The sequence below is a fragment of the Amycolatopsis sp. genome (genome assembly GCF_035276945.1).
GTDB lineage: Bacteria > Actinomycetota > Actinomycetes > Mycobacteriales > Pseudonocardiaceae > Amycolatopsis_E.
Map to the genome: position 1 here is coordinate 1 of NZ_DATELF010000095.1, position 57671 is coordinate 57671.

At 67.7% G+C, this 57671-nt stretch carries 47 protein-coding genes and 1 pseudogene; 16 read left to right on the forward strand and 32 right to left on the reverse strand.

The genetic code is table 11. The features are described 5' to 3' along the window. Window positions 1-481: 481 nt before the first annotated feature. A complete protein-coding gene (locus VJT49_RS15870) occupies window positions 482-1525 on the reverse strand; it encodes an aminoglycoside phosphotransferase family protein (protein ID WP_324165592.1) in 1044 nt (347 codons plus the stop codon). Beyond that, window positions 1522-2523 (reverse strand): C-terminal binding protein, encoded by a 1002-nt coding sequence (locus tag VJT49_RS15875; RefSeq protein ID WP_324165593.1) that lies wholly within the window; start codon window positions 2521-2523, stop codon window positions 1522-1524. Before VJT49_RS15875 ends, VJT49_RS15870 begins: the two co-directional genes overlap by 4 nt. 820 nt (window positions 2524-3343) lie before the next feature. Here VJT49_RS15875 and VJT49_RS15880 point away from each other — a divergent pair. Next, on the forward strand, window positions 3344-4528 hold the full coding sequence (locus tag VJT49_RS15880) for an MFS transporter (protein WP_324165594.1): 1185 nt from the start codon (window positions 3344-3346) through the stop codon (window positions 4526-4528). A 137-nt stretch (window positions 4529-4665) separates the two neighbouring features. Here the strand turns inward: VJT49_RS15880 and VJT49_RS15885 are convergent, their stop codons facing one another. Further along, window positions 4666-5490: a fumarylacetoacetate hydrolase family protein gene (locus tag VJT49_RS15885; protein ID WP_324165595.1), complete on the reverse strand. Its 825-nt coding sequence runs from the start codon at window positions 5488-5490 to the stop codon at window positions 4666-4668. 134 nt (window positions 5491-5624) lie between these two features. Here VJT49_RS15885 and VJT49_RS15890 point away from each other — a divergent pair, with 134 nt between their 5' ends. Further along, window positions 5625-6659, forward strand: a complete 1035-nt coding sequence (locus VJT49_RS15890; protein ID WP_324165596.1) for a LacI family DNA-binding transcriptional regulator — start codon at window positions 5625-5627, stop codon at window positions 6657-6659. Window positions 6660-6680: 21 nt separating this feature from the next. On the opposite strand, the gene VJT49_RS15895 is transcribed toward VJT49_RS15890, so the two are convergent. Then, entirely contained in the window at window positions 6681-6890 is a 210-nt protein-coding gene (locus VJT49_RS15895; protein WP_324165597.1) for a hypothetical protein, read from the reverse strand. A gap of 365 nt (window positions 6891-7255) precedes the next feature. On the opposite strand from VJT49_RS15895, the gene eno reads away from it, so the two are divergent. The 4 genes from eno to VJT49_RS15915 all read left to right on the forward strand — a co-directional run bounded on the left by eno (window position 7256) and on the right by VJT49_RS15915 (window position 11444). Then, on the forward strand, window positions 7256-8566 hold the full coding sequence (gene eno / locus VJT49_RS15900; RefSeq protein ID WP_324165598.1) for a phosphopyruvate hydratase: 1311 nt from the start codon (window positions 7256-7258) through the stop codon (window positions 8564-8566). Window positions 8567-8626: 60 nt separating this feature from the next. Further along, a complete protein-coding gene (locus tag VJT49_RS15905; RefSeq protein WP_324165599.1) occupies window positions 8627-9631 on the forward strand; it encodes a VOC family protein in 1005 nt (334 codons plus the stop codon). 25 nt (window positions 9632-9656) lie between these two features. Continuing rightward, the gene (locus VJT49_RS15910; protein ID WP_324165600.1) at window positions 9657-10208 is read left to right on the forward strand and encodes a carboxymuconolactone decarboxylase family protein; all 552 of its coding nucleotides are present in this window, start codon (window positions 9657-9659) and stop codon (window positions 10206-10208) included. A gap of 129 nt (window positions 10209-10337) precedes the next feature. After that, window positions 10338-11444, forward strand: coding sequence for an alcohol dehydrogenase catalytic domain-containing protein (locus VJT49_RS15915; RefSeq protein ID WP_324165601.1), 1107 nt, complete (start codon window positions 10338-10340; stop codon window positions 11442-11444). 481 nt (window positions 11445-11925) lie between these two features. Here the strand turns inward: VJT49_RS15915 and VJT49_RS15920 are convergent, their stop codons facing one another. The 5 genes from VJT49_RS15920 to VJT49_RS15940 form a co-directional block, all read right to left on the reverse strand. Beyond that, on the reverse strand, window positions 11926-14277 hold the full coding sequence (locus VJT49_RS15920) for an arylsulfatase (protein WP_324165602.1): 2352 nt from the start codon (window positions 14275-14277) through the stop codon (window positions 11926-11928). A 291-nt stretch (window positions 14278-14568) separates the two neighbouring features. Further along, window positions 14569-15651, reverse strand: a complete 1083-nt coding sequence (locus VJT49_RS15925) for a serine hydrolase domain-containing protein (protein ID WP_324165603.1) — start codon at window positions 15649-15651, stop codon at window positions 14569-14571. Window positions 15652-16012: 361 nt separating this feature from the next. Next, complete coding sequence (locus VJT49_RS15930) at window positions 16013-16909, reverse strand: hypothetical protein (protein WP_324165604.1); 897 nt, start codon at window positions 16907-16909, stop codon at window positions 16013-16015. Next, window positions 16906-17277 carry a hypothetical protein gene (locus VJT49_RS15935; RefSeq protein ID WP_324165605.1) on the reverse strand — a complete coding sequence of 124 codons (372 nt, stop codon included), beginning with the start codon at window positions 17275-17277 and terminating at the stop codon, window positions 16906-16908. The genes VJT49_RS15930 and VJT49_RS15935 overlap by 4 nt, the downstream gene beginning before the upstream one ends. 10 nt (window positions 17278-17287) lie before the next feature. Then, complete coding sequence (locus tag VJT49_RS15940; protein WP_324165606.1) at window positions 17288-20824, reverse strand: CHAT domain-containing protein; 3537 nt, start codon at window positions 20822-20824, stop codon at window positions 17288-17290. A 952-nt stretch (window positions 20825-21776) separates the two neighbouring features. Here VJT49_RS15940 and VJT49_RS15945 point away from each other — a divergent pair. From VJT49_RS15945 to VJT49_RS15950, 3 genes are all read left to right on the forward strand, one after another. After that, complete coding sequence (locus tag VJT49_RS15945; RefSeq protein ID WP_324165642.1) at window positions 21777-22043, forward strand: hypothetical protein; 267 nt, start codon at window positions 21777-21779, stop codon at window positions 22041-22043. A 16-nt stretch (window positions 22044-22059) separates the two neighbouring features. Beyond that, entirely contained in the window at window positions 22060-22242 is a 183-nt protein-coding gene (locus tag VJT49_RS35275) for a LuxR C-terminal-related transcriptional regulator (RefSeq protein WP_414635975.1), read from the forward strand. A 76-nt stretch (window positions 22243-22318) separates the two neighbouring features. Then, a complete protein-coding gene (locus tag VJT49_RS15950; protein WP_324165607.1) occupies window positions 22319-23200 on the forward strand; it encodes a sigma-70 family RNA polymerase sigma factor in 882 nt (293 codons plus the stop codon). Between the two features lie 215 nt (window positions 23201-23415). Here VJT49_RS15950 and VJT49_RS15955 read toward each other — a convergent pair whose 3' ends face one another. After that, window positions 23416-23766, reverse strand: a complete 351-nt coding sequence (locus VJT49_RS15955) for an ankyrin repeat domain-containing protein (protein ID WP_324165608.1) — start codon at window positions 23764-23766, stop codon at window positions 23416-23418. Between the two features lie 434 nt (window positions 23767-24200). On the opposite strand from VJT49_RS15955, the gene VJT49_RS15960 reads away from it, so the two are divergent. After that, window positions 24201-24494: a sulfurtransferase gene (locus VJT49_RS15960; RefSeq protein ID WP_324165609.1), complete on the forward strand. Its 294-nt coding sequence runs from the start codon at window positions 24201-24203 to the stop codon at window positions 24492-24494. Between the two features lie 18 nt (window positions 24495-24512). Beyond that, the gene (locus tag VJT49_RS15965) at window positions 24513-25418 is read left to right on the forward strand and encodes an LLM class flavin-dependent oxidoreductase (protein ID WP_324165610.1); all 906 of its coding nucleotides are present in this window, start codon (window positions 24513-24515) and stop codon (window positions 25416-25418) included. Window positions 25419-25509: 91 nt separating this feature from the next. Here the strand turns inward: VJT49_RS15965 and VJT49_RS15970 are convergent, their stop codons facing one another. From VJT49_RS15970 to VJT49_RS16065, 21 genes are all read right to left on the reverse strand, one after another. Then, a complete protein-coding gene (locus VJT49_RS15970) occupies window positions 25510-26910 on the reverse strand; it encodes an FAD-dependent monooxygenase (RefSeq protein ID WP_324165611.1) in 1401 nt (466 codons plus the stop codon). Beyond that, window positions 26907-27845, reverse strand: coding sequence for an aromatase/cyclase (locus VJT49_RS15975; protein WP_324165612.1), 939 nt, complete (start codon window positions 27843-27845; stop codon window positions 26907-26909). The genes VJT49_RS15970 and VJT49_RS15975 overlap by 4 nt, the downstream gene beginning before the upstream one ends. 27 nt (window positions 27846-27872) lie before the next feature. Beyond that, a complete protein-coding gene (gene fabG / locus VJT49_RS15980) occupies window positions 27873-28655 on the reverse strand; it encodes a 3-oxoacyl-ACP reductase FabG (protein ID WP_324165613.1) in 783 nt (260 codons plus the stop codon). A gap of 322 nt (window positions 28656-28977) precedes the next feature. Further along, window positions 28978-29181 (reverse strand): hypothetical protein, encoded by a 204-nt coding sequence (locus VJT49_RS15985; RefSeq protein ID WP_324165614.1) that lies wholly within the window; start codon window positions 29179-29181, stop codon window positions 28978-28980. 35 nt (window positions 29182-29216) lie between these two features. Next, window positions 29217-29477: an acyl carrier protein gene (locus VJT49_RS15990; protein ID WP_324165615.1), complete on the reverse strand. Its 261-nt coding sequence runs from the start codon at window positions 29475-29477 to the stop codon at window positions 29217-29219. Further along, on the reverse strand, window positions 29459-30718 hold the full coding sequence (locus tag VJT49_RS15995; protein WP_324165616.1) for a ketosynthase chain-length factor: 1260 nt from the start codon (window positions 30716-30718) through the stop codon (window positions 29459-29461). The genes VJT49_RS15990 and VJT49_RS15995 overlap by 19 nt, the downstream gene beginning before the upstream one ends. Beyond that, window positions 30715-31968: a beta-ketoacyl-[acyl-carrier-protein] synthase family protein gene (locus VJT49_RS16000; protein ID WP_324165617.1), complete on the reverse strand. Its 1254-nt coding sequence runs from the start codon at window positions 31966-31968 to the stop codon at window positions 30715-30717. Before VJT49_RS16000 ends, VJT49_RS15995 begins: the two co-directional genes overlap by 4 nt. Then, window positions 31965-32291 (reverse strand): TcmI family type II polyketide cyclase, encoded by a 327-nt coding sequence (locus tag VJT49_RS16005; protein ID WP_324165618.1) that lies wholly within the window; start codon window positions 32289-32291, stop codon window positions 31965-31967. Before VJT49_RS16005 ends, VJT49_RS16000 begins: the two co-directional genes overlap by 4 nt. Before the next feature lie 32 nt (window positions 32292-32323). After that, window positions 32324-33805 carry an FAD-dependent monooxygenase gene (locus VJT49_RS16010; RefSeq protein ID WP_324165619.1) on the reverse strand — a complete coding sequence of 494 codons (1482 nt, stop codon included), beginning with the start codon at window positions 33803-33805 and terminating at the stop codon, window positions 32324-32326. 5 nt (window positions 33806-33810) lie between these two features. Next, window positions 33811-34491: an antibiotic biosynthesis monooxygenase family protein gene (locus tag VJT49_RS16015; RefSeq protein ID WP_324165620.1), complete on the reverse strand. Its 681-nt coding sequence runs from the start codon at window positions 34489-34491 to the stop codon at window positions 33811-33813. 96 nt (window positions 34492-34587) lie between these two features. After that, window positions 34588-35283, reverse strand: a complete 696-nt coding sequence (locus VJT49_RS16020; RefSeq protein WP_324165621.1) for a response regulator transcription factor — start codon at window positions 35281-35283, stop codon at window positions 34588-34590. A gap of 363 nt (window positions 35284-35646) precedes the next feature. Then, complete coding sequence (locus VJT49_RS35280) at window positions 35647-35934, reverse strand: winged helix-turn-helix domain-containing protein (RefSeq protein WP_414635977.1); 288 nt, start codon at window positions 35932-35934, stop codon at window positions 35647-35649. After that, window positions 35921-36295: a hypothetical protein gene (locus tag VJT49_RS16025; RefSeq protein ID WP_324165622.1), complete on the reverse strand. Its 375-nt coding sequence runs from the start codon at window positions 36293-36295 to the stop codon at window positions 35921-35923. Before VJT49_RS16025 ends, VJT49_RS35280 begins: the two co-directional genes overlap by 14 nt. A 4-nt stretch (window positions 36296-36299) precedes the next feature. Then, window positions 36300-37130 (reverse strand): SAM-dependent methyltransferase, encoded by an 831-nt coding sequence (locus tag VJT49_RS16030; protein WP_324165623.1) that lies wholly within the window; start codon window positions 37128-37130, stop codon window positions 36300-36302. An 89-nt stretch (window positions 37131-37219) separates the two neighbouring features. Then, on the reverse strand, window positions 37220-38419 hold the full coding sequence (locus VJT49_RS16035) for a cytochrome P450 (protein ID WP_324165624.1): 1200 nt from the start codon (window positions 38417-38419) through the stop codon (window positions 37220-37222). A 2-nt stretch (window positions 38420-38421) separates the two neighbouring features. Beyond that, entirely contained in the window at window positions 38422-39558 is a 1137-nt protein-coding gene (locus VJT49_RS16040) for a hypothetical protein (RefSeq protein ID WP_324165625.1), read from the reverse strand. Beyond that, window positions 39551-40789: a cytochrome P450 gene (locus tag VJT49_RS16045; protein ID WP_324165626.1), complete on the reverse strand. Its 1239-nt coding sequence runs from the start codon at window positions 40787-40789 to the stop codon at window positions 39551-39553. Before VJT49_RS16045 ends, VJT49_RS16040 begins: the two co-directional genes overlap by 8 nt. 60 nt (window positions 40790-40849) lie before the next feature. Continuing rightward, window positions 40850-42070: a cytochrome P450 gene (locus tag VJT49_RS16050; RefSeq protein ID WP_324165627.1), complete on the reverse strand. Its 1221-nt coding sequence runs from the start codon at window positions 42068-42070 to the stop codon at window positions 40850-40852. Between the two features lie 99 nt (window positions 42071-42169). Then, window positions 42170-43435: a cytochrome P450 gene (locus VJT49_RS16055; RefSeq protein ID WP_324165628.1), complete on the reverse strand. Its 1266-nt coding sequence runs from the start codon at window positions 43433-43435 to the stop codon at window positions 42170-42172. After that, complete coding sequence (locus VJT49_RS16060) at window positions 43428-44687, reverse strand: cytochrome P450 (protein WP_324165629.1); 1260 nt, start codon at window positions 44685-44687, stop codon at window positions 43428-43430. Before VJT49_RS16060 ends, VJT49_RS16055 begins: the two co-directional genes overlap by 8 nt. After that, window positions 44684-46000, reverse strand: coding sequence for a glycosyltransferase (locus VJT49_RS16065; protein ID WP_324165643.1), 1317 nt, complete (start codon window positions 45998-46000; stop codon window positions 44684-44686). The genes VJT49_RS16060 and VJT49_RS16065 overlap by 4 nt, the downstream gene beginning before the upstream one ends. Before the next feature lie 240 nt (window positions 46001-46240). Between VJT49_RS16065 and VJT49_RS16070 the strand changes: the two genes are divergently transcribed. The 4 genes from VJT49_RS16070 (at window position 46241) to VJT49_RS16085 (ending at window position 53811) form a co-directional block, all read left to right on the forward strand. Beyond that, window positions 46241-47734 (forward strand): NAD(P)/FAD-dependent oxidoreductase, encoded by a 1494-nt coding sequence (locus tag VJT49_RS16070; protein WP_324165630.1) that lies wholly within the window; start codon window positions 46241-46243, stop codon window positions 47732-47734. Further along, complete coding sequence (locus tag VJT49_RS16075; protein ID WP_324165631.1) at window positions 47731-50760, forward strand: ferritin-like domain-containing protein; 3030 nt, start codon at window positions 47731-47733, stop codon at window positions 50758-50760. Before VJT49_RS16070 ends, VJT49_RS16075 begins: the two co-directional genes overlap by 4 nt. A gap of 260 nt (window positions 50761-51020) precedes the next feature. Then, complete coding sequence (locus VJT49_RS16080; protein ID WP_324165632.1) at window positions 51021-52622, forward strand: FAD-dependent monooxygenase; 1602 nt, start codon at window positions 51021-51023, stop codon at window positions 52620-52622. Window position 52623: 1 nt separating this feature from the next. Next, complete coding sequence (locus VJT49_RS16085) at window positions 52624-53811, forward strand: cytochrome P450 (protein WP_324165633.1); 1188 nt, start codon at window positions 52624-52626, stop codon at window positions 53809-53811. Here VJT49_RS16085 and VJT49_RS16090 read toward each other — a convergent pair. Continuing rightward, window positions 53789-56449, reverse strand: a complete 2661-nt coding sequence (locus VJT49_RS16090) for a LuxR C-terminal-related transcriptional regulator (RefSeq protein WP_324165634.1) — start codon at window positions 56447-56449, stop codon at window positions 53789-53791. The genes VJT49_RS16085 and VJT49_RS16090 overlap by 23 nt on opposite strands. Window positions 56450-56835: 386 nt before the next feature. On the opposite strand from VJT49_RS16090, the pseudogene VJT49_RS16095 reads away from it, so the two are divergent. Then, window positions 56836-57465: pseudogene (locus VJT49_RS16095) on the forward strand (IS5 family transposase); the annotation flags it as partial. Window positions 57466-57671 lie beyond the last annotated feature (206 nt).

Genomic DNA, 57671 nt, shown 5'->3' on the forward strand with positions numbered 1-57671 from the left:
GGAGCCCGACTCGGGTGTCGCGGGAGCCCAACTCGGGTGTCGCGAGGGCCGGACTCGGGTGTCACGGGAGCCCGACTCGGGTGTCACGGGAGCCCGACTCGGGTGTCGCGGGAGCCCAACTCGGGTGTCACGAAAGCCCGACTCAGGTATCGCGAAAGCCCGACTCGGGTGTCACGGGAGCCCGACTCGGGTGTCACGGGAGCCCGACTCGGGTGTCACGGGAGCCCGACTCGGGTGTCGCGAAAGCCGGACTCGGCCGAACTGAGAGCTGGACTCGCGCGTGGGATCTTGTTGGTATGGGTGGTTGTCGGGTGGTCGGGGGATCGCACCCCCGGGCTCCCACAGAACGGAACGCTCTGACAGTCTCCCGTCACTCCGCTCACTTGTTGCGAGCCACCGCATCAGGTAGGTGTTGACGCGCCGGAGGAGTGGATTCAGCTCTCCACGGCGTCGGGTCCGCCGGATCCGTCGAGTCGGTTGTTCAGTCGGGCCGGGACTCGATCGGGGCATCGAGCGCGGTCGTCCAGGCGTCCAGAACGTCTGGCACCGTGGGGGCCGACGTCTGTAGAAGAGCCGATGCCACCGTGCGTACGAACAGCCGGTGCCGGTCGTCCGTGAGGTACTCCACCGGCGACTTGCCGTCCACACGTGCGAGCAGCAGCGCCGGCAGCAGTGATGCGGCCCGCGCCTCGAGGGCCGGCCGGGTCTCCCAGTCGACGCAACGGACGTACTCCTCGGCCAAGACCCGGGCGGACCGCAGGAGATCGGCGCGGTGTGCGGCTACCACCAGGCTCTTGAGGAGCAGATGGTTGACGCAGAAGGCCAGGTCGAAGGCCGGGTCTCCGTACCAGGCGCACTCGGCGTCCAGCAGCACAGGCCCCGATGAGCCGACGAGGATGTTCTTGGGACTGACGTCGCCGTGCACCAGGGCCAGGTGTGTTGTGGCCGTGCGGTCGGCGAGGCCCTGGAGGATGTCGCTCAGACCGGGGTGTGCGGCGGCGGTGGCCAGCAGGTACGGCTCGATGCGCAGGGCGTGGAAGTTGTCGTCGGTGGCGAACTCCGCCGCGAGTGCGGCATCGCCCGCGCTCGCGGCGTGCAGGTTGCCGAGCAGCCCTCCGACGGCCGCCGCGGTCGCCACCCGCACCTCGCCGGCCAGCAGTTGTGCCTTCCACAGCGGGTACTGCTCAGGGGACAGGTACGCCATCGCGAAGAGGCCGGCTTCGGCGTCGTGGGCCAGCAACTCCGGTATGCTGTGCGGCCGGTGCCGGGACGCGAACCGCATCCACGCCCATTCGGAGGCGTTACGAGACACCGGCGCCTCCCAGTCGGCCGCGACCCGCAACCGGGACAGGGCCCGCTTGACGCACAGGGAGCGTCCAGGCAGGTCCACCCGCCACAGGTCGGACGAGACGCCGCCGGCCAGCGGTGTCCAACGTGTGGCTTCGCCCCGCCCTGCGAGCTTGTGGGCGATCAGGAAGTCGGCCAGCACGGGGTCGGGGCTCACCTGCGCGGAAATCGGGCTCATCGCCGGTCACCCGAATCGGTCAGACTGCGGGGGCTGTTGCATGCGTGGGCCGGCGCCTCGCCCGCCAGGATCCGTACGACTTCCTCGGCGGCGCGGCGGCGCAGTTCAGTGACCGAAGCGTCGGAGGAGAAGGCGACGTGCGGGGTGAGCAGCGCGCCCGGCTGGTCCAGCAACGCGGCGGGGACGTGCGGTTCGGTCTCCAGTACGTCGAAGGCGGCTCCGCCCAGGTGCCCGCTGTCCAGCGCCTTGACGACCGCGTCGGTGTCCACCAGGCCGCCCCGGCTGACGTTGACCAGCAGACCGCCCGGCGGCATCAGCGCCAGCTGCTCGGCTCCCACGATGTGGTGCGTGCCGGGCGTGAGTGGCACGTGGAGGATGGCCACGTCGCTGCGGCGCAGCAGTTCCTCCAGGCCCACCATCTCCACCCCGGGGGCATTCTTCGGCGGGTGCGGGTCGTGAGCGAGGATCCGGCAGCCGAAGGCGCCGAGCTTGCGCACGGTGGCGCGTCCGATGCGCCCGAAGCCGACGACGCCGCAGGTCAGTGTCGACAGTCGGCGCAGCCGGGCGCTGGCGGGGTCCCAGCGCCCGGCACGGACTTCTCGGTCGAACACAGCCAAGCCCCGCGTCCAGGCCAGCACCATGCCGACGGCGTGGTCGGAGACCTCCTCCACGCAGTAGTCCGGCACGTTGGTGACCCACACGCCGCGCTCGGTGGCGGTGTCCACGGCGATGTTGTCGAGGCCGACGCCGAGCCTGGCCACGATCCGCAGGTCCGGCGAGGTCTCGACCGCGGTGGCGGAGACAGGCGCCCAGCAGGTGAGGATCCCGGCGGGCCGGTGCTCGGCGACCATCTCCTCGATGGCCTCGGTGGAGGCGGGCTCGGCGGGGCCGGCCACCAGGGTGTGGCCCGCCTCCTCGATGACCGATCGCTCGACGGAGTCGTCGGGCCAGGCGTAGTCGGTGAGCAGCACAGTGCCCGGGCGACTCGGTGGTCTCATAGCAGGTCGTCCTCGCAGAATCGTGCGGCCGCGGCGGACGGCCGGGCCGTGCGCCCGGTCGCATCCGGTCGGCAGGTTGGATCGTCACCCGGAAGGGCGGCCGTCGGCATGTCCGGTGGGGCCGCCGGCCGCCCGGGTGGGGTGGGAGAGGGTCGCTGGGCTCGGGTCAGGGTGTCGCCGGCGCCCACCGATTCGTGGTCGGTGAATGCGCCGCAGTGCGGCCCTGGGAACGGGTCACGAGATGCCAGGGCACGTCGAATCACTTTGTCACAGCCACGTGGTGCTAACGATAGCATAAGACCTCGACGCGTCAAGGGGGCGGCCTACCACCCGATCACCGGCACCCCTGCGGCAGGACCCGTTCGGGCCGCAGAACCCCGATCACGACAGGGAATGAAGGACGCCGAAGAAATCCACTGTCCGCATCTTGACGCGCCAGGGACTTCCCTTCATAGTTTGTGCCAGTGCCGATCGTGCGGCCGATAAGTGTCTGCGCGAGGTCCAGCTGTCGAAGACGCCATAGCCACGGACGTCCCCGACGGGCGATATGAGGCTGAATTCCGCATGCGGTGTACGACCGCGCGGCAGCCCCGCCCGCATTCCGCCAGCCGACGGCGGCATCACCGTCGCCGACTCGAGTCCGTGTTCAGCTTACCGCTTCTCGTCACCGCCCGTACGGCCCCGTACGGGCGGTGGATCCGCCGCGGCCTGCCGTGGCCCATCCTCCTCAGGAGCCGCTATGACTCACGCAGCGCAATTCGACACCAGTACAGTGCCCAATGACACGCAGGGAAGCAGCCGTGCTCCCATTTCCCGCCTCATGATCGGCGTGGGCTTCCTGCTGGTGCTCCTGTCCTACATGGTCAACGCGATGGACCGCCAGGTCTTTCCCCCGCTACTGCCCAACATCCGTCAGGAGTACGGGTTCTCCCTGGAGCAGAGCGGGCTGCTGGCGACGAACTTCACCCTCGGCATGGCCCTGGCCGGCCTGCCTGCGGGCTATCTCCTGGACCGCTTCCGCCGCAAGACCGTACTGCTCGTCAGCATCGTGGTCTACTCCCTGGGCACGATGGCCACCCCGCTGGCGACCGGTTTCGCCGACATGACCGTGTACCGGGTCGTCTCCGGCTTGGGAGAGGGCATGCAGTCCGCCGCCATCTTCGCGGCGATCGGCGCCTTCTTCGCCCACCGGCGTGGCCTCGCCTTCGGAATCATCGGCCTGAGCTACTCAGTCGGCGTGTTCATCGCCCCGCTCATCGGCGTCCGGCTCATGAGCATGCACGGCACCTGGCACGCGCCCTTGTACCTGTTCGGCACAGCAGGGCTACTGATCGCCACTGCCTCCGCGTTCCTCGTGAAGACCGGCCTGACCGAGCACTCCGTCGACAAGGTCGTCCCGACCAAGAGCTACGAGTACATGCCGGTCTCTGCCTACAACCGCAACACCATCGCCTTGGCGGTCCACTCGGTCGTCAGCGGTGTGGCCATCTACGGGTTCCTCGGCCTCTACCCGACGTTCCTCATCACCTCGCTGCACTACACCGCCGAGCAGGCCGCACTGGCCATGAGCTTCCTCGGTTTCGGCGGCATGCTGGGCGTCGCCGGCGGCTGGCTCGGCGACCGCATGAACCAGCGCAACCTGCTGATCCTGAGCATGCTGGCCGTCGCCGCCATCAGCGTGTGCATCTACGAGACGCATGCCGCAGTCGGCCTGCAGTGCATGCTCGCCTTCCTCATGGGCGCCTTCGGCCTGGGCTTCACCTACCCGAACACCAACAGCGCGATCCAGCGGGCCGTCCGTCCCGGGCAGATCGGACGCGCCTCCGGACTTTTCGTCACCAGCTACTACGGACCGGCCGCGTTCTCGGGCCTGCTCTTCGCCGCGCTTGTGGACTCCTTCGGCTGGCGTCCGGCAGGGCTACTGCAGGTCACAATCCTGCCCCTGGCGGGCGTCCTGGCCCTGGCCTTCGTCCGCACCTCGCGGTTCAACAACGCGGACCGCTAGCGAACCGGCCCGCCGGCACACCTGCCACCGTGGTGTACCGGGCGGTACGGCAGGACAGGACACACTGCCGGCACGCCACGGGGCCTGCGCACCGCCGAGCGGTGGGCAGGCCCCGACACCCGAGTCGGCATCCGGCGTCAGAGATCCTCGGCCACGACCGGGTTGCGCAGGACACCGATACCCTCGATCTCCACCTCGACCTCGTCTCCGGGACGGATCGGCCCGACACCGGACGGCGTACCGGTCATGATCGCGTCACCTGGCATCAGCGTCAGGTAGCGGCTGAGGTAGCTGACGATGTCGGGAACGGCGAGCAGCAGGTCGGCCGTGCTCGCCGACTGCATGACGGTGCCGTTCACACGGGTCGTCAGCGACAGTCCCGCGGGTTCGAGTTCGGTCGCGATGACCGGCCCGAGGGGTGCGAAAGTGTCCTGCCCCTTCCCGATCAGAAGCGTTCCGAATTTGCTTTCCTTACGCTGAACGATCCGGTCGCTGACATCATTGCCGCACGTATAGCCGAGAATGTACTCATGGGCCTCGGAGGGCTTCACATGGCGGGCCTTTTTTGCGATGACGACGACCAACTCGCCTTCGAAATGGATCAGTTCGCCATCCGCCGGATAGACGATGGCGTCATCCGGCCCGATCACCGCGGTGCTCGGCTTCATGAAGCACACGGGAACTTCCGGAACCTCGCGGTCGGTCTCGTCGATGTGCGAGGCGTAGTTGTAGGCGAACCCGAAGATCCGGGGACGCTCAAGCGGCGGGAGAATGACCACGTCACCGATTTCGTCGACACACCCCGTGGGGAACAGCCCGGCGAAGGGATCCCCCTCGAACCTCGCGATCCTGGAATCACCGGCTTCGAGTTCTCCATAGTGAAGCACGCCGCCGACGGCATACCTGACGATCCGCACGGACACCTCCGCGACTAGGCAGCCGCAGGCGGCTGCACGGCCCATACATTATGCTAACGTTAGCACGAAGGGTGGTCATCCGACCTCCCACCTCTCCGACCACGCAGCGCGACTGAAGTGCTATCGTTGACACACGGAAAGTAACGGGACAGGACCAGTCCGTCGAGGGGGCCCTTCACGTGATCACGACCAGAGACATCGCCGAACGCCTCGGGATCTCCGTCTCGACGGTCGGCCGGGCACTCGCCGACGATCCCCGCATCAGCGAGAAGACCAAGTTCCGGGTCCGCCAGGCCGCTTCCGAGATGGGGTACGTCGGCAACCGCGCGGCGCGGATGATGCGCGGAGCATCGAGCAACGTGGTCGCGCTGGTGATCCCGGACATCCGCAACACCTTCTACTCGACCATCGCGCACGAGCTGTCCAAGAACATGGAGGCCGAGGGCTTCCAGCTCATGCTCTCGGAGTCCGACGACGACCGCATGGTGGAACTGCGCCATCTGCGGGAGCTGTTCGCCAACCGCGTGGCAGGCGTCATCATCGTGCCCACCGCGCGCCCCCACAACGAGTCCGTCAAACTCCTGCGCGCCGTGCCGCACCTTCAGCTGCTGCGCCGTCATCCCTCGCTCGGTTCCCAGTGGTTCGGCGTGGACGACCACGAGGCGTTGCGTCAGGCCACGGCCCACCTGGTGGCACTTGGCCATACCCGTATCGCCTATCTGGGCGGCCCCGAGGAGCTGCCCACGGGTGCGGAGCGTCTGCGCGGCTTCCGCAGCGCCCTCCGCGAAGGCGGCCTGCCGGACGATGCCGGACGTGCGGAGCTGGGACCGCCGTCGTCGGTGGATCACGGCCGCGAGGCGGTGCGCCGGCTGCTGCAGGAACCGGATGCGCCCACCGCGCTCGTGCTGGGATCGATCCAGCTCACCCTGGGTGTCCTGAAGGAGTTGTCCGAGCAGGGCGTTGAAGTGCCCAGGGAACTGTCCGTGGTGGGATTCGGAGACGAGCCGGGGTTTTCCTGGTGGGGCCCCGGACTCACCACGATCGGCCTGCCGATCCAAGAGATGGCCACCGGCTGCGCGCTGTGGCTGATGCGCCGGCTCAAGACCAGGCCGAGCAACGACGGCCCGTACACCTCAGTCTCCCCCGGATCGCTGATCCTGCGCGGCAGCACGGCACCCGGCCGGAAGCACCGTCCGCGTCCGACTGAGCCATAAGCGGCCTCACCCCGCGCCAGGTCAGTTCGTGCCGCTGCTCAGCCGGCACATGACGCGGGCGGTGCGCGCGAGTTCGTCGAGTACCTGCTCCGCCGCGGCCTCGTGTGTCTTGCCGGGCCGGAAAGCACCGTCCTCGACGAGTTCGCTGACGAACGGGTCCCCCCGCCCGCCTGTGCTGTCCGTCCAGGAAGAGCACAGGTCCGCCGGAGTCCTCGCCGGAGCGCGATACAAGTGCGAACGATAGCATCAATTACCGAGGGGCCAGTAGGCGAGAGCGAGCGACCAACTCGCTGCGTCTAGTACCACCTAACCCTTGACATGGCCGACGACACCTCGCAGAATTGCGCTATCGTTAGCACAAGAAGAGGCGCGGCGGGCAAGCAGCGGACGACGGAGAAAGCCGTGCGACACTCCGCTCGCTCCCAGCGCCGCCGCACCGATCGGGGTGCCGGCCCGTGGGGTCCGCCCGCGACCGTCCGTCAGCGAGGACTGTCCGCACGGCCCTGGCCGCGGGGGCGTCGCGTCCGTTTCACGATGGCAGACACGGGTCCTCGCTCATCACCCCGATCGTCCGAACTCCGAAAGGTTGCGCCGAAATGACAGACGCGAGGATCGCCAAGCTGCACGGCCGAAGGGTGTGGGACTCACGCGGTTGGCCGACCGTGGAGGTCGAGGCCCACCTTGCGGACGGCGCGATCGGGCGGGCCATCGCACCGGCGGGCGCCTCGACGGGCCGGGGCGAAGCGGTCGACCTGCGCGACGGCGGCAGCCGCTTCGGCGGACTCGACGTCCAGCGCGCGGTGGACGCGGTCAACCACGAGATCGCGCCCGCCCTCCTGGACCTCGACACGACCGGTCAGGAAGCCGTCGACCGGCTTCTGGTGGACCTCGACGGAACCGCGGAGCGCAGCCGTCTCGGCGGCAACGCGATCGTGGCCACGTCCATGGCGATCCTGCACGCCACCGCCGCGTCGGCGGGCGTACCCCTGTGGCAGCACCTGGCCGGCGAACGACCGGTCCGCATCCCGCTGCCGGAGATCCAGATCTTCGGCGGCGGCGCCCACGCGGACCGCCGCGTCGACGTCCAGGACTTCATGGTGGTCTGCCCCGCGGCACGAAGCTTCTCCGAGGCACTGGACTGGACCGCGGAGATCTACCGGGCCGCCGGAAGCTTGCTGCGTAAGGCAGGGAAGGCCCAGGGTGTGGCGGACGAGGGCGGCTTCTGGCCCGCGTTCGACTCCAACCAGGAGGCGCTGGAGACACTGACCCTTGCCATCGAGACCGCGGGCTTCACGCCCTCGGCCCAGGTAGGCATCTCGCTGGACGTCGCGGCCTCGCAGTTCGGCACCGCCGATGGGTACACGCTCGCCCTGGACGACCGCACGCTGGACACCACCGCGCTGATCGACATGCTCGGCGGCTGGATCGAGCGGTATCCGATCCTGTCCATCGAGGACCCGGTGGGCGAGGACGACCACGAGGGCATGCTGGAGTTCACCCGGCGCTACGGCCACCGCTGCCAGGTGATCGGCGACGACTACCTGGTCACGAACGCCAAGCGGGTGGAGGCGGCGGCAACCGGCGGAGCGGTGAACGCGGTCCTCATCAAACCGAACCAGGCCGGCACGGTCACGGAGGCGTTCCAGGCCCTGCGCGCCGGGAAGGACGCCGGCTTCGGCACCATCGTCTCGGCCCGGTCCGGTGAGACCGAGGACGTCACCATCGCCCATCTGAGCGTCGGCTGGGACGCGGGCCAACTGAAAGTGGGCTCGTTCACCCGCTCCGAGCGCATGGCCAAGTGGAACGAGGTCCTGCGTATCGAGGAGTCCCTCGGTGAATCCGCGGAATTCAGCGGGTGGTCCGCCTTCCCGTTCGCCGGGTCCGGGTCCTTTACGACGAAGCCGTAAAACGTCCTCGAAGTATTACACTCATCGAAATCCAAAGCCGATCGGAGCACGGAGACCAGCATGCTGCCACCCGTCAATCTGCGCCCGAGTTTCAATATCACCCGATCCAGCCATGTGCGTCTCACCGTGGCCGACCTCGCCGAAAGCCGGAACTTCTACGTCAACGTGCTGGGACTGGTCGTCTCCGAGGAGGACGACCGCACCTGCTACCTCCGCGGTCTCGCCGAGGCCTGCCACCACAGCCTGGTCCTGGAGCAGGACGAAGAGGGCGGCGGGAGCTGCCGGAGGATCGGTTTCCGGGTCTTCTTCGACGAGGACCTCGACATCGCCTACCACTGGTTCCGTGAGCGGGGGCTGCCCGCGGCCTGGGTCGACCTCCCGTACCAGGGCCGCACACTGCACGTCGCCGACCCCATCAACACGCCGCTGGAACTCTGCGCGCACATGGAGACGCGACCGAGGCTGCACATCAGCTTCGAGCATTACAAGGGTGCCCACGCGCAGCGGCTGGACCACTACCAGACCTTCGCGCCGAACACCTACGAGTTGTGTGCGTTCTACAGCGAACTCGGCTTCCGGAACTCCGAATACCTGGCGCACGGCGACAAGCTGCTCGGTGCGTTCATGTATCGCAAAGGCACCACCCTGGACCTGGCGATCGTGGAGAATTCCGGTCCCGCCCTGCACCACTTCGCCTACACCGTCTCCGAGAGCCGCGACATCTTCGCCGCCTGTGACTGGGCGGGCATCCTCGGCTATGGCGAGGGCGTTGAGCGGGGCCCAGGACGTCACGGTCCGGGTGGGATGCTCTACGCCTACCTCCGCGACCCCGATGGGCACCGGGTGGAGGTCTTCAACGCCCACTACCAGACGATCGACACCGAGATCGAGCCCGTGCGCTGGGACGCAGGATCGCTGAGTACGAACGTCCGCTGGGGGTTCCCGGCGCCGGAGAAGTGGTACTTCGAGGCGTCGCCCTTCGTGGGGGTGCCGCAGGCGCCGCCCACCGAGCTTCCGAAGCCGATGACGCTCGAGCGGTTCCTGCTCGAACAGCCCGCACACTGACCCTTCCGTCCCCCGAGGAGACGCCATGGCCCGAGTCCCCTACCTGCGCCGCGAGGACGCGGACGAGTCGCACAAGCCCCTCTACGACCGGCTGGAAGCCGAACGCAAGGTACCGACGGCGAACATCTTCCTCGCCCTGGCCAACGCGCCGACCCAGCTGGACGCCTTCCTGACCTATGCCAACTCGCTGCGGGCCGCCGACCTCAGCCCCAAACTCCGTGAACTGGCGATCTTGACCGTGGGGTACGCGACCCGGTCCGCATACGAGGTCGCGCACCACCAGTCGCACGGACTCAAGGCCGGACTCACCGAGGAACAGCTCGCAGCAGTGGCCGACTTCGAGTCGTCCGGCCTGTTCGACGACACGGAGAAGGCGGTGATGCGCCTCGCCAAGGAGTCCACGCTCCAGGTCGACGTCTCGGAGGAGACGTGGCGTGCCGCCGCCGATCATCTGACGGACAAACAGATGGTCGAACTGTCGTTGTCCATCGCCTGGTACAACTCCGGCGTCCGCATCATGGGGCTGCTGGACATCGACCTCGAGGGCAATTACCCGAACCCGTTCCCGAAGCCGTAGAACTCGGCGCCGTCAGGCCCCTCGATATCCGAGATGTGACTACTGAGCCACCGGTCCGCCCCCTCGGTCACCGAAAAGACGTCTCCGGCCCACGGTCGCCGGGACGGAGCGGTTTCAAGGAGTATTTCAATGGCGAAAATGCTCGCTGCACGACTGCACGCGCTCGGTGAGCCGATGTCGGTGGACACGATCGACGTGCCCACCCCGCGGCCGACCGACGTGCTGGTGCGGGTCAAGGCGTGCGGGATCGTGCCGAACATGGCCAACGTGATCAACAATTGGCCCGCGTGGTTCCCGCACCAGCCGTTGCCGAAGTTCCCCGCCATTTTCGGCCTGGACGCCGCCGGCGTGGTCGAAGCGGTCGGCGATGCGGTGCTGCACACCAAGCCCGGTGACCGGGTATATGTCAACCCCTTGCGTTCCTGCGGCAGTTGTCAGGTGTGCCGGGGCGGTGAACTGAGCCGGTGCCGCTACTTCACGTTGAACGGCTACTTCAGCACCTCCCGTGACGGCCAGAGGATCTTCGATCTGTACCCGTACGGCGGTTTCGCGGAGTACATGACCGCCCCGCAGTACTCGATCGTCAATATCCCGGACAACATGACGTTCGAACAGGCCGGCAAGCTGGGCTACCTCGGCACGTCCTACGGGGCACTCAAGAACGCCTCGTCCGGCCCCGGCCAGGTTGCGCTCATCGACGGTGTCACGGGAACCCTCGGTGTCGCGTCTACCGTGCTCGCGCTGGCCTCCGGCGCCTCCCGGGTCCTCGGGACCGGCCGCAACGACGAGCTCCTCAAGCGCGTCAAGGAACTTGCCCCGGAGCGGGTCGAGGTCTTCCGGCTGGGTGACGGCTCCGCCGGTGAGTGGGCGAAGTCCCTCACCGGCGGCGAGGGCGCGGATTACGTGATCAGCGCTCTGGGCGCCAAGGCCCCTGTGCAGACGATGCTCGACTCCATGCAGGGCATCCGCCGGGGCGGCAAGGTCGTCAACGTCGGCGGTGTGGCCGACCGGCTGCCCGTGGACGTCAAGTGGCTCATGGACGAGCAGGTCCATCTGATCGGCTCCAACTGGTTCAGCACCGCGCAGGGGCAGGAACTCGCCGACATGGTGGCCACGGGCGCCCTGGACCTGTCCTACCTGCAGACCAAGCCCTTCCCGCTCTCCAAGGTCAACGAGGCGATCTCGGGACTCGAGGACAGGGACGGCGGATTCAGCAACTACGTCGTGATCCCCTGAACCGCAGATCCCAAGGCGCGGATCCGGGCGTCCCTGCTCGCACGGACACTCCCTGGCGGCGGGGTCCCAGACACCCCACCCCATACTCACCCCGTGGCGGTCCTGTTCTCCCTGACACCGCCACGGGGTGTCCTCCCCCACAAGGCCGCACACACGGCCGGGGCTCTCGTCAACGCAGGCCCAGCAGGACGGAGTAGCCGGTGGAACCGCGCCGGCTGGAATCGTTCGTCACCGTCGCGGAGGGAACTGCACTTCGCAAGGGCGGCGGACCGCGGCTGACCCCGAACGCCCGCGGCAGGACCGTGGTGACCTTCTTCGCGGCGAGCGAGGAGACCGGTTTCTCGCTGAGGTTGAACCCACCGCAGAGCCGCCCTTCGATCCGACGACGACCACCGGACTCATCTTCCGGGTTCTCGACCGGCCCAGCCGGACGTTGTGCCTACTCGCAATCCTGGCGCTGATCCTGACCGGAATCGGCGAACTACTGGCGGGCCATGTGGACGCGCATTTCGCTGTGCATGTCGGTGATCAAGTCTCCGGAGAGGTCGACGGTGACGCTGTGCAGGGTGCCGGTGAACGGGAAGGGGGCGGTGTAGTCGGGCGTTACGGCTGAGCCGGGGTTGGCGCCGCAGGTCATGCCGCCGGGGTTGAAGGCGACCGGGGTGGTGATCGGAATTTCGCCTTCGCCGGCCAGGCTGCGGTCGATGTACAACTGGGCGTTGCCCGGTGCTCCCTTGCCATGGGGGATGTCCGGCTCGGCGGTGGGCTGGAACTCGAACCGCAGCTCGTGCCGACCCTCGGGGATGGTCTCGTCCGAGGCCAGGTGGTGCAGGGCGCGGCGGACGTAGTTGTGGGCGTAGTGGATCCGCCCGTCCTTGAGGTAGAGGGTCCAGCCGCCGACGTTGGTGCCCTGGCACAGCAGGACGCCTTCCGCCCCGTCGGCCGGGATTTCCACGTCGGCGGTGATGCTGTGGGGGCGGTTGAGCACCCGGGGGGCCACGGCCATGGGCAGGGTTTCGGTGCCCGGCCGCAGGGTGTAGCTGGTGCGTCCTTCGGTGGTCTGCGGCCGCTGGAGCGTCATGCGCTGGACGCCGCTGCCGTCGATGGGCAGCACCCCGTACTTGCCCGCCTCCACGTACCAGAGAGCGATCAACTCGATGAGTTTGGCGCGGTGGTCCTCCGCGATGTCCCGGTTCTCGGTGAAATCCTTGTCGAGGTGGTACAGCTCCCAGTGGTGGGCGTCCAAATCGTCGAGCTCTTCGGTGCTGATCGGGGTGCCGAAGGGCGTGCCCGCCTCGGTGAAGGACGGGCCGGGCCAGGGGCACACCGCGCGCCAGCCGTCGTGGTCGATGGCGCGGTGCCCCAGCATCTCGAAGTACTGGGTGCGGTGCCGGGTGGGCGCGGAGGCGTCGTCGAAGGTGTCGACCATGCTCACCCCGTGGATCGGGGACTGGGCCACGCCCCGGATGGTGGCGGGCGGTTCGATGCCGAGCACGTCCAGCACGGTGGGCACCATGTCGACGATGTGCGCGTACTGGCTGCGTACTTCGCCGCGTGCGGTGAAGCCACGGGGCCAGTGCACCAGGAACGGATCGCTGACGCCGCCGCGGTAGGTCTCCCGCTTCCACCGCCGGAAGGGAGTGTTGCCCGCCCAGGTCCAGCCCCACGGGTAGTGGTTGAACGTCGTCGGCCCGCCCAGGTCGTCGATCGCGCGCAGGCTCTCCTCCAGCGGCTCCGGGGCGTTGTTGAAGAACTGCAGCTCGTTGGTCGTGCCGGTGACACCGCCCTCGGCGCTGGCCCCGTTGTCGGACACCACCATGATCAGCGTGTTGTCGAACTCGCCGATCTCGGTCAGAAACGCCAGCAGCCGCCCGATGTGGTGGTCGGTGTGAGTCAGGAACCCGGCATAGACCTCCATCATCCGGGAGGCCAGCCGTCGCGCGTCCGGGCTCAAGGAGTCCCAGTCGGGCACGTCCGGGTCATGGCGGGACAGCTCGGCGCCCGGCAGCACAACGCCGAGCTCCTTCTGTCGCGCGAAGGTGTAGTCGCGGTAGGCGTCCCAACCGTCGTCGAACCGGCCGCGGTAGCGGTCCGCCCACTCCTTCGGCACGTGGTGCGGGGCGTGCATGGCACCGGTGCAGAAATTGAGGAAGAACGGCTTGTCCGGGGCGACCTGCTTGGCGTCGGCGATGAACGCCATCGCCTTGTCCACCAGGTCCGAAGTGAGGTGGTAGCCCTGCTCGGGGGTGGCGGGCTGGGTGACCTGGTGGTTGTCGTAGACCAGGTCCGGATACCACTGGCTGGTGTCCCCGCCCAGGAACCCGTAGAACCGCTCGAAGCCGCGGCCCAACGGCCACCGGTCGTACGGGCCGGCCGCCGACTCCTGCTCGGACGGGACCAGATGCCACTTGCCGACCATGTAGGTGTTGTAGCCATGCTGGAGCAGCATCTCGGAGACGAACCCGTTCTCGAACGGGATTTGCCCGTTGTACCCCGGGTAACCGGTAGACAGCTCGGTGATCGCCGCCATCCCGTTGGCGTGATGGTTGCGGCCGGTGATAATGCACGAACGCGACGGTGAACACAGCGCGGTGGTGTGCATGTTGTTGTACAGCAGCCCGCCCGCGGCGAGAGAGTCCAGATTGGGGGTGGCGATCGGGCTGCCGTAGCAGCCCAACTGCCCGTAGCCGGTGTCGTCCAGCACGATGAACAACACGTTCGGCGCCCCCGACACCGCGCGCAGCGGCTGCGGCCACGCCGGCCGCGATTCCTCCACGGTCCGCCCGATCACCCCGGGAAACGTCGTCCCGGGCCGGTATTCGTTCAGTGACATCGAGGCGTTCCCTTCGCCGCGGTTGTGCCAAAAACCGTTGCTTGCCAGTCACCCACTCGACGGTGCGTTCCCACATCACCCGATTGAGGCGAGCATGCCGACCCATCGCCGGGGGCCGGCAGAAGTCATCTCCCCGACTGGTCACTGCCCTTTCTTTCCGGTGCTGCACGAACCATCGAGGCCGTGCTCGCGGAGCCAGACACCTCGGCCCACGACCGTGTGTCCACTTTGGTCAACACAGTCATGGTCCTCGGCGGCCGGGACAACGCGACCGCTCGCCTGGTCAGCGTGCTAAAGCCCGCTGTAGGCGGCCATCACGACGCTCAGGCCCCGGTCGTCTCCCAGCGGGCCTTGCTCGATCATCTGGTTCATCACGTACGACACCGTCATGTGCCTGTCGAAGTCGATCACGACGATCGAACCGCCCCAGCCGCCCCAGGAACAGGTCCTGCCCCGCAGGGCGTAGCCCATGCCGTACCGCATCCGGGTGCCCAGGATCTGGTCCTCTCCGAGGAACTGTTCCTTCAGGACCCGCTCGCAGCCGGCCGCCGACAGCAGCCGTACGCCTCGAACCTGACCACCTGACGCGAGTATCGACTGCACGGCGGCCACCGACCGCGCGTTGCCGAATCCACTGACGGACGGGACGTCGGCCCGCCGCCATGCCTCGGTGTTGGCGGCTTCCGGTGGGATAGGCGGATTGCCGGGCCCTCGAGCCTCGAACTCGGGCGCCCTGGTCCTGGCCGGGATGATCGGAGCAACCCGGTGGTCGTGCTCGGCGGCCAGCCCGATGTGGAAGTCGGCGCCCAGTGGCCCGGCCACTTCCTCGGCGAAGAATCTGCCGAGGCCGCGGCCGGTGACCCGGCGGACCACCTCGCCGATCAGGTACCCCTGGGTGACGGCGTGATAGGCGCCCACCACTCCCGGTTCCGAGCTTGGCGCCTGCTCCGCCAGCAGTGCCGTCACAGTGGGCCAGTCGTAGAGCTGCTCGAGCATCACCGGCTTGTGCCAGGCCGACAACCCCGCGGTATGCCCGAGCACATGCCGTAGCAGCAGTTTTTCCTTGCCCGCGGCGGCGAACTCGGGCCAGTACTTCGCCACCGGCGCATCCAGGTCGATATCGCCGCGGTCGGCGAGGATCAACGCGCACAGCGCGGTCATCGTCTTCGTGGTGGACCAGACATTGGTGATCGTGTCGCGTTCCCACGGGCGCGTGCGCTCCGCGTCGGCGTACCCACCCCAAGTGTCGACTACCGGCTCGCCGTCTACATATACCGCAACAGAAGCACCGACATCGTCGGTGTCCAGTGATGCCGCCAGGGTGTCACGCACTGCTTCGAACCGTTCGTCACAGGTACCCTCAGTGTGGGCCATGGGCGATACCTAACCCGGTTTCCCCGCTGGCGCCAAGGGATTAAGCGGGGCGCCCGGCGGCCCGGGCGCCCCGCGGACCAGCGTAGGCACGTCGGTCCGGAGCCGCTCAGGCTCCTTGTTCTGGTTTGCGATTGTCTTCTTGAGCTGGATGGTGGTCTGGCGTAGACGGGCTTCGACGTCGGGGGTGCCGCGTTCGCTGACACGCGCGTAGGTCATCCGCAACTGCCGATGTCCGGATGGGTACTCCATGTCAAGCTTGTATCGGCCAAATGGGCGAACGGATGAGTTTGATGTCGATGCCAAGGTCCCGCTGTGCGGCTGATCAGAGAGAAGCTAGCTGACGCAATCGTCGTCCACTGAACTAGGGCTTGTCGCTGGTGAACGCTGGCTCGGTGCCGTCCGAGCCGTACCTCAGGTAGGAAACGAGCTGCTCGCCCAGCTCGCGTTCCTCGGCTGGGTTGGCGGGCAGGGGCCAGGACAGTTTCCGGTAGAGATCCAGCCGGTAAAGATCGATGGCGGCCTCGATCAGTTCGGCGTGGGTTCTCGCCGCCCCGTGGACGATGGTGCGCTGCAGGAGCGCCGCGCCGGCGATGCCCAGCGGGCCCGCCCACCACACCCACGGGCTGAGCACGACGAACAGCAAGCACCAGAACACGGCCATTACCGCCCGCTCCAGCGCGTTGACGGCGGCGGTGATCTCCTTCTGGGTGGTTTCCGGCATGACGAGGAACAGGTGCGGCCAGATCGCGACAGGGTCGAGGCCGTATTTGTCGATGGGGCGGGTCTGGGCGGCACGCACCAGGTTGCCGAGAATGGTGGGCAGGTACCGCTCCGCGACGCTGGGCAGCTGTCGAAGCCGCCGATCCAGGCGGGAGTCGGTGCGGTGTTCCCGTTCGAGCTCCTGCATTTCTCCGGCGTCGCGGTCGGCGGCGTCCGTTATGCGGCGCACGAGCCGCGCCCGAACAGGTTCCAGCCAGGTCGGCCAGTATCCCTCCAGCAATCGGAGGACCGGCGGGACCATGGCGAGAATGATCAAGCCGACCAGTGTTACGCCGACCAGTACGGCCGCCGTTGCCAGGCCCTGCTCGAAGCCGGAGCGCTCGTTTAACCACCGCCTCGATCGGGCGAGTAGATCCCCGCCGTCGTGGATGGACCACGCACCGACGGCCGCGCCGAGGAAGACCGTCGCCAGGAGCGCCGCGCCGAACACTCGTTGCGAGGCCCGCCCGCTGACCGTCCGGAAGATCGACTCGATCATGGCAGTTTCGCGGCGCGCACCAGGTCGACGTCATGCACTGGGCACTTCGGCGGTCGCTCCCCAACAAACCGCCGGTACCAGACCAGGGTGCCCTTCGGGCAGGTGAACGTCGCGGACGGCCGCACAAACCCGGGATCGCCGCTCAGGCGGGTGTAGTCCCGCTCGCTCGACGCGACCGCCTCCAGGTAGTCGGACATCCACTCGCGCACTCGGTCCTGCTGGCTGACCACGGTGATCAGACTTTCGTCGTCGGACGCGGCGGCAAGCTCGGCGGTGAACGTGTCCGCGATGTCCGTCCCGATCAGTTCGGGCAGATAAGGCCGCACGGCTACCGCGGCACGGCGGATCGACGATTCTTCTTTGGACACTTGGAACTCCTCATGCACCTACGTAGATGAACGGCGCCCAGAAGTACGGATCGCTGAAAGGACGGTCGGTCGGCGGCCGCAGTCGCAGGAACTCGAGCGCTGGCGGCGGGCCCTCGCACTGTCGCAGAATCTCTGCGGCGGACACGTCGCGCAGCCACTGCCGGGCGCGGGCCAGCGCCACTGGCGGCACCGAGCTGTTGCACTCACGGTAGAACGCCCGGACGAGCAAGAGGGTGGCCGCGTCGTCCACCGGCCACAGGGTTCCGACGACGCCGATCGCTCCGCTGCGGATGCACGCGGACGGCAGGCCGACGACCTCGTCGCGCGCGGACAGGATGTCGCTGATCCCGGTCTGGCAGGCGGACAGGAACGCGAGCCGTACGCCACTGAGCAGCTGGCGTTCGATGAGCTCCCGCAGCAGCAGCGGCTCATCGTCGACGTAGATGGCTGATTCGGTCGGCTCGTCGAGCCGGTAGATCCCGTGCGTCGCGAGATGCAGGTGATCGAATCGCGCCAGCACGGCCACCAAGTCATCCTTGGCCTTCGGCCCCGCCGGCACGGTGATCCCGTCGCCGAACGCCGCGGCGACGGCTTCGACCTCGCGGCCCGCGAGCGGGAGAGACGGATGGGCGTACGCGAGCACGCCGGGCCGCCGCCCGCTCTCCCGTGCCAGCCTCGTGCGGCAGTGGTGCCGCACCTCGGCGGACACTGCCTGGATCAGTACGGAATCGTCTTCCATGAACAGGTTGAACGGCACGGCGCTCCACGGGCCCATCGGTACGATCATAATTGTTCCGAGACCGCGCAGGCCGTTCCGCAACCACCGTGCCACCGGCGATAGTTGCAGGTCCTCGATCGCCTGGCGCATCAGCTCGCGGCCGAGCATCGCGCCCACGAGCAGCCCGCCGCGGGGCCCGTCGCGGTGGAGCAGCAGCGCGGACAGGTCGTCGTGTGTGAATGCGTGCTCCCGCTTCTCGATCTGGCCCGTCTCCGGCCGAAGAGTGAGCATGACCGTGCCCCACGCCGAGGACAGAACGTAGACGACAGCGTCCAGCCCGACGGCGTACCGGCGGATCGCCGCAACGTCGGTCGGCGCCGGCGTGGTCAGCCGGGCGCGCGCCTCCGCCGCCGCTCGCCGTGCCGACTCCAGCTCGGCCTGCCGTTGCTCGTCCTCGGAGCGAGCCTGCTGGGCTGTGATACGCGCGTGGGCGAGCCACGGCACCCGGACGGCGGCCTCGGCCGCCCGCATTGCCGCGAGGGCACTCAGGTACTGCTGGTACTCGTCCGAGTCCCGGTCGGCCGAGGGGTCCACCGTGGCTGGATCGAATTCGAGGGCCTCCCGCAACGCGAACGCCCGACCCGCCTCGGCGAGCATCACCGCCTGCGCGAGGTCGCCGACGCGGGCCGTCGCGTACGCCGCGGAGGTGTGTGCCACGCCGGCCTGCCGGAACAGCGCCGTTCGGGCGGAGGACCGCGCTGCGTCCTGGTATGCGTACCGGAACGCGGTGACCGCCACCCGGAAGGCCTCGGCCGCGTCCGGCCAGCGCGCGGCCTCGGCATGGCATTCGCCGACCACGCCGGCGGCACGGGCGGAGATGACGGGCGCACGTGCGGGAGTCAGCTCCCGCAACGCGAGCTCACCGTGCCGGACCGCCGCTTCCCGGTCCCCGTGGATCTGGTGCACGACCGCCTTGTTGAGCTGGGCGATTCCCCACTCGAACGGAAGGCGGTCACGCGGCAGCGCACCGATCGCGTCCTCCGCATAGGCCAAGGCCCCAGGCAGATCCGGCTCGGCCATTTTCGCCTTGACCAGGCTGAGCCCGGACCTGGTCAGGCCCCATCGCCGGGGCTCGCGATCGCGGTTGTCGTGGACGATCGCCCGGGCACCGTGTTCCAGGGCGCGGTCGGCGTACTCGACGGCCCCGCTGTTCACCCGCCGGCCGAAGAGCGCGGTGAGCTGCTGGTGGCATTCGCCGGCGATGGGCCCGTCGGGCTCGACGGCCGCGAGGACCTCCTCGATCAACTCGACGGCCTGCCGTTCGAACCGCTCCGCTGGCTCCAGATCCCGCTCCAGCATGGTCATCGCCAGTCCGAGCCGTGCCCGGGACCATTCGGCGAGGTTGTGCTCCCGGCGGGTGGCGGCCGTCGCATTACTGAAGCAGGTGAACGCCATCTCGATGTTGCCTGCTCGGTCACCGGCGTAACGCTCCAGATAACAGATCCCGAGGTTGTTCTGGACCATCGCCCACTCCATCGGAGCGCGTTCGCGCCGCAGTCCTGCCGCGGCGAGCCCCAGCTCCGCCCTGGCCTTCTCGATGTTGGCCGACCGATCACCGTGCTGCAAACGCAGATACTGCATGCCCAGGTTGTTGCGGATCACCGCGACGGTGTACGCACTCTCCGTAGAGTCGAGCAGCGCCAGCGCCTCTTCGGCGAGTCGGAAGCTACGGGCCTCGTTCTCCGCCTGGTCGCCGGCGAGGCGGGCGCCATAAGCGTTGTGCAGGTTGGTCAGAACGGCAGCGCGGCGCGCCCGGTCGCGGAGGCTGTCGACGCGGCTCAGTTCGGGAAGCTGGAGAGCCTCCTCCCCTACGCCGATGGCCCGTTCGATCCAGGTCTCGGCATCGCCGATTCGCCTCTGTTCGTAATACATCATGCCGAGGTTGCTCAGCGCGGTGGCCAGCCAGGTGCGCTCCGTTTCCGCGCGCAGCACAGGCAAGGCCGGCTCCAGGATGGCGATCGCCTCCGCGTAGTTCTCGGCACCGCGAAGCTCGTCCAGCTTGAAGCGGGCCAGCGCGCGGTACACACTCGCGTGTGCCCGTTGACTGCCCTCGGCCCGCTCCACCAGCGCTGCCGACTGGACCAGCGCCCGCTCGAGACTCTCGGGCGTCGCGCCGCGCGCAGGATCGATGAACTCTTCGATCTGAGTCAACTCCACAGCGACCCGTAGCTTCTCCAGAATCGGTATCGCTTCCGCGATGCGCTGGTCGGCCGCCTCGTCGAAGCGCCCCCGGGCGCGGCCCAGTTCCGCGAGCGAGGTGCCGATCTGCGCCAACTGATTCGCGACAGCCGCTGACGGATCCAGGCGCTCCCGGATCCGGTCGAACAGGGCTTGCGAATCGTCCGGGAGGGGCTCGTCCGATGGCGCCGTCTCCTTGTTCGCCGACGTCGGCTCCGTCATCCAGTTCTCGATGACCGGGCCTATCGCTTCGAGCCTGCCCCAACTCACGCGCGGCGCCTCGGTCATGTTTTCGGCGGCGCGGACCACCTGGGCCAGATCCATCCCGGCCCACTGGCTCTCGTGGCGACTCGTCCCCGGGACCGAGATGTACAACATCGTCGGCAGGTGCCGCTGGTGGTAGACGAGCAGGGGATGCGGCAGCCGCGTGGTGCTGTGGCAGTAGCCGCAGACAAAGTCGAAAATGACCCCCGTGCGGACCTCGTCGAGCACCTTCGGCTCGGCTTCCAGATTGCGGATCATTCGCTGCTCGACGACCATCCGCCGGCGGCATCCGGCACACTCGGTGGCACCCGTTACCGGGTCATACATGATAATTCCCAATCGCTGTCGGCGCTCTCGAATCCCATAGGCGCTGGTGCGGTCCAGCGATCATCGACAACTTGCCGACACAACTGGACCAGAGCGGGATCTTGTCATTGGATCTCCAACAGGCTGACGCGTGATTTGTCGAGCGACTGAGTGCCACCTGGGCTGGCCCGAGGCTAATGCGTTCAAGCTGTGGTCAAAAACGGGCGCATCGCAGCGAGTAAGCGCCCTCACCAAATTGAGCTCTCAATAGCAGCCACGTCCGCTCCTCTCGCTTGAACTGGTAGCTAAGTCGTCGCTACGAAGATAGACGTTACGTCGATGGTGCTATGGGTCCTTCGGCCGGCTTGTTCAATATCGACGGACGCCTTGGGTGAAGCAGCAGGGGAGCGTGCCGGTCAGGCTGTGCGGCTACGTCCTCGCATGCCGAAGAGCGTGTCAGAGCTTCTTGAAGTACCCAACGATCGGCAAGTGGGTGGATCCGGCCTGCCCGTAGGTGCGGCGTGCTGTCTTTTACCCTGGGTCACAAATAAACCACCGTGAGTTGATACCGCCAACCATTGCAGCGCCATGCCGTTGTCGCTGAACCACTGGAGCGCGACTGAGGTCAGCGGGGAGCCGACCGTTGCGCTGGTGGGTGGGATCGACGGCGATCATGTAGTCCCGCCCATGCTGGCGCCGTGGTGAAACGGCGGCGCGCGTAGTTCCTGCAGGCCACCTCGGGCGCGGGCCTGGGCATCCTGTTCGAGGCCACCGCGAACACGCCACTGCCCGACCGCTGCCGTGGCCAGTTCGCCGGATCCGGCCCGTATGTGCTCGACCACTACACCGCCAACCAGGAAGTCGTGGTGAAGAAACGACCCGACTACGCCCGGCCGTCATCGCTGGCGACCACCAAGGGCGCGGCCAGCAGGTGCTCGGCAAGAGCCCGCACACCACCTCGCAGAAGCCCTACGTGGAGACGGTTCGCGCCACCGGCGCCGGGAAACTCCGTGTCCTGCTCGGGCACGGTCCGCGCAACGCCGCCATGCCCGCGGTGACGGTGGTGGGCCTGCTGGTCGGCTCTGTCCTCGGTGGCTCGGTCGTGGTGGAGACCGTTTTCTCGGCCCGGGCTGGGCCGGGACGTCTACTTCGCGGTGAGCATTCATGTCGGCGTACGCGTGAAGGTGCTCAGCCGTGTACGGGTGAATGTGCCCAGTTCTTGACGCAAGGGCCACGGTGATTCAGGAGCGGAGCAGGTGGAGTCGCTGGCCCCACGCGCGCGGGAGGTCCTGACGTTCGCCGACGAGGGACTGTCCAACCAGGACATCTCCGGCGCGCTGTTCGTTTCAGGGGGCGCCGTCAAGCCCCAGGTCGGCGCTCTCCTGACTTCGGCTCGGCCTGAGCAACCGCGTCCAGGCGGACGCCCGGGTACACGGTGAGCCGGGCCAGGCGTGTCACATTCGCCGTGTCTGGGGGTTCACCCCGGTGGGCCCTGGCGATGGGATGGTGTGACCGATGGACGATCACGAGTGGCTGGCCGAGCGCTTCGAGCAGCACCGGCCCCGGCTGCGGGCGGTGGCCTATCGAATGCTCGGCTCGTTGGCCGACGCGGATGACGCTGTTCAGGATGCCTGGCTGCGGCTGAGCCGGTCCGACGCGGAACAGATCGACAACCTCGGCGGATGGTTGACCACCGTCGTCGCCCGGGAGTGCCTGCATATGCTGCGCTCCCGCCGACGCCGCCGGGAGGATCCGTTCGCCAGGCACCTGCCCGATCTGGTCGCCATCCCGGACGGGGACCTCGACCCCGAGCAGGAGGCGTTGCTGGCCGATTCGGTAGGCTTGGCTCTGCTCGTCGTGCTCGACCAGCTCGCTCCGGCCGAGCGGTTGGCGTTCGTGCTGCACGACATGTTCGAGCTGCCCTTCGAGGAGATCGCCGGTATCGTGGGCCGTACCCCGGCCGCCGCACGGCAACTCGCCAGCCGGGCACGGCGCCGGGTGAACGGCGCCGAAATCCCATCACCGGACCCGGATCCAGCGCGCCAGCGGCGGGTCGTCCGCGCCTTCTTCGCGGCTGCGTGGACCGGCGACTTCGACGCCCTCGTCCACGTCCTCGACCCCGACGTCGTCCTGCGCACCGACTTCGGCGCCACCCGGCCGCCCACCGTCGTCCGCGGCGCGCCTGCCGTGGCCAAGCAGGCCCGCGCCCCACGCGGTGGCGAACTGCGCCCCGCCCTGGTCAACGGCGCGATCGGAGCGTTGATCACTCGCGACGGTCGGCCATTCTCCGTCATGGCCTTCACCGTCACGGGCGACAAGATCGTCAGGATCGACGTTATCCGTGACCCCGACCGCGTCCACCGCCTCGCGTCCGCCGTCCTCAACCGGGCGGAATGAACAGCATGGTGCAGGCCCGGCATTCACTGTCCACAACGACCGTGCGGCCCGCCATGACACTGTCGATGATCCAGCGGATCGGTGGACGGCGTCTTTGGCATCTCCGTCTCGGCGCGGCGCTCGGATGAGGTCAACGACGGTCGGTGCCGAGCGGGATGGCGAGCCCTGTTCCGACGAGCTCAAGGCCTGATGCTGCGTGACCGGGCGGCGCGGCATCAGGCCAGGGATTCGAGATATTTCTGGGTTTCCGGCTTCTTGAGGTACTGCGCCCAACCCGCCGGCCGTGCGTTGAACTCGGGTTCGCGGGCGGTGTGGTCGGCACCGTGCTCGACCAGCAGGTGCGCGATCGACAGCTCGCCCGCTGCCGCCGCATAGTGCAAGGCGGTGGCGCCGGCGGTGGTGACGCCGTTGACGCCGAAGCCAAGATCGATCAGCAGCCGGACCGTTGACCAGTTGCGCGCCTCGGCCATCCGCGCAACCAGGTTTGCGTGCCGATCGCGCAGCCCGGGATCGGCGGCCAGCATCGACCGCATCGTCGCCTCGTCGGCAGCCTCGGCGGCTTCCACGAACTGCATTGTGTCCTCCTCGCGTAGTTGCACTCGTACCCATGAGCCCAGACAACGAGCCGATGTGACAGGGCGAGGTGCTCGAACGACTGCTGCCCGACGAGAACCGCCCGGCCCGGCGAACACCCCCAACCACTGCGCTTCCTGAACGACTGGCTGACCGCCGACCACGATCACCTCGACACCTCCCCTGACGATTCGTCCGTCAACCCACCGCGACCTCGAACAGCTCCACGCTGACCCGACCAGGCCCAACACCTGAGCACGTTCGCCCGTACACACTCGGGCACTTTGGTCAGTACCCAGACACACCAGGACCTGCCGGTGGTGCCGGGAGTGGTCGTGCTGAGCTCGGTCGTCCTCGTCCTGGTGAACCTCGTGACCGACCTGCTCTACCCGGTGCCCGATCCGCGCATCCGCTCCGCCGGAAGAGCGTGCTGCCCACCGACACAGCGTCGGGGCACATTCCGGGTGCGCTCAACGCGCCATCGGCCGACAATTTGGGCGACGACGACACCTTCGCCCGGGATCGGTTGCGCGACCACTATACCGAGCGCGGGGTCGCCGAAGGCTCGGGCGTGATCGTCCACCGCGGCAGCGGGGTGACCGCCTGCCACGATCTGCTGGCGCTCGAACTGATCGGCGTCACGTCGGCGTCGCGTTATCCCGGCTCCTGGTCGGCCTGGTCGGCCGACCCCCGCACGGCCCGTCGCCACGGGCGCACCTGAATCCGCGGAGGAAACAGCATGAGCACGATCCGGGGTCAGCGACTCGGCTTCGGCGCGGGCGGCGTGGTGCGTGAAACGGACCCGCCCCGCCTGCTCGACCTCGCGCAGAGCGCCGACGAGCTCGGGTTCGACCTGTTCACGTTGAGCGACCATCTGCACAGCGGGCGGCCCACGGTCGAACCGTGGACCGTGCTGAGCTGGCTCGCCGGGCAGACCCGCGGCATCGAGCTGGGCACGAACGTGCTGGGCCTGCCCTACCGGGAGCCACCGGTGCTGGCGAAGATGGCCGAAAGCCTCGACCGGGTCTCCGGCGGCAGGCTCGTGCTGGGCCTGGGCGCGGGCGGCTACGACCAGGAGTTCAGCGCCTTCGGGCTGAAGGTGCGCACACCCGGCGCGAAGATCACCGCCCAGCGCGAAGCGGTCACGATCCTTCGTGGACTGTGGTCGCGGCCCCCGGCATCGTTGCGGGGCAACGAGTTCTCGGTGACCGAAGCCCGCATCGACCCGCTGCCGGAACATCCGATCCCGATCTGGCTCGGCACCTACGGGCCGAAGGCGCTGGAGCTGACGGGCCAGGTCGCCGACGGCTGGCTCCCCTCGTTCGGCCGGATCGACCTGGCCCAGGCGATCGAGATGCGCAAGGTGGTGCGCGCCGCCGCCGAGGCCGCGGGGCGAAACCCCGATTCGATCACGTGCGCGTGCAACCTCACCACTCGTGTCGACGCCACCCGGACGTCGCGGCCCGGACTGGTCACCGGGAGCGTCCCGGAGATCGTCCGGCAACTCGTCGAGGTCGTCAACGCCGGGTTCACGTTCCTGCTGCTGGGACCGGCCACGGTCGCCGAACAGGAATTGCTCGCCCGGGAAGTGCTCCCGCGGGTGCGGGCCGAGGTGACCGAGCGCGGGCTGCTGCCGGGCGCCTGACAACCGGTTTGCTCAGGTGGTCACGACATCCAGCTCGCCGTGGCCAGTTGCAGGATGCGCGCGGACGGCGGGATCTCACCAGGCATACTCGTCACAACTCCTCATCCGGTGTCGAGGACACATCGGGGGGTTCGCCGAACCACCGCCGCAGGGCGGCGCCCAACTCCACGTCATCGCCGTCGGCCCAGGCGATGTACCCGTCCGGGCGCACCAGGACCCGGTCCGGGCCCGGGGCCCAGCGCACCCGGGACGCCCAGGGCTCGGCCTCGGCCACGGGCGCGAAGAGGACCGGTTTGCCTTCGGTCAGCAGTTCGGTGTGCAGCCGCGTGCCCACCCTGGGATGGCGGCTGATGGCGTACCGGATGTCCAGTCCACTGACCAGGCCGGCCAGGTACTCCTGCACCGCGGGCTCGGTGAGCAGTTCGGCGAGCACGGCGCGCAACGCCTCGGCTTCGGGGCCGCCGAGCAGCAGAAGCTCCTGCGCCGCCACGGTTTCCAACGTCCGGGCGCCGACCGGATGCCGTTCGTCGTGATAGGTGTCGAGCAAGTCAGGTGGGGCCCAGCCGGCCACCGTCGCGGCGAGTTTCCACCCCAGGTTGACCGCGTCCTGCAGTCCGACGTTGATCGCCTGACCGCCGATCGGCAGGTGCCGGTGCGCCGCGTCACCGGCCAGCAGTACCCTCCCGTTGCGATAACGAGTGACCTGGCCACGGGTGTTGTCGAAGGCGTCCACCCAGGTCGCGCCGCCGTGCGAGATGTCCTCGCCGGTCACCTTCGCCCAGCTGCGCACGACGTCGCCGAACGAGGGTACCCCGGGGAGCGGTTGGCGGCCGGCCTCGTGGACCATCACCCGGGTCACTCCGCCGCGGGTCGCGGCCACCGCCAGCCCATGCTCGAACCGCTCGAAGCGCCGATCAGGCACGTCCAGGCCGGTCACGTCGGCCCTCAGCAGCTGGCGGCTGGCCGGGACCACCGGGAACTCGAAGCCGCCCAGCCGTCGCACGGTGCTGTCCTCTCCGTCGCAGCCGACAACGAACTGAGCCCGAATCTCGACTTTCCCCGCTGGACCGTGCAGTTCGCACGTGACATGGTCGCCGGTCTGGTGCAGTCCGGTTAGCTCGTGCGACCGGAGCAGCTCCACGCCCAGGACGGTGGCGCGGCGGGTCAGGGCCGCTTCGGTACGATACTGGGGAACCTTGCGGTTCCCGGCATACGGACTGTCCACACGGGACACATCGAAGTCGAGTCCTCCGAAATGGGACTTCGGTTCGGGTTCAGCCTCGGCCAGGAAGCCGGCCAGACCCCGCTCATGTAGCAGTTCGGCCGTCCGGGTGGTCAGCTGGGCGGCGCGTGACTCCGTCATCGGCTCGTCCAGGCGTTCCACCACGAGCACATCGGTTCCGTCCCGGCGGAGGTCGCCGGCCAGCAAGAGTCCCACCGGGCCGGCACCGACCACGACGACCTGGCTGACCACCTGCCTGGGCGCGCTCACCGGCCCTCGGCGTAGCTTTTGGCATGCCCGAGCGTGGCAAGGCTGTTGGTGCTCAACGCGTTCCGCACGTAAGTCCGGGCGTCGTCAAGTCCCGCGTCCGAACCGAGCACCTTGCCGATGTTCGCCTCGTTGATGCGGACGGTGTGCCGCGAGGTCGCCCGCACGCCACCACCGGGCCGTTCGGTGAACGACCAGTGTCCGGTGTGGAGTGTCATCAGGGCCGGCACCTGGATCTGCTTGTAGACGATCTTCTCGTACGGTTGGCAGACCCGCACCGATTTCGTGGTGTGGGTGGAGCCGTCCTTGGTGCGGGTGTCCATTTCGAGTATTTGCAGGCCGGGCGTCTCCTCCTCCAGCGAAACCCGGGCGACGTGCGGCAGCCGCTCCTGCCACAGCTGCGCCTCGTTGATGAAGTCGTACACGTCCTGCGCTTTGCCGTCGATGTCGACCGCGTCGTCGAAGCTGAACAGCAGGTCCGGTGTCGCGGCATCTCCTTCGGCGTGCTCCTTCAGCGCCCCCAGCTCGGCCCGGCTGTTGCGGTCGACCGCCTGCTCGATCCACGCCAGATCGGCCGGGTCACCGGTGGCGGCGTGGTAGTCGTGCAGCAGCCGGACCCGGGACTCGCCCGCCGAAAGCGGCTCGATCACCCACGCCCCGCCCATTCCGCCGACCGGCGGCTGGGACACCTCCTGCCGGAAGTCGACGCGCAACCCGTCGGGATCCAGCTCGCGGCGAGAGGTCCACGTCTTGGCGGTGCCGTTCGCGGTGGCCCACAACCGGATCCGCTCCGAGCGCTCGTCCCGTTCGACGTATTCGACATGGACGGTCGGGCCGAAGACATGCGGCCAGTTCTCGACGTCGGCGACAAGCCGGTAAATTCTGTCCGCCGGGGCGGCGACGGTGATCTCGTGCTCGACGGCACGGGTGTCGGGCATGACTTCCTCCTGGGGGATCGGGACGGATCAGAAGTTGCCGAGGCCGCCGCAGACGTTGATCGCCTGCGCGGCCACCGAACCGGCGGCATCGGAGACGAGGTAGCCGACCAGGCCGGCGACCTCCTCGGGAGTCGAGTAACGGCCCAGCGGGATCTTGGCCTGGAACCGTTCGAGGATGTCCTCCTCGGAGGTCTGCCAGGCCTGCGCGTAGCCTTGCCGCACGCGCTGCGCCATCGGGGTTTCCACGTATCCCGGGCACACGGCGTTGACCGTGATGCCGGTCTTGGCCAGTTCGTTGCCCAGCGCCTTGGTGAAGCCGACGACACCGTGCTTGGACGCGGAGTACGGCGCGCCCAGCACGACGCCCTGCTTACCGGCCGTGGAGGCGATGTTGATGATCCGGCCCCAGCCCTTGTCCCGCAGCCCGCCGACCGACAGCACGTCGCGGGTCACCAGGAACACGCTGTTGAGGTTCGTGTTGATCACGTCGAACCACAGCTCGTCGACGATGTCGGCAGTCACCCCGCCACCGCTGCGGCCCGCGTTGTTGACCAGGATGTCGATGGTGCCGTAGCGCTCGACGGCCGCGGTGACGAACGCGCGAACTTCGGCGGGCGAGCGCACGTCGCATGCCGTGCCGTCGACCTCGTAGCCCTTTTCGCGCAGTTGCTTGACGGTCAGCGTGACATTGTCCGCGTCACGGGCGCAGATGAACACCCGGTGCCCCTGGCCGGCGAGCACATCGGTGATCGCGAGCCCGATCCCGCTGGTCGCGCCGGTGACGATCGCGGTCCTGCCGGTGCTGGTCATGGTTCTCCTAACGTGGGTGGAAGAGTTGTTCGACGAGAGTGGTGGCGTGGGTGCCGTTGGCGAAGCGCTTGTCGGTGACCACCCGACGGAGGAAGTCCCTGGTGGTGTGCACGCCGGGACCACCGATTCGGAACCTGGCGAGCGCCCGGCACGGGCGCGCGGTAGAACACCCCGACGGTCGGCGCGGTGAGGAATGCCCCGTCGCCCGCTTCCGGTGCGCCCACCGCGTGCGGTTCCGCGAGGTCCCGCGAGCCTTGCTCGGCCCACTCGATCGCGACGACGATCTCCCCGGCCCGCGCCCGCGGGTTGCGCGCGTCCAGCTTCAGCGCGTCGGCGGCCACCGGCGCCTGTCCCGGGTCGTTCCACAGAATCGCCGCACAGCGATCCGCTCACCGGCGGTCAGCCGGTGGTGATGCCCGCATTCCGGGCACGCCTTGAGGTTGCGGGCCAGTCGCTTGCCGCGGCACGACGCACAGACGAGCCAATCGGTGTCGGCGGCGATTTTCCGGCCAAGCGCTTTGGTCATCGTAGTGATCTCCTCCCAGCGCTGGACAGCTGGCTTCACGGACGGGGCGCCGCGGCGTTCAGCAGATCGAGCAGCTCCCGGGGTGTCATCTCGGCCGTCGCGGCATCGTCGTCGAGTTCGATCCGGTACTCCCGGCTGATGCGGGCGGCTGTTTCGAGCAGGGCGAGCGAGTCGTAGCCGAGCTCCTCGAACGTGGTGTCCAGAATGTCGCCACCGAGATCGACATCCTCGTCGGTCCCGGAGCCCTCCAGCAGGACGCGCCTGAGATCGTCGAGGGTCAGCTGCGCGTCCGACATTGTTTCTCCCAACTCCTTCCGGTGGTGTCGTTCCGCGGGGCGCCGACCACAAGCGCGGAGTTGAATCCGCCGTGCCCGCGCGCGAGAACCAGGGCCGTGCGCACCGCCACGCCGCGCGCCTGCCCGGTGACGAGATCGAGGTGGTAGCCCGGCACGGGCCGGGAGCGCGTCGTCGGCGGGATTACCTTGTCGCGGATGGACAGCAGCGCGGCCGCCACGTCGACCGGGCCGCCGCCCGCGTAAAGGCGGCCGGTCATGGTCTTGGGCGCGGTCACGGGCACGCCGTGCGCGCCGAACACCTCGGTGATCGCCTCGGCCTCCACCCGGTCGAGCTCGGGCACGGCGGCCGCGTCGGCGAACACGACGTCGACCTCGCCCGGTTCGGTGCCGGCGTCCGCCAGCGCCGCGCGGATGGCCCTGACCAGCGTCGGCGGCCGCCCGATCCCGGGTTTCGGGTCGAAGGTCGCGGCGTACCCGGCGATTTCGCCGTACACCTTGGCCACGCCGCGTTCCCGCGCGGCTTCACCGTCTTCGACGACCAGGATGGCCCCGCCTTCGGCCGGGACATGTCCCGCCGCCCGCTCGTCGAACGGCAGGTAAGCGGTCTCCGGATCATCGCTGGTGCTGACGCGGCCACCGGAGAGCTGCGCGACCCACCCCCACGGGCAGATCGAACCGTCCACCCCGCCGGAGACGAGGAGCTTGCTCCCCTTCCGCAGCAACCGCCGCGCCTGCGCCACCGCGTCGAGACCGCCGGCCTGCTCGGACACGACCACCCCGCTCGGGCCCTTCAAGCCGTTGCGGATGGAGATCTGCCCGGTGTTGACGGCGTAGAACCAGGCGAACGACTGGTAAGCGCTGACATACTCGCTTCCCTTGGTCCACAACGCCTGCAACTCGCGCTGAACGAACTCGAAGCCACCCACCGAGCTGGCGGTGATGACACCCCGCTCGAACGCGGCTTCCGGATCACGGTCGACCCCGGCGTCGGCCAGCGCCCAGTCGGCGGCGACCAGGGCCAGCCTGGTCATGTGGTCGGTCTGCGGCAGCAAGCGGCTCGGCAGGTGCTCGCTCGCCTCGAACCCCGGTACCTCACCCGCGAGGCGCGCCGGATAGGTACTGGCGTCGAACCGGCGGACCGGGCCTATCCCGTCGACACCCGCGCACGTGGCCTTCCAATAGTCGTCGGTGCCCAGGCCATTCGGCGCGACCACCCCGATCCCGGTGACGACAGCCGTCATCGCTCACCACGCAGGACCATCGCGCTCTGGAAACCACCGAAGCCGCTGCCCACCGTGAGCACCGTGCCGGTGGGCCACTCCCGGGCCACGAGCGGCACGTAGTCCAGATCGCACTGCGGGTCCGGGGTGTGCAGGTTCGCCGTCGGCGGGACCACGTCGTGCTGGATGGCCAGCACCGAGGCGGCGATCTCCAGCGAGCCGATCGCCCCCAGCGAATGCCCGATCATCGACTTGATCGAGCTGACCGGGGTGCGGTAAGCGTGCTCGCCGAGACTGCGCTTGAACGCCGCGGTCTCGTGCCGATCGTTCTGCTTGGTGCCCGAGCCGTGCGCGTTGACGTAGTCGACGTCCTCCGGATTGCTCCGCGCCTCGTCGAGGGCGACGGTGATGGCCTCGGCCATCTCCACGCCATCGGGACGCAGCCCAGTCATGTGGAACGCGTTGCAGCGGGACGCGAAACCGGCGATCTCCGCGTAGACACGGGCGCCACGCTCGCGAGCCCGCTCCAGTCTCTCGAGTACGAACACCGCCGAGCCCTCACCGAGCACGAATCCGTTGCGAGTGCCGTCGAACGGGCGGGAGGCGTGCGCCGGGTCGTCGTTGCGGTTGGTGGTGGCCTTGATCGCGTCGAAGGAGGCCAGTGTGATCGGGGAGATCGGGGCGTCGGTGGCGCCGGCGATCATCACGTCGACGGACCCTTCCCTGATCAGCTCGCAGGCGTGTCCGACCGCGTCCAAACCGGACGTGCAGCCGGTGGAGATCACCGCGACCGGCCCTTCCGCACCGGCCTGCCACGCCACCTCCGAAGCGAACGAACTCGGCACCAGGTAGCCGTAGAGGTGCGGCCCGGCGTAGGTGTGATCGACGTGGAACAACCGCCCGTCGTCGCTGACCGCCCGGTACTCCTGCTCGAGACCCATGGTCGCCCCCACCGCGGTCCCGATGGTCACGCCGAGGCACGACGGATCGAGGTCGTCGACGCCCAGTTCGCTGTCGGCCACCGCCTCGCGCGTCGCGACGACGGCGAGTTGCGTTGCGCGGTCCATCCGCCGGATCTCCTGCGCGGTGAGGCCAGCGTGCACCGGGTCGAAGTCGATCTCGGCGGCCACCTGGGAACGGAACGGCGAGGGGTCGAAGAAGCTGACAGTCCTGGTGGCGGTACGGCCTTCGCTGAGCAGGCTCCAGAACTCCTTCGTCCCGATGCCGCCCGGCGCGACCACGCCGACCCCGGTGATGGCCACCCGGTTCACCGCGCGCTCCAGTGGTAGAACCGCGTCGCCATCGCGTCCTTCGGCGACCGCCACGTCTCCGGGTCGTAAGCCTCGATGTAGGCCTTCAGGTCGTCGCTGATCCGCACGAACTCGGGATGCTCGCGAGCTTCCTGGATCGCCGTGCCACCCTGGTCGTCGTCGAAGTCCTGCAGGTGGAAGTACAGGCCACGGTAGTGGAACAACTCCCGCCGCCGGGTACCCATCAGATGCGGCAGCTCGCCCTTGTCGAATTCGGCGAACAGCTTGGCCACCCCGTCCGCGGACCCGGGGTCCATCCGCGCCACGATCAGAGTGCTGTGCATAGAGTGCTGCGCATGCGGAGTGCTGTGCATGGTTACCCTTCTCGGTCGGTTGCTCCGGCCACGGCGAACGAGGCCGAAGATGGGACGCCGAACCACCGGCGCAGTGCGGCGGCCAGACCGGCCCGATCCGTCCCGGCCCAGGCCACGTAGCCGTCAGGGCGGAGCAGCACGCCGTCCGTGCCGGCCGGCAGCGCGGGAACCGGCTCGGCGACGACCACGTCGACGGCCCGCCCGGCCGCTTCCCCGGCCAGATCGCCCGAGGTGAAGTCGATGAGCACGCCACGGGCCGGCTCCAGCGTGCGGGCGACGCTGGTTTGACCATCCCTGGTGTGCAGTGGAAGATGGGGCATCCGGCGGCCGGTCAGCGGATGCTCGCCCGCCTCGTACCGGATGTCGAGGCCACTGACCATTCCGGACAGCCGGCGGCCTACCTCGGGTATCGCCACGAGTTCGGCCATGACCGATCGCAGCGGTTCGACCTCCTCGCCGCTGAGGTAGAGAAAGCCCTGCGCCCGCGTGTTGCGCAGGACGCGGGCGCCCACCGGATGCCGTTCACGGTGATAGGTGTCCAGCAGCCCCTCCGGCGCGCCGCCGCGGACGGTGGCCGCGAGCTTCCAGCCCAGGTTCGCCGCATCCTGCACGCCGAGGCTGAGCCCCTGACCACCCGCCGGCAGATGGACGTGCGCGGCATCCCCGGCGAGCAGCACGCGCCCGCGCCGGTACTCGGTGACCTGCCGGGTCGCGTCGGTGAACACGCTCACCCACCTGGCCTCGGCTCCGTGCAGGCTTTCGCCGGTGAGCCGCTGCCACGCGTCGGCCACCACGTCGAACGCCGGCTCCGCCCGGTCACGACGGGATGGTGTGCCCCGCTCGCACACGATGATCCGGTCGATCCCGTCGCCCAGCGGGGCCGACATCACCATCCCTGCCGGCACCCGCTCACCGATGAACCTCGGCCGGATGTTCCGCCCGACGACGTCGGCCAGATACATTTCCCGCGTGGCCTCAGTGCCGGGAAAGGAACAACCAGCCAGTGTGCGCACCGTGCTCCGGCCACCGTCGCAGCCCACCAGGTAGGCCGCGGAAAACGTGCGACGGCCGCCGGGGCCCTCGGCCACCGCGACGACGCGGTCACCCTCGTCGCGCAGATCCACCAGCTCGTGTCCGCGAAGGATGGTCGCGCCAAGTTCGAGCGCCCACGCCTCGAGAATCCGTTCCGTACGGTCCTGTGGGATGCCGCGGGTACCGAAATGCGAGCCCTCCAGCACCCCGAAATCCATGGGTATTCCGCCGAAATGACCCCGCCTGCTGGTTTCGATTTCACCGAACCTGGCCAGCAGCCCACGCTGGTCGAACACCTCGGTCGCCCGGGCGGTGAACCCGAGCCCTCGCGACTGTCCGCTGGGGGCCTCCAGCCGTTCCAGCACTGTGACGTCCACCCCGCCGAGCCGTAGCTCGCCGGCCAACATCAGCCCCACCGGACCCGCGCCGACCACGATCACCGAGCCACCCACGCCGATCAACCCACTGCCGACCGGGTGTGCACCACACGATAGGTGTTGGCATCACGTGAGGTCAGCAGCGACCGGGCCTGGGCTAGCATCTTCCGCACCTCGGCCGGACGCTCCTCCTCGGGCAGCAGGTGGAACTTGTCGTAGAGCTCCTTGCTGTCCCATTGCGCGTAGCTCACCACGAAGGTGCCGTCAATGCCGCGCAGCATGCTGTTGGACCGGTACCCGGGCACGGTCTTCACCCACTCGTCGACCTGCGCGAACAACTCGACGAACTCCTTCTGGTTGCCGGGTTCGACGCCCATCACGACGATGATCGTGTAGTCGTCCCGCTTCGGCGTGATCTCCACCGGCGACGGCTGCGCCGGCGCCTGCTGGGTGAACACCACTTCTGTCTTGAGCAGCCGGATCGAAGTGGACAGTTCGTGAAACAGCGGGATCGTCTCGTGCCGGAACTTCTCGCCCGCGTAACGGGCCTCGAGATCTGCCACGCTGCGCCACTGGATGTGGTTCGCGGTACCGCGCTCGTCCACACCGCCCAGCAGGGTGGATGAGATCCAGCCCTCGTAGTCCGCCGAATCGATGATCCCGCGCATCACCTCCAGCAGCCGGTCCTGCGCCGCCTCCGACCGCGCGCCGAACAGGTTCAGCACAGTCAGATAACCGTCGTCAACCGAAATGAACGCCATGATTCCTTCTCGCCGAGCCCAGGACGGGAACTGACTCAATTGTCGTAGGCGACGCGCGGCATGGTCAACGCCACCGGATTCAAAACTGCGGCAACTCTATGTCAGAACAATGTCAAGAATTCGCTCCGCGCGGACCGGGCGCTCCGGCCGCGTGCTGGAGTAGCCGATGCGAAAACCGACGCCACGCACGGTGGTGATCGCCGCGGGGTCGCCGAGCTTGCGGCGCAGGCTGCTGACATGCGTGTCGATGGTGCGGCTGGACCCGCCCCACTCGTCGTGCCACACGGCCGACATGATCTGCCGCCTGCGGAACACCATGTCCGGGTCGGCGGCCAGTAGCCACAGCAGTTCGAACTCCTTGAGGGTCAGAACGACTCGCCGGCCGTACGCGACGACCTCGCGGGTAGGGGGGTTGATCCGCAGGGGTCCGCACGTGATGACGGCGGACCGGCAGGCACCGGTCCGACGGAGGATGGCCTCGGCGCGCGCCACCAACTCACGCCGCCCGTACGGATGGATCAGGTAGGCGTCCAGCCCTGCCCGCAGCCCGGTGACCAGGTCAAGGCCGGTGCCCTCACGCGAGGTCGCGATGATCGGCACAGCACCCCGGATCCGGATCCGCCGGCACACCTCGAGCCCGTCGAGGTCGGGCAGGCCCATGTCCAGCACCACCAGATCGGCCGTGTGCGCCGCCGTGACCGCGGCCCGCCCGTCATCCACTCGCCACACCTCGAAGCCGTGCCGGCGGAAGAGTTCGGTCACGGCGCAGGCCTCGTCGGGATCGCTTCCCACAACCAGGATCTTGACCATTCATCGCCCCAGAAGTCGCGGCGGGACATCCGGGAAATTCCACCCCGTATGCGCGGCGAGCCCTCACCGCGTTAGCCAGCATCGCGAAAGAAGGCCGTGATCTCAATGAGACAACGGTTAATTTCGCGTAAGCGAACAAGTCGCCAACAACCGTTTCACCCGGTGATAACATTAGACCGATCAGGTAATTCGCCGTTCATCGGACTGGTCCGTTCGTGGGAACACGAGCTACCACCGTACCCGACCTCCGGCGACGCAGAGTCATCTCGCCGCTGCAAGCATGTCCATTTCATGATATCGCAGAGAATCGCCGCAAAAACGTTCGTGAGTTCGGTCACAATTTCATTAACAGCGTGTTTTCGTTGTACACCGTTTCCAGGAAAGGCCCGTCCAGGCATGCCCCAGCCTGACGCCAACGCCGTGTACGGTCACGATCCACGAACGCGAGCCGAGCTTGGCACGCAACGTGCCGACATGCGTGTCGATCGTCCGGCTGGGCACTGGCGAGGCGTCCTGCCAGACCTTGGACATGATGCGACCACGGGAAAGGACCGTCCCCGGATCGGAGGCCGGCAACACGAGCAGGTCGAACTCCTTGCGGGTGAGCGGACCCAGCCGCTCACCCAGCCACACCTCGCGGGTGGCGAGGTTTGATCACCAACGACCCGCGCTCGATACTCTTCGCCGTGGTGGGCACAGCCAGATCCGGGTGATCTCCGGGATGATCCGGCTGGATGCGCCGCATCGCGGCACCGATCCGGGCGAGCAGTTCCGGCAGTCGGAAAGGCTTGACAACATAGTCGAGCGCTGGTTGGCCGAACTGACCAACCGCAAGCTCCGCCGCTCCGCCCACCGCAGCGTCCTCGAACTGGAGCGCGACGTCCGTAAGTGGATCAACGAATGGAACAAGGACTCCCGGGCCTTTCGCCTGGACGAAAAAACCCGACGAGATCCTCGAGAGCCTCGCCGCACTGCCGATGAATTGACGAATCACGGCACTAGGGCTTACAGGCCACCGCGCCATAAATGGACACGGCGGCTTCGGTCACATCGGCGAGAATCGGGTCGTCAGGCCTCCAGGTGTGTATCGGCACGAGGCCGGGGTCGACGAATTCCAGGCCGCGGAAAAAGCCGGCGACTTGAGTTCGGTCGCGCTGTCGAGCCGAAATTCCACGGCTACGAAACTTCTCGCCGAGCGCCTCCGTGGTGGGCTCGAAGTCACCCGTAGGATGGCTGATCGTCAGGTAGCTGCCAGAAGGGAGGGCAGTCAGCAGTCGTTCCACGATACCGTACGGATCGTCGTCGTCCTCCAGGAAATGCAAGACCGCGAGGAGAGAGAGCGCCACGGGTCGAGTGAGGTCAAGAGTCTCTCTCAGCACGGAGGAGGACAGGATGCGTTCCGGGTCCCGGAGGTCCGCTTCGAGGCAGGAGACCTTGCCTTGTTCGGTGCCGACGAGAAGATCGCGGACTTGGACGAAGAACATGGGTTCATTGTCCACATATAGCACGCGGGAGTCGGGTGCTATCTGTTGAGCGATTTCGTGCAGGGCAGGGGCCGTGGGTATACCCGCTCCGATTTCGAGGAACTGGCGGACTCCGGCAAGGGCGGCGAACCGGGTGGCACGCCTCAGGAAAGCACGGTTCTCCCGTGCCGCGATCCGGAGGTCGGGGAATACCGCCAAAGCCTCCTCGGCAGCGTTGCGATCCCCTGCGAAGTGGTGATTTCCTCCCAACAAGTAGTTGTAGATTCGGGCCTGGTGGGGAATGTCGGCCTGTCGGACCGACTGATCAGTACGGTCCGCTGAGTTCCGGTACGAAACCTCATCCATTGGGTCGCTCCCGCCTTGCGGCATCTGGCTATTTGTCGAAGTGGTGATTGTTCAATGCCATCGGTCCTTCTCCCGTCGAGGTAAGCAGGTCACCACTCGACGGGCAGCGTTCGCGGCCCCCGCTGTATGCCGCCCTCCTTCCACGGCACGTCCGAGGGCGGCACCGCCAACCGCAGTGTCGGCAAGCGCTGGGTCAACTGCAGTAGCGCCGTCCGCAGCTCCAGCCGAGCCAGCGGAGCCCCGAGGCAGAAGTGCGGACCCGCGCCGAAGGACAGGTGCTTGCTGGCGTCACGCCGGGTGAGGTCCAGCTCGTTCGGGCACTCGAACAAGCTGGGGTCGCGGTTGGCGACGTGGTACAGGACGGCGACGGTTTCGCCGGCGCGGATGGGTTGGCCACCCAGTTCGACGTCCTCAACGGCGACACGCACCGGGAGCCCGGTTGGGGACAACAGCAGGTAGCGCAGCAGTTCCTCGACGGCGTTCGGGATCAGGTCGGGGTTTTTCACCAGCCCGAGGTACTTTGCCGGGCGTGACAGCAGGAGCAGGAGCGAGTTGGACAGTTGCTTGAGCGTCGTGTCGTATCCGGCGCCTAGCATGAGGAAGAGGTTGTTGGCCAACTGGTCCTCGGTGAGACGCCTGCCGTCCTCGGACGCGCCGATGAGTTCGGTGGTGAAGTCTTGTCCGGGTTCCCGTCTCTTCCGGTCGACGAGTCGCCGCATGTACTGCTGAAGACTGCCGATGCCTTCGGCGATCTCCTCCCGGGTGAACCCGGTGTCGCCGAGCATCCGGTCGGTCCACACCATGAACTGGCCCCGGTCGGCGTACGGCACACCGAGGAGTTGACACATCACCGTCACCGGCAAGGGTGCGGTGAAGTGTTCCACGAGGTCGAGCGGCGGTCCCTTTCGCTCGACCTCGTCGAGTAGATCGCTGACAAGGCCCTCGATCCACGGGCGCATCTGTTCCACCATGCGCAGCGTAAATGCCTTGGAGAACAGGCGACGGACGCTGGCGTGCTGCTCGCCATCCATGCTGATCAGCAGATCAGGGACTGCGTTGCCGATCTTGGGGCCCTCCGGATCCACCGCCGCCCGGCTGCTGAACCGGGGGTCGGTCACGACCTGGCGCGCGGCCTCGTTGCTCAACGCGACCCAGATTTCGTGGGCTTCGCCACGCATCCGCGCCCGCGCGACGGGGCCGTCGGCCAGCAACTGGATGCCGCGCTCGTCAGTGTCGAGCGCACTCGACTGCACGAACGGAAACTCCGGCAGTGGAAGGGTCTGTGCCATTTTCATCCTTCGAACAGCGCCGAGTCGGCGTTCCTTACCCAGACCGGAGCAGCGCGCTCGGTGTTGAGCCCCTTTTCGATAACTGTGATGTCGTGATGCATGCAGACGCTGGAGACCGTCCGGTCCGTGAGCGTCGGCTCGTACTCGCCGTCACGTACGATGTGCTGGTGATTCAGGCCATCGAGCAGGGTCTTCACGAACCCGATCGTCGTGGCGGGTGAGTTGAGATCCGTGCTGCTACCGCCCCAAGCGGGCCAGTAGGAGACGCCGACAGCCTCGATCACGTAAAGGCCACCGGGCCGCAGGTGCGGGAACAGGGCGGTGAACGACGAGATGACGCGCTCGTTCAGGCGGCTGCCGTCGTCGATGACGACGTCGAACGGGCCGCGGTCCGCCGCGAGCGGGGCAAGGAGCTCGTGGTCCTGGACGCCGTGCACCGTACGCGCGCGCATCGGTGGGCGCAGCGACTTTTCCCTGGAATCAACGCGGATCAACTGTCCCCTGCGGAAGTAGCGCGTCCACATGCGCAGCGACTCACCCTCGTCATGGCTGATCTCGAGCACCCGGACGTTGCGGTCACGGAACTTCCCGACGTATCGCTCGTAGAACGAGGTGTACCAGTGTCTGCCCCACTTGTCGGCGCCCGTCCGGAGCGCGAGTTCGGTGAGGTCGACCGGGTTCTGCGTGGCGGCGCGGGTGGCGCAGCGCGCGGCGGCGATGCCCTGCGCTCGCCGCCACGGGTCCCGGCCGGCCGGGTCGGCTTCCGGGGGACCGTCCGGGAAGTTCAGGAAGATCTCCCTGGTGGAGTCATGGGCTCCAGCTTCGCCGTAGACCGTCCGGAGAAGCTCGGTGAGGTCCTGGCGGATCACCACGTCGGCGCCCTCGTGCCAACCCGATTCGACGGTCGCGCCGTCGCCGCCCACCGTCATGACATAACCGAGTCGCTCGGCACCGAAGCCGAGGTCCCACTGGACCGGCACCTGTTCGTCCGGCCCGGGGAGCATTCGGGTCAGTTCCGCCACCTCGGTCAGCACCACCTCGGCGATCTTGGCGGGGTCGTGTTCGGCCGTGGCGTGGTATGCCGCCTCCTCCGATCGCGCGGCGATGGCGAGCACGGACTCGATCAATGTCTCATCCACGTTGGTCGTACCTTCCGTGATCGGTTCGGGGTGAGCCGGTGTGGGCCAACGCAACGGGGAGGACCCTGATGCGGCGGGTCATCCATTCGGATTCCCACCGCACCTCAGTGGTGTCGCTGAGCCTGGCGTTCGGGAAGCGGGACAGGAAGGCACCGAGGGCGACCCTGGCCTCCAGCCGAGCCAGCGGCGCACCGAGGCAGTAGTGGTGACCTAACCCGAAACTGATGTGGCCGCGAGAGGCGCCCGGGTCGAACTCGTCCGCGAGTTCGCCGCGCGGGCAGCGGTTGGCAGCCGCTATGTTGATCTGCACGGGGGCGCCCTTGGGGATGAAATAGCCGCCGAGGTCGAGGTCCTCGGTGGCGAACCGCCAGGTCGCGTGCATCGCCGACGGGTGCACCCGGAGGATTTCCTCGATCCACGCCTCGATCTCCGCCTCGCTTCGCGGACGCTGGTCGGCCGGCTGTCGCAGTGCCTCGAACATCGTCGCGGCGATCAGACTCGCCGACGGCTCGTAGCCGGCCATCACCAGGCTGACGGTCCACGTCACGGCCTCGTCCACCGTGATGACGTCGTTCTGGACTTCTTCGAGCAGGCTGGTGATCACTCCCTCGCGCAATGGACCGGGATCACTGATCCACCCCGCGACCGCACCGGCCAGCGCACCCGCACCACCCGCCCGCGCGGCTTGGTCCGGCGAGTAGGTGATGCTGTCGGTGACGCGCTTCAGGTCCGGGTGCAGCTCCGGCGGAAGGCCGAGCATCTCGCAGAAGAACCCCAGCGGAAGCGGATAGGTGTAGCGCTCGACGAGATCAACTTCACCGGCGAGTTCGTCCAGCAGATCCTCGGCCAGCCGGGCCAGCCGGGCGGCCCACTTCTCGGTGTTGCGGGGGGTGAAGATCCACGCGTGCGCTTGCCTGATCCGGGCGTGTTCGGATCCCTCGCTCATTATCATGGCGCGAGCGACTTCGGCACCGGGTTGTCCACCGAGCATCGCGCCGGGGATCCGCATCCAGTCGGGGGTGAGCTCGATGTCCTTGCTCAGCCTCCGGTCGGCCAGAGCCGCGCGGGCGAGCTCCATGTCGCAGACATCCCATACGGTTCCGCCGTAGTAGCCGACCTTGACGACCGGCGCCACCCGGCCGGCCGCGAGCACCCTCGGCATGCAGTCCACCGGCCCCGGAACAACCGGCATGTCAACCCGCGGCGCGTCCAACAAATCGTCGACGTTCATTACCCGCCTCCAGCTTCGGTAAACACCGTCGTGACGCAGGAGTAGCCAACGATCGCTGTCTCAGCCACACTGGTCGTCCCTTCCGTGATCGGGTCGGGGCGAGGCGACGCCAGTCAGGACAACGGGCAGGACGCTGATGCGGCGGGTCATCCACCCGGACTCCCAGCCCACCTCGGCGGTCTCGCTGAGCCGGGCGTTCGGGAAACGAGACAGGAACGCACCGAGGGCGATCTCGGCCTCCAGGCGAGCCAACGGAGGACCGAGACAGTAGTGGCGACCGAGCCCGAAACTGATGTGGCCGCGAGAGGCGCCCGGGTCGAACTCGTCCGCAAGCTCCCCGTGCGGGCAGCGGTTGACCGCCGCGACGTTGATCTGCACAGGCGCACCCGCCGGGATGAAATAGCCACCGAGATCGAGGTCCTCAGTGGCAAACCGCCAAGTCGCGCTCGGAAACGGCGGGTGCACCCGGAGGGTTTCCTCGATCCACGCCTCGATCTCCACCTCCGAGCGCGGACGCTGGTCGGCGGGCCTGCGCAGCGCCTCGAACATCGCCGAGGAAATCAGGCTCGCCGTCGACTCGTAGCCGGCCATCACCAGGCCGACGGACCACGTCACGACCTCGGCGACCGTGGCCTCCTTGCGGTCGACCGCGTCGAGCAGACCGGTGATCACTCCCTCGTTCAACGAGCTCGGATCATTGACCCACGCAGTGACCGCACTGACCAGCGCACCGGCACCACGTTCCCGCACGGCTCGGTCCGGTGAGTAGATGATGCCGTCAGTGACGCGCTTCAGCTCCGCATGCGACTCCGGCCGGAGACCGAGTAACCCACAGATAGAGCCCATCGGGATCGGATGGGTGTAGTGCTCGACGAGATTCACCTCGCCGGCACCTGCGGCCGCCTCGGCGACGAGCCCGTCCAGCAACTTCTCCGCGAGCTGCTCCAGGCTGCCGGTCTGGCTCTCCACCTTCTCCGGGGTCAAGATCCGCGCGTGCAACGCCCTGCTTCTGGCGTGGTCCGGTCCCTCGCTCAACACCATGGCGCGAGCGACCTTGCCGCTGGGCTGCGAGCCGAGAATCTCGCCGGGAATCCGCAGCCAGTCGGGGGCGAGCTCGATGTCCTTGCTCAGCCTCCGGTCGGTCAGCGCCGCGCGCGCCAAACCCATGTCGCAGAGGACCCATGCGGTTCCGCCGTAGTAATCGATTTTCACGACCGGCGCCACCCGGCCGGCCGCGAGCACGCTCGGCATGCAGTCCACCGGCCCTGGAACGGTCGGCATGTCAACCCGCGGCGCGTCCAACAAATCGTCGACGTTCATTACTCGCCGCCAGCGTCCGTGAACACCGCGGTGACGCTGTGGGAGCTCACGATCAATGACTCAGTCACGTTCGTCCAATCTTTCGTGATCGGGTTGGGTGATGGCGGCCAGCACAACCGGCAGGACGCTGATGCGGCGGTTCATCCAGTCGGACTCCCAGCCCACCGCGGTGGTCTCACTCAGCCGCGCGTTCGGGAAACGAGACAGGAATGCGCCGAGGGCGATCCTGGTTTCCACGCGGGCCAGCGGCGCGCCGAGACAGTAGTGGCGACCGAGCCCGAAACTGACGTGGTCACGAGAGGCGCCCGGGTCGAAATCGTCCGCAAGCTCCCCGTGCGGGCAGCGGTTGGCCGCCGCTATGTTGATCTGCACGGGCGCGCCCTGGGGAATGAAATAGCCGCCAAGATCAAGGTTCTCGGCAGCGAACCGCCAGGTCGCATGCGTCGCTGGCGGGTGCGCCCGGAGGGCTTCCTCGATCCACGCCTCGATCTGCGTCTCGCCGCGAGGACGCCGGCCGGCCGGCCGGCGCAGTGCCTCAAAGATCGCTGAGGAGAGCAAGCTCGCCGTCGACTGGTAGCCGGCCAGCACCAGGCCGAAGGTCCACGTCACGACCTCGTCGACCGTGACGACCGCCTCGCCGTCGACCTCGTGGAGCAGACCGGTGATCACTCCCTCGTTCAGCGAACTCGGATCACTGGCCCACCCTGCGACCGCACGAGCCAGCGCTCCGACACCGCCCGCCCGCGCGGCTTGGTCCGGCGAATAGATGATGTCGTCGGTGAGATGCTTCATCTCCGCGTGCCTCTCCGGCCGGAGGCCGAGCATCTCGCAGAGAAAGCCCAGTGGAATCGGATCGACATAGCGCTCGACCAGGTTTACCTCGCCGCCGCCCGCGAACGCCTCGGCGGCGAGCCCGTCCAGCAACTCGTCCGCGAGCCGGGTCAGGCGGGCGGCCCATTTCGCCGCATTGCGGGGAGTGAAGATCCGCGCGTGCGCTCGCCTGATCCGGGCGTGTTCCGCCCCCTCGCTCATCAGCATGATGCGAGCGACCTCGGGGCTGGGCAGCGAGCCGGAAAACTCGCCGGGGATCCGCATCCAATCGGGGGCGAGCTCGATGTCCTTGCTCAGCCTCCGGTCGGCCAGGGCCATGCGCGCGAGCTCCGTGTCGCAGACGTCCCATACGGTTCCGCCGTAGTAGTCGACCTTGACGACCGGTGCCACCCGGCCGGCGGCGAGCACGCTCGGCATGCAGTCCACCGGTGCCGGAACAATCGGCATGTCGACCCGCGACGCGTCCAGCAAGTCGTCCGTTCTTGGATCAGCCATGCTGGTCGCGCCTTCCGTGACCGGGTTGGGCGAGCCGGTGTTCGGCCAACACAACCGGGAGGACCTTGATTCGCCGGGTCATCCATTCGGACTCCCAGCCCACCGCTGTGGTCTCGCTCAACCGCGCAGTCGGGAAGTGGGACAGAAACGCACTCAGGGCGACCCTGGCCTCGACCCTGGCCAGCGGCGCGCCGAGACAGTAGTGGTGACCGAGCCCGAAACTGACGTGGTCACGAGAGGCGCCCGGGTCGAAATCGTCCGCGAGCTCCCCGTGCCGGTAGCGGTTGGCCGCCGCCACGTTGATCTGCACGGGCGCGCCCTGGGGGATGAGGTAACCGCCAAGATCAAGGTCCTCGGTAGCGAACCGCCAGGTCGCGTGCGGGAACGGCGGATGCACGCGGAGGGTTTCCTCGATCCACGCCTCGATCTCCGCCTCGGTACGCGGACGCCGGTCGGCGGGCCTGCTCAACGCCTCGAACATCGCCGAGGAAATCAGGCTCGCCGTCGACTCATAGCCGGCCATCACCAGGCCGACAGTCCACGCCACGACCTCGTTCACCGTGATTGCCTCGTCGCCGTCGATGGCTTCGAGCAGGCCGGTGATCACTCCCTCGTTCAGCGGGCTCGGATCATCGGCCCATTCCGCGACGGCATGGGCCAGTGCCCCGACACCGCCCGCCCGCGTGGCTTGGTCCGGCGAATAGATGATGTCGTCGGTGGCCCGGCGCATAATTGCGTGCATCTTCGGCGGGAGGCCCAGCACCTCACAGAGGAAGTTCAGCGGGATCGGGTAGGTGTAGCGCTCGACCAGGTTCACCTCGCCGCCGCCGGCCGCCTCGGCGGCGAGTTCGTTCAGCAGCTCCTCTGCCAGTTGGGTCAGCCGGACAGCCCACTTTTCGGTATTGCGTGGCGTGAAGATCCGCGCGTGCACCGACCTGATCCTGGCGTGCTCCGATCCCTCGCTCATCACCATGGCGCGAGCGACCTCGGCGCGCGGCTGCGCGCCAAGCATCACCCCGGGGACCCGCATCCAGTCGGGGGTGAGCTCGACGTCCTTGCTCAGCCTCCGGTCGGCCAGCGCCATGCGAGCCAGGCCCATGTCACAGACGTCCCATGCCGTTCCGCCGTAATAGTCGACCTTCACCACCGGCGCCACCTGGCCGACGGCGAGCAGGCTCGGCATGCAGTCCACCGGTGCGGGAACAGTCGGCACATCAACGTGCGGCGCGTCCAACAAATCGTCGACGTTCACCACCTGGCTCCAGCTTCCGGAAGCACCGCGGTTACGCCCCGGGGGCCAACCAGTCCTTCGATGAGTTCAGCGGCCTGTTTCGGACCGTCATGACGTAGGTACTCACCACGCAACCGCACCGCGGCATCGCGGTAGCGCGGGTCGTTCAGGACCATGCCGACCGCCGTTCTGATCCGCTGCGACGTCAGGTTCCTTCGTCTCAGACTGATGCCCGCGCCCACCCAGCTGACCCGCGCGGCGACATCGGCTTTCTCCTCGCTACCCGGTGCTACGAGGAGCGGAACCCCATGTGCGAGCGCCGTGTTGACGCCGTTGAACCCACCGTTGGTCACCATGACGTCGACATGCGGGAGAAACCGGTGGTAGGGCAAGAACGGCTCGACCCGCACGTTTCGAGGCAGCGACGATGTGGTCGTGGGGTCCAGCGGTGAGTTCCCGGTGGTCACCACGACGAGTACCGGAAGGTCGGCCAACGCTCGAACAGCCGGCACGAGCAGCCGTTGCACGTCGTTGGTGACAGTGCCCTGGGTGAGGAGCACCACCGGCCGCCCGTCGTCGAGTTCGTTCCACCACGAGGGCGGATCGAATGCGGTGTCCGGCACCGGCAGGTCGAGCGGACCGACGAAGTGCGTCCGCTCGAAAAGGTCGGTTCTGGGGAATTCGAACGACGCGACGGTACCGACGAGGTACAGGTCTGGCCGCCGAGCGATGTTTTCCATAACGCTCGTGTCGAGCCGGGACAACCCCACTTCGGCCCGGACCTCGTCGGCGCGTTCGCGCACGGTGCGCAGTGTGAGATGATCCCCGGCCAGCGTGAGCAGGCGGTTGCGGAAGCGGCCGACCCGCGACGAGGACGGCCCCAGTCCGTAGCCGAGCGGTGCGGTGTCCCGGCTGCCGAGGACGTAGACCGAGTTGCCCACCCAGGCCAGCGGGATTCCGATGCGCTCGCGGGCGAAGCACGCGCCGTAGCACATGTCGTCGGAGACGATCACATCGGGCCGGAACCTCTCGATGATCGCGAGCAGATCCGTCATCTGACCGGGGGCGGTCTGGTAAAAGATGTCCTCCATGCCGGCCCGGAAGCTGGCGAGCCCGGTCAAGCCCGCATGGCCTGGGAAGGCCTCCTCTTTGCTGAGGCCCCCGAAGTCGTAGCCGGACCGCATCGACTCGGGCACCGCGCCTGCCCCGACCACTCCGTCCCGGTACGCCTGCCCCGTATACCAGTGAACGTCGTGTCCACGTCCGGTGAGCTGTCGAACGACGGAGAGCATCGGGTTGACGTGGCCGTCGGCCGGAGTGGTCGCGATGAGCATACGTGCCAAGGTGTCCCTCCTTGTCCCGCGGCAGGCCTGTTCACGAGGCATCAGGGTGGCCCGTCCACGGTCCGGTCCGGGACGAATTGGCGGCAACACCGTCAACCCTGGTGATGACGAGGGGTCCTCGCGGGCGTGCCGGGAGCCACAAGTTACTGATCCTGGCGATGGCGCAGGGGATGTGGACGAAACGTGTGGCTGACAACGATCACGACATCCGGTCGCGATCAGGAGGGCTAGATGTCCGTCGCTCGTTTGCGCGGTGGTGGTACGTCGGATCACCCCACCTCAGCCCCGAAGAGGATCACGGTTCTGGGCGCGGGCGTCGCTGGTCTGGTTGCCGCCGCCGACCTGGAGCGGCTCGGACACCGAGTGCTGATCATGGAGGGAAGCAAACGCATCGGCGGCAGGGTCTACACGCATCGATTCGGCAGAGCCAAGGGTTCCCCGTTCGCCGAGCTCGGCGCGATGCGGATTTCCGTGGGTCATACGCGAACGTTGGGGTACATTGCCCAGCTCGGGTTACTGGACCAGCTCTGCGAGTTCCGGACGACGTTGTCCGACGACGGCAACCTGCTGCGCAGCGAAGACGGCAGCCACGTCCGGGTCCACGAGGCGCAGAAGGAGCTGGTGGGACACCTGACATTCCGTCTGGGAACACAGAAATACCGATACAACACCCTGCTGTTCGGCTCATGGCTGAACGTGTGCCTGAGCGCGGTCGCACCGCAGCGGTTCCAGGATTACCCTGGGACGAACACCGAACTGCTCGATCTGGTTGACCGAATCGACCTGGACTCGTACCTGTACGGCGACAACAGATCGAAGGTGGACCTTCTTTCCCTCTTCTCGGACCACCCGCACCTGCGAGCGCGGATCGCCAGCAAGCACGACCGGTTCCTGTACGACGCGCTCGTCGAAACGAACTTCGCCTTCCGCCTGCGGGACGGCATGGACACGCTCACCACCGCCCTCGCCAGGAAGATCCGCGGAACGATCCTGCTGGGCCACGAGGTGGTCGGGTTGTCGGTCCAAGACCATGACGTGGCCGTCGAGGTTCGCCACGGCACCACAGCCACCACTTGGTACTTCGACTACGTGTTGTGCACGATTCCTTTTTCCGTTTTGCGCGGGCTACGGCTGGACGGGTTTGACGACGACAAGCTGAGCATCATCCGCGAAACCGCGTACTGGCCGGCCACCAAGATCGCTTTTCACTGCCGGGAGCCGTTCTGGATTGCGGACGGAATCTCCGGTGGCGGTTCGGTCACCGGCGGGCTGGTACGGCAGACGTACTACCCGCCCGCGCCGGACGACCCGTCGCTGGGCGCGACGCTGCTCGCAAGCTACACCATTGGCGCCGACGCCGACGAAATCAGCAGGCTCGACCCGGTCACCAGGCGTGCGGTGGTTGTGGAGGAGGTGAGCCGGATGCACCCGAGGCTGCGAGAACCCGGCATGATCCTGGAAACGGCCAGTCAGGTGTGGGGTGAGCACCGCTGGAGCCGGGGGGCGGCCACCATCCGTTGGGCCCAGGATGCCGCCACGCGCGAGGAACAACGGCGAGCGGCGGCACGCCCGCAGAACCGCCTGTTCTTCGCGGGCGAGCACTGCTCATCGGAACCCGCCTGGATCGAGGGGGCGATCGAGTCGGCCATCGACGCCGTGCACAGCGTCGACGCGCACGAGCCGGCCGGCCGCCCGGCGGCCACGCTGGTGAGGAGTACCGATTGAGCATCTTTCATTTGCCACGTCTGCACTTCGCAGGGAGCGCGACGACCCAGTTGCCCACTGGTCCGCGCGGCGGCCTGATGGACCTGGCGACGAACACCGCGCTGGGGGCCGACGGAACGCCTTTCCCCCCTCACAGGCCACCGCAGGAGTACGACGGCCCGCGAGGAGAGCGCTTCGCCGGCAACGGTCACTTCACCGTCGATGCCGTCGTGTCGGGCGTCGAGTTGCGAGCAGGAGAGGTCGACTTCACCGACCCCGCGGTGGGCCGCCGCGTCGACATGTGGGGACACTACAACGAGTACCTCCAGACGACCGTCAACCGCGCCCGCGTATTCGACGTCGACCCGTCGTCGAACTGGACGACCACACTGATGGTCGGCCAGGTCGGGTTCGGCCGTCTCGGGCGCTCGCACGACACCGGGTATGCGCTCACCGGCGACGTGCACGGCTTTCAACCACCGAGGTGGCATGACTTCCGGCGGGGCGCCGTCGTGCACCAGTTCGTGGTGACACTTGAGGATCTGATGTGGTTTGCCGAGAAAAGCGGCTCCCCCGCTGTCACAAGCCTGCGTTCCGCGCTGCGATCGGAGGCCGACGGTCTCGTCGTGCAGTTCGCGCTCGTCACCCCGTCCGCCGCATCCGTCCTGAATGCCCCACAACGCTGGGACCTGCGGGGAACCATCGCCCCTTGGCACCGCACAGAGTTGCGGACGTACCCAGCCGGGCGATTGCTGGTGCCCACCGACCGCGCGCAGGCCCCACACATCTTCTCCGCCGATCTGACGGCCAACGACGTCACGCTGAACATGATCACGGCGATCGGCCCGTGGCTTCCCGCCCACGACCTTCAGTTGCGCACGGCAGGCACCGGGCAGGTCGTCGCCCAGGTGTCACGGCAGTCCTGTGTGGACGCGCTGCGCCACGGTGGCGTGGTGCATGTGCCGCGCGCGAACCCAGTCGGCCGCGATGATGACGAAGCGCTGGTCCTGACGTGCGGGAACAGCGGAGAGACGTTGTCGCACGAGCGGGAGATCAATGTCCAGGTCGACGACGCCTGCCTGTTCCTGGAGCACCCACGCGACGCCGACGATGCGGACCACGACGTCGAGGTGGTGTTCCGGTCCTTCGTCCGCGGCCGCCCCGCGCCGGTGGAAGCCCTGTGGCTGCGGCAGGTCGCCAACCCGAGAGCGCTTCCGCGCGATCCGGACGCAGCGCGGGCGGAAATCGTTCGGCTCCGCGCCGGCGACGCCGACAACTTGTCGAGCGCCTGCGTCGTGAGTACCGACGAGGACGGTCGCGGGCGGTTCACTGTGCGCGGCGCGCGGGCGGGCGCTGCCCGCGTCCTGCTCGCCGTCGAGGCCGGGTGCCCCAACGTCCCGGCGTACGACAACGACGACGAGCTGGGGTTCTGGTCGACCGCCGGCTACCTCTCGGTCCGCGTGTTGCCGGACGACTGGCGGCTCGCGGATCTTCCTGAGGACGAGGTCACCTTCGACCTGATTTGCCGGGAGGTCTTCGCCCCTTATGAGTTCCTGTACTCGTTCATGCGGGAGGAGGTCTTCAGCCTCGCGGACCGGTGCAAGGTGGAGACCTACGCGAAGCTGATCTGGCAGATGTGCGACCCCCGCAACAAGCCGAAGACCTACTACATGCCGCCCACACGCGATCTGACGGAGCCGAAGGCGCGACTGCTGCTGGCTTATCTGCGGGCGCAGCAGAAGCCAGCCCAGGTGCTTCGCACACTGCCTTCGACGGTTCGGTCGGTCAGGCGCCTCTTGACCCGGGCCGAGCTCGTGGCGGCGTTGCGCGACGCCGCCACGCTCGAACTCACGGTGATGACGCAATACCTCTACGCCGCCTACTCGGTCCCGGCGTACGGCGCCGGTCTGGAATACGTCCGCCGGGGCGAGTGGACCCCACGGCAGCTGACTATCGCCTGCGGCGACGGCGGCGAGACGCTCGACGACGGAATTCGCGGAACATTGATCAACGTCGCCCGCGAAGAAATGGTCCACTTTCTACTGGTCAACAATGTGCTGTCGGCCCTCGGCGAGCCGTTCCATGTCCCGAACGTTGATTTCGGGACCATCAACACCGAGTTGCCCGTTCCGCTGGATTTCTCTCTCGAACGCCTGGATTTCGGCAGCATTCAACGCTTCATTCGCATCGAACGACCGGACTGTCTGACCGGCGACGTGCTGCTGGGCGACCGCGCCGGCAGGGCAGACCCGCGCGGTCCCGCCTACTCCTCGCTGAGCGAACTTTACCGCCGTATCAGGCAAGGTCTGCAGGAGATCCCCGGCCTTTTCCTGGTCGAATCCGGACGCGGCGGCGGAGAGCACCACCTGTTCCTGAGGCGGTCGGTCAACCAGCGCCACCCCGATTACCAGTTGGAGGTCGACGACCTCGGCAGCGCCTTGTTCGCCATCGACATCATCACCGAACAGGGTGAAGGCGGTGTGCTGCCCGATCGTGCCAGCCAAACAGGTCATGGCGACGAGCGGTCGCACTACGAGGCATTTTTGGGCGTCGCCGCGGTAATGCGCGACGCCGACTGGGTCCCTTCCTACCCGGTCGTGCGGAACCCGACAGTGCGCGACGGCGGCAAGGCGAGCGAGCACGTCACCGATCCCGAGGCTCGGGAGATCATGCGGCTGTTCAACGACGCCTATTTCGTGATGTTGCAGCTGATGGTGCAGCACTTCGGCACTGGGCACGACACGAGCCTGCGCCGGTCCCGGCTGATGAACGCGGCCATCGACGTGATGACCGGGGTGATGCGACCGCTGGGCGAACTGCTCGTGGTCATGCCGTCCGGGCTGCCGGGCAGGACGGCGGGACCATCGTTCGAACTGGACGCGCCGCCCGCTTTCGTGTCACGTCCCGACGTGGCGGCGCGCGCGGTCGCGATGCGCCTGGACGCCGTCGCCGCACGGGTCACCAGGTGCCCACTTGTGCCCCCACGAGTGGGCGAGCTGAGCACGATGCTTGCCGACCAGTTGCGAGGGTACCTGACACGAAGATGAACGTGACATGTTGTTCACCGGGTGATTTGCGGGGCTGGTGTCGGGCCGGGATGGCGCCGATCCAGAGGGTCAGCCCGATGGCCTTGGCCTGCCTGATGATCTGCCGTGTCATGCGTTGCTTGCCGCACCGGGCCGTGTTGCGCCGGTAGTAGACCGCGCAATTCGAACTCGTACGGCGTCACAGACCCACCGGCGTACCGAGCGGCCCGCCCCATCTTCCCAGCCCCGGAGAGCCCGCGCCGAAGACAGGAGCTTCTGAGATGAATGAACCACTGTACGAAACCGACGTGCTGATCGCGGGCGGCGGCCCGGTCGGCTTGGCGCTGGCACTGGACCTGGCGTATCGCGGCATCGATCACGTCGTCATCGACGAGGGTGATGGGGTTGTCCGCCACCCCAAGGTCAGCACCGTGGGTCCGCGCTCCATGGAACACTTCCGGCGGTGGGGTGTCGCGGACCGCATCCGCGCCGCCGGCTGGCCGGACGACCACCCGCTTGACATCGCCTGGGTCATCCGTGTGGGCGAACACGAGATCCACCGGTTCGAACGAGGCACCGTCCGGGACCGTCCAGCCTTCACCCACACCCCTGAACCCGACCAGGTGTGCCCGGGGCACTGGCTGAACCCCTTGTTGGCGAACGCTGTCGGCATCCACCCGGAGGGCCCGCTGCGGTACCGGTGCCGCATCGAGCGGATCGAGCAGGACTCCGACGCCGTGCGCGCGACCGTCCGCGACCACGCACGCGGGACGACGATGACTGTCGTCGCCCGGTTCCTGGTCGCTTGCGACGGCAGTTCCTCCCCAATCCGCAAGGCGGTCGGCATCAACGCTCCAGCGCGCTACGAGGCGCAGGTGTTCCGCAACATCCTTTTCCACGCCCCGGACCTGGCCAGCCAACTCACCCCAATGGGCCACCGCGCCGCGCTGGTGTACTTCCTGATGCGCTCGGCGGCCCTACGTTATCCGCTGCGATCGCTGGACGGCCACGGCCTCTACAACATGGTCATCGCGGGAGACACCAGCCAGGACGCGATGTCGGTGGTGCGGGATGCCATCGCATTCCAGACCCAGGTGGAGCTGCTGTCTGACAGAGTGTGGCGGCTGACCCACCGCGTCGCGGACCAGTACCGGTCCGGACGGGTGTTTCTCGCGGGTGACGCGGCGCATACTCTGTCCCCTTCCGGCGGATTCGGCATGAACACCGGCGTCGGCGACGCCGCCGACCTCGGCTGGAAACTCGCGGCCGAACTCGACCGCTGGGCCGGTTCACGGCTGCTGGACACCTACGAAACGGAACGGCGCCCGGTGTCGCTGGACAGCCTGGAGGCAGCCAACACGAACCTGAAGCGCACCATGGACCGGGACATCCCGATAGATTTGGGGAAGGACACGCCAGAGGGCGTGCGCGCGCGGGCGACGATGGCTGAACGGCTGATCAGCAGCGGCGCGCGACGCGAGTTCGACGCACCAGAAGTCCACTTCGGGTTCCGCTACCGTTCCCCGATCGTCGTGTCGGACGGCCCCGCCGCCGCGCTACCCCCGGGTTGGCGGCCGGGCAGCGATCCCGGCAGCCGAGCCGCGCACGCCTGGGTACGCCCGGGTGTGTCCACACTGGACCTTTTCGGTCGCGGGTACACGTTGCTCCGCTTCGCGGAGTCCGACCGGCTCGACGGATTCGACCGCGCGTTCGCCCAGCGCAAGGTCCCGCTGCGGACCATGGCGTGCGGCGATCGGGAGCTCGCCCGGCTCTACCGGTACCCATTTGTGCTGGTCCGCCCCGATGGGCACGTGGCGTGGCGCGGCGAGCAGCTCCCGTCCGCGCCGGACGAGCTGGCCGACATCGTACGCGGGGCGTTCTGACATGATGCCGTTCTCCCCCCAAGGCTGGTCAGCCGAGGACGTCGCGAACCCGTACCCGATCTACCGGCGCTACCGCTCGGAGGACCCGGTACACCAGGCCGCGCCAGGCACCTGGTACGTCTTCGGCTACGAACATGTCGCGGAGACGTTGTCCAGCAGGGACTTCAGTCGTAACATGCCCCCGCACCTACCCGGTCGCGACAACGCGTTGCGCCGAAGCGTGGAGAACTGGCTGGTCTTTCTGGACCCGCCCCGGCACACCCGTCTGCGCCGCCTGCTCGCCGCCACATTCTCCCCAATGGTCGCGACCAGCTTACGTCCGCGGGTCGCCGAGATCGCCCACGATCTGCTGCGAGGGTTCACCGATCGGCACGCGGTGGACCTGGTGAAAGACTTCGCGGCGCCGTTGCCGGTGCTGGTCATCTCCGAACTGCTCGGGGTGCCGGCGAGCCTGCACGACTGGTTCCGCGAACGCGCGGAATGGTTGCAGCAGGCCAGCTCCGCACGTGCGGCACGCAACGAGGACGCCTTCACGAAGGCTGAGGCCGCCGCGCGGGAGCTCACCGAGTACTTCCGCGAAGAGGTGCGCCGGCGCTGGAAACCGCGTTCCGACCTCGTCTCGCTGCTGGCCCACGCGGAGGGGCTGACAACCGATGAAATCACCGGAACCTGCGTCCATCTGCTCACCGCAGGGCACGAGACCGCCACGAACCTGATCGGCAAATCGGTGCTCGCCCTGCTTGCCCACCCGAAGGTGCTCGAACGACTGCGGGCTGAACCGAGGTTGGTGCCCGCCGCGGTGGAGGAGCTGATTCGCTACGACCCACCTGTGCAGATGGTGACCCGCTGGGCCACCCAAGTACGGCAGCTGGGTGGCTGGGAGATTCGCAGCGGTGACAAGGTCACGCTCGTGCTCGGGTCAGCCAACCGTGACCCTCGCCAGTTTGCAGAGCCAGACGAACTGCGGCTGGACAGAGGCACCACCCGCCATTGCGGTTTCGGCCTCGGCATTCACTACTGCCTCGGCGCGGCGCTCGCGAGGGCAGAAGCGGAGATCGCCTTGCCCATGCTGCTCGACCTCCTGTCCAACCGCACGGTCACCGACGTTCGCTACGGCCACGACATGGTTTTCCACGGACCGGTCCGGCTGATGTTGACCGTCCGGATCAGGCGGGGTCGGGCTGGGTAAGGCGAATGAGCTCGATCCGGGAGCGGATGTCGAGCTTGCGAAAAACCTTACGCAGATGGAACGCGACGGTATGGTGTGAGATGAACATCCTGTTCGCGACCTGCTTGTTGGTCAGGCCCTCGGCGACCAGGAAGGTAATGGCCCGTTCCGTCTCGGTCAGGCTGTTCATGCCGCTCTTCGGACTTGCCGGGCGCCGCCAGTGCCGTTTGACGACCCCCAGTGCGCGAAGCCGACGGCGGGTGCGTGCCACGTCGCGCTCCGCTCCGGCCGACTGGTACAGCGCGAGCGCGCCTTCCAGTCTCTTCACCGCGGACTTCTCGTCGACCGTACCGAGTCTGGTGCCCAGATCCTCGGCTGCCGACGCACGCGCCCAGAGATCCCGCTGCCCCTCCGCGGCTTCCGACAGTGCCTCGACGTCGTCGCCCAGCAGACCGCGCGCATGCGCCGCCGCCAACGCCAGGGACCGGACGTCCGGATTGTCCTTGGCGAGCAGGACTGCCGCATCCGCCGCCGCAACGGCCCAGTCACGTCTGCCCATCGCCAGTCCCGTGCGTACCATCCACGCTGCGGCGGCACAGTCCACCATGGCAAGCGCTCTGCAGTTGTCGTGACGGATGAACCATTCCAGCGCCTGCGAACAACCGTGGTAGTCGCCATACGCGAGCGCCGACTGGGCTCGTGCCCATTCCAGCGTCACGGCCTTGGTACCGGCCACTTCCGCGGTGGCCCACTTCACCAGTTCGTCTCCCGACTCACCCGGTTCGGATCGGCCCTGCCGCAATGCCACCGTGATCAGTATCGCCAAGGCAGCGGCCAGGTGAACCCGCATGCCGGTATCCCTGGCGATCGTGAGACTCTCGGTCGCCTCGGCCGCGGCGCTCGGCAGCCTCCCGCCAGCCAGTTCAAGCCTGGCGCGCATGAGCTTCGGCAACGCGCCCAGCGTGTAGTCGATGTCCTGCTCGGCATCCGCGACCGCCGACCGCGCATTCTCGAGGTTGCCCAGCCCGGTCAGGATCATCGCGTGCGCCAGCCGTGGATGCCCTGGATGCGTCACCGGTAATCGAGCGTCAGGGGTTACCAGAGCCTCACGGGACCTCTGCAGCGCGGTGGCGAGCGCACCCGACCGCCAGGCCGTCAACGGACAGCACACCGACGTTTGTTCCTCCTCCTGGGACGCATTGGGCGCAGCCCGGACAGTCACCGCCATCGATCGGTTGAGCAGCAATCGCCGAGTAAGGTCGGCGGAAGCGCTCGAATCGGTCAGCAATCCGGCTGCCGCCTCCGCCGCATCCGGGTGACGGTCCTGCAGGGTCAGCGCGGTGGCGAGCCAGTAGCGCAGCACTCTGGCCGCATCGGGTGACACATCCCGGCTGATCGCCTCCCTGGCCAGCTCCACGGCCTGGGCCAGCGGGCCGCCCCTGGTGCAGGCCTCCACCGCGATCATGGCCAGCGACAGCCACTTCTTGCTGTCGCTCGACACCAACTCCAGGCCCCGCATCGCCAGTTCGGCCGCCAAGCGCGGCAACGACGGCAGTGCTTGCTCCGCCGCCTGACACAACAGCTCGACCGAGGCCTCGTCGTGTCGCACCGTTCCATGCAGCAAGTGCTCGGCCGAGTCGATGGCGGAGCCGCCCCGGTTGATCAGCGTCTTCGCCGTCTGACGGTGCAGAGCACCGCGAACCGGCACCGGGATGCCCCGCAGCACCGTTTGCCAGACCATGCCTCGGCGAAACCGCATGTGCTCCTGCGCGCCGTCCAGCACCCTGGCGTTGAGGGCTTCCCGGAATGCGGGCAGCAGCACCGCGACCGGTTGCCCCAGCATTTCCGCGACGTCATCGGGAGTGAACGACCGACCCAGCACGGCCGCCGCTTCCAACGTTTGGCGCGTCTGCGGCGACAGCGCGTCAAGCGCGCGACGAACCAGCGCAGACAAGCACTCAGGCAGTGGTGCACCCGCCGACAGGCCGGTGAACTCGTACTTCAGGCGCGCGATCTTCCCCTCGCAGTGCACCGCCTTCTCCCGGACCAGCCCGTCGAGCAGCCGGACCAAGGCCGCGGCGTTACCTTCGGCGCAGGCCACCAGCTCGGTCAGCGCATCGGCCGGCGCGAAGCCGAGCACATCCTTGGCCACCGCCGCCACTGCTTCGTCGGACAACTGGCGCAGTGGCATATGCACCATGGTTTCCCGGTCTTCCAGATAGCGGAAAAACCGGTCAAGGTGGGATGCGGCCCGGTTCGGACGGCCGGCCAGCACACACACCAGAGGCCGTGTCGGTACCAGGGAGAACAACTTGCCCAAAACTCGTGCGGCCGGCCCGTCCCACCGCAGGTCGTCCAGGGTGATCAGCAGCGGTTCACTGGCCGACTGGCCCTCCAGCACGATCTGGGGGTCGTTCACCCCCGACTCGTTGTCACTCAGCAGACGGGCCAGCACGTCGTGCCGGAGTTCCTCGTCCAGCCCGAACCGCTCCACCCGGAAGCCGCGGGAGACCGCTGCCGCCCTGACCGCCGCAAGCAACGCGGTCTTGCCCACGCCCGCTTCGCCGACGACTGACACGGCGCTGCCGCGTCTCGCCGTGATCGCACTGTCCAGGATCTCCGCGAACCGAGTCAGCTCGGCGTCCCGACCACGCAGCATCCGAGTCGCTGGGTGCTGCCTGTTCCGCTGCCGCAACGCCCTGGGCGTCACGTGGAAACGAGGAAATTCGACAGTACTGCCCGTTCGGTGGCTACGGGCGTTACGGTTACCTGTCACAGTCCGCCTCCATTACCACACCGCATCTTGATCAAGACTTACCGTATTGATGCGATATTGGAAACCCGACAATGACAGGATCGAGAAAATGCGGACAATCTCTGCATAATCGCGCAGTCTGATGCGAAAAGGTTATCAGCGCACGCGATGGCCCAACCTGTCGGAAGATTGTGGATGTGGGCGATCAGTCACCAGGCGCCGCCCGTTATTGGAGCGTGTCTTACGTGGTGTTCGGCTGTCGTTCCGGGATGATCTTGGTTGCGTAGCGGTTGTCGTTGCGGTTGGTGCCGGATGAGTTGTGGGCACTGGCCGAGCCGTTGGTCCCGGAGTTCAAGCCGCGGCCGCACGGTGGTGGGACGGCTCCGTTGCCGGCGCGGGCGGTGTTCGCGGCGATCGTGTATGTGCTGACCAGCAGGTATGCGTGGCGGGACCTGCCGCCGTCGTTCGGGGTGCCGTTTCAGACCGCGCACCGTCGCTTCGGTCAGTGGACCGAGGCGGGGCTATGGCGGCGATTGCACCATGCCGCGCTCGAGGAACTCGGTAGCCGGGGTGTGATCGACTGATCCCGTACCATCCTCGACGGAGCGAGCGTGCGGGCCATAAGCGGCATCGTTGACCGGCCCGAACCCGGTCGATCGCGGCAAACCCGGATCGAAAATCCACGCGCTGTCCGAACGTGGTGGGCTGCCGCTCTCGGTCGACATCTCCGCGGCCACCACCCACGACTCCCAGGCTCTCGAACCCTTGGTCAACGCCATCCCGGCGATCAGGTCCCGGTGTGGCCCGCGTCGGCGCAAACCCGGAACGCTGCCCGCCGACAAGCCCACGACCAGCCCGACCTCCGCCGCCGGGTCCGCAACCACGGCATCGGAATCCACATCGCCCGCAAAGGCATCGAGCCGACGGTCCACTCCAACCGCGACAGTTCCACCGAGAACAAGACAACCCAACCCGAGCAAAACGACCGCCAGCCTGGTGTTCCGGCGCCTCAGCCACGAGCTGGCGACAAGAAGAACGGCGAGAACAAAACAACAGAATGTCCTGCCTGATGAGCACTGTGGAGGACATCAAGAAGCTGGGCAACATCCCCGATGGCGCCACAAGA

What these genes read in the sequence shown, in the direction of transcription:
- VJT49_RS15920 (WP_324165602.1), bottom strand. Translation starts at nt 14,277, where the DNA reads ATGTCACTGAACGAATACCGGCCCGGGACGACGTTTCCCGGGGTGATC.
- VJT49_RS16085 (WP_324165633.1), top strand. Translation starts at nt 52,624, where the DNA reads ATGATGCCGTTCTCCCCCCAAGGCTGGTCAGCCGAGGACGTCGCGAAC.
- VJT49_RS16030 (WP_324165623.1), bottom strand. Translation starts at nt 37,130, where the DNA reads ATGGATGAGGTTTCGTACCGGAACTCAGCGGACCGTACTGATCAGTCG.
- VJT49_RS15885 (WP_324165595.1), bottom strand. Translation starts at nt 5,490, where the DNA reads ATGGGCCGTGCAGCCGCCTGCGGCTGCCTAGTCGCGGAGGTGTCCGTG.
- VJT49_RS16015 (WP_324165620.1), bottom strand. Translation starts at nt 34,491, where the DNA reads ATGGCGTTCATTTCGGTTGACGACGGTTATCTGACTGTGCTGAACCTG.
- VJT49_RS15940 (WP_324165606.1), bottom strand. Translation starts at nt 20,824, where the DNA reads ATGTATGACCCGGTAACGGGTGCCACCGAGTGTGCCGGATGCCGCCGG.
- VJT49_RS15880 (WP_324165594.1), top strand. Translation starts at nt 3,344, where the DNA reads ATGATCGGCGTGGGCTTCCTGCTGGTGCTCCTGTCCTACATGGTCAAC.
- VJT49_RS15990 (WP_324165615.1), bottom strand. Translation starts at nt 29,477, where the DNA reads ATGTCGGACGCGCAGCTGACCCTCGACGATCTCAGGCGCGTCCTGCTG.
- VJT49_RS16090 (WP_324165634.1), bottom strand. Translation starts at nt 56,449, where the DNA reads ATGCTGCGTGGTCGGGACGCCGAGCTGACTCGGTTCGCGGAGATCCTG.
- VJT49_RS16035 (WP_324165624.1), bottom strand. Translation starts at nt 38,419, where the DNA reads ATGGCACAGACCCTTCCACTGCCGGAGTTTCCGTTCGTGCAGTCGAGT.
- VJT49_RS16045 (WP_324165626.1), bottom strand. Translation starts at nt 40,789, where the DNA reads ATGAACGTCGACGATTTGTTGGACGCGCCGCGGGTTGACATGCCGGTT.
- VJT49_RS15875 (WP_324165593.1), bottom strand. Translation starts at nt 2,523, where the DNA reads ATGAGACCACCGAGTCGCCCGGGCACTGTGCTGCTCACCGACTACGCC.
- VJT49_RS16080 (WP_324165632.1), top strand. Translation starts at nt 51,021, where the DNA reads ATGAATGAACCACTGTACGAAACCGACGTGCTGATCGCGGGCGGCGGC.
- VJT49_RS15925 (WP_324165603.1), bottom strand. Translation starts at nt 15,651, where the DNA reads ATGGCCCACACTGAGGGTACCTGTGACGAACGGTTCGAAGCAGTGCGT.
- VJT49_RS16065 (WP_324165643.1), bottom strand. Translation starts at nt 46,000, where the DNA reads ATGCTCATCGCGACCACTCCGGCCGACGGCCACGTCAACCCGATGCTC.
- fabG (WP_324165613.1), bottom strand. Translation starts at nt 28,655, where the DNA reads ATGACCAGCACCGGCAGGACCGCGATCGTCACCGGCGCGACCAGCGGG.
- VJT49_RS16055 (WP_324165628.1), bottom strand. Translation starts at nt 43,435, where the DNA reads ATGGCTGATCCAAGAACGGACGACTTGCTGGACGCGTCGCGGGTCGAC.
- VJT49_RS15995 (WP_324165616.1), bottom strand. Translation starts at nt 30,718, where the DNA reads ATGACGGCTGTCGTCACCGGGATCGGGGTGGTCGCGCCGAATGGCCTG.
- VJT49_RS15975 (WP_324165612.1), bottom strand. Translation starts at nt 27,845, where the DNA reads ATGCCCGACACCCGTGCCGTCGAGCACGAGATCACCGTCGCCGCCCCG.
- VJT49_RS15915 (WP_324165601.1), top strand. Translation starts at nt 10,338, where the DNA reads ATGGCGAAAATGCTCGCTGCACGACTGCACGCGCTCGGTGAGCCGATG.
- VJT49_RS15985 (WP_324165614.1), bottom strand. Translation starts at nt 29,181, where the DNA reads ATGACCAAAGCGCTTGGCCGGAAAATCGCCGCCGACACCGATTGGCTC.
- VJT49_RS15910 (WP_324165600.1), top strand. Translation starts at nt 9,657, where the DNA reads ATGGCCCGAGTCCCCTACCTGCGCCGCGAGGACGCGGACGAGTCGCAC.
- VJT49_RS16005 (WP_324165618.1), bottom strand. Translation starts at nt 32,291, where the DNA reads ATGCACAGCACTCTGATCGTGGCGCGGATGGACCCCGGGTCCGCGGAC.
- VJT49_RS15930 (WP_324165604.1), bottom strand. Translation starts at nt 16,909, where the DNA reads ATGATCGAGTCGATCTTCCGGACGGTCAGCGGGCGGGCCTCGCAACGA.
- eno (WP_324165598.1), top strand. Translation starts at nt 7,256, where the DNA reads ATGACAGACGCGAGGATCGCCAAGCTGCACGGCCGAAGGGTGTGGGAC.
- VJT49_RS15950 (WP_324165607.1), top strand. Translation starts at nt 22,319, where the DNA reads ATGGACGATCACGAGTGGCTGGCCGAGCGCTTCGAGCAGCACCGGCCC.
- VJT49_RS15870 (WP_324165592.1), bottom strand. Translation starts at nt 1,525, where the DNA reads ATGAGCCCGATTTCCGCGCAGGTGAGCCCCGACCCCGTGCTGGCCGAC.
- VJT49_RS15905 (WP_324165599.1), top strand. Translation starts at nt 8,627, where the DNA reads ATGCTGCCACCCGTCAATCTGCGCCCGAGTTTCAATATCACCCGATCC.
- VJT49_RS16070 (WP_324165630.1), top strand. Translation starts at nt 46,241, where the DNA reads ATGTCCGTCGCTCGTTTGCGCGGTGGTGGTACGTCGGATCACCCCACC.
- VJT49_RS15965 (WP_324165610.1), top strand. Translation starts at nt 24,513, where the DNA reads ATGAGCACGATCCGGGGTCAGCGACTCGGCTTCGGCGCGGGCGGCGTG.
- VJT49_RS16050 (WP_324165627.1), bottom strand. Translation starts at nt 42,070, where the DNA reads ATGCCGACCGTTCCAGGGCCGGTGGACTGCATGCCGAGCGTGCTCGCG.